Genomic DNA, 57437 nt, shown 5'->3' with positions numbered 1-57437 from the left:
GTCGACGGTACGGCAGTTGTTCGGGGAGGACACGGCCGAATAGGTTCTCGGGCGCCTCCTGCGCCCGAGAACCAGAACCCGACTAGGCCCGAGAACCGATACCCAGGACGGCGAACACGGCCTGGGCACGACTGCCGTCCGGCCTGCCCCAGGCACCGGCGACATGGCCGATCGCACCCTGGGGAGGGAGAGCCGGCGCGTCCGGGGCGGCGGGGCGCAGGACCCGGTGGAGGCGAAGGGCCGTGCCGTCCGGGAGGGGGACCTCGGTGCCGTCGCGATCGTCGGTCGCCGTGCGGACGAAGGCGGCGGAAGGGAGCCCGTCACCGGTGTAGGAGCGGCCGACCTCCTGGTCGGGCGTGTCGGTGAGGCTCTGTGCCTGGGCCTGGACCCGCCCCTCGATCAGGGCCAGCAACTGGGCGACCAGCACCGGGTCGTGGCAGCCGTCGTAGACCCAGCGCTGCCCGAGCACACCGTGCTCCATGGTGCCGACGAGGGCGTGCTCCGCGCCGTCGAGGGGTGCGCCGCGATAGGTGAGCGGCACCAGGTAGGCGGCCGGACCGGCTCCGGAGGCATCGGTGACCACCATGAACTCGATTCCCACCTCGCCCTCCGGATCGTCCAGCCGGAAGCCACCGGCCTTGGTCAACTCCGGTTCGCCCGCACCGCCCTCGTACCAGGGGCGGGTGGGCAGCCAGGACGTGAGCAGTTCCAGCTTGGTCGGCTTGAGCGTGGTGTGGTGAATGACAGCCATCCGGGCACCGTAACGTCCGTACGACCGCCCCGCCCCCTCATTTCAGCCCGGCCGCCTCGGCCGCCTCGCTCAACACCTCGGTCAGCATCGCGGGCGTGAGCTTGCCGGTGAAGGTGTTGCGCTGACTGACGTGAAAGCACCCGAAGAGTTCGAGCCGACCGAGGCCGCCATGACCGCCATGACCGCCATGACCATCGAGCCCGCCGTGACCGCCGAGCCCGTCCAGCCCGACCCGCACCCCATGCCCGAACGCAGGCCTCGGCCGCGGCACCCCCCACCCCGCCTCGGCCAGCGCGGGCAGCGTCGCCTGCCAGCCGAAGGCGCCCAGCGCGACGACCGCCCGCAGCGTCGGCCGCAGCAGCCGCAACTCCCGCACCAGCCAGGGCCGACAGGTCTCCCGCTCCCCCGGGGTGGGTTTGTTGGCGGGCGGGGCGCAGTGCACGGGTGCCGTGACGCGGACGCCGTACAGCTCCAGCCCGTCACCGACCGCGACCGACGTGGGCTGCGAGGCGAGACCCACGTCGTACAGCGCCTGATACAACACGTCCCCTGAGCGGTCCCCGGTGAACATCCGGCCGGTGCGGTTGCCCCCATGCGCGGCCGGGGCGAGCCCGACGATCAGCAGTCGGGCGTCCGGCGGACCGAAGCCCGGGACCGGCCGTCCCCAGTACGTCTGGTCGGCGAAGGCGGCGCGCCGGGTACGGGCCACCTCTTCACGCCAGTCGACCAGCCGAGGGCAGGCTCGGCAGCCCGCGATCCGGAGGTCGAGATCAGCGAGGGCGTCCACAGCTCCACCGTACGGCCGCATCGGCTCCGTGGAGGACTTCCGCAAAGGGACTTCCGTACAGGAACTTCCCCACGGGGACTAAGGTCGAGGCATGGCTTCCGAGGATGACGAGGCGACGACCGGCAGCGCGGTCGAGGGACAGCGGCAGGACGCGGGGACGGCCGAGCAGGCCGTCGACCCGATCGACCCGAAGACCGCAGCCGCCGAGGCCGCAGCCGTGGCAGCCGCCGAGGCCGCCGCTCCGCAGCACGGCGAGAGCGTGCGGATCGACAGCTGGATCTGGGCCGTACGCCTGGTCAAGACCCGCTCCATGGGCGCCACCGCCTGCAAGGGCGGCCACGTCCGCGTGAACGGCCAGAACGTGAAGCCCTCCCACTCCCTGCGCATCGGCGACGAGGTGCGCCTGCGCCAGGAGAACCGGGAACGGATCGTCGTGGTCAAGCGGCTCATCCGCAAGCGGGTCGGCGCCCCGGTGGCGGTCCAGTGCTACGTCGACAACTCGCCCCCTCCCCCGCCGCGCGAGGCCGTCGCCCCGGCCGGTATCCGCGACCGCGGCACGGGCCGGCCGACCAAGCGGGACCGCCGCGAGATGGAACGACTGCGCGGGCTCACGGGCGGCGGAGCGGAAGGGCCGCACGGACGGTGACATACGTCGGTGGCGTCCGGCAGGCCGAGAAGGGCCGAGCCGGACGCCAACCGTGCCGTCGGGTCATGCGCGTCGTCGTACCAGCCGCAGCAGATCCGCGTTGGAGCTGCGCCGTGCCCAGGCGATAAGGGCGAACGGCACCATCAGGATGAGCGGTGTCGCGGCGTACTGCCCGTCGAAGACGGCGATCTGGACGACGAACGCGCCCACCATCAGGGCGATGAACGCCATGGCCGCCAGGGACTGCAGCACCGGGATCAACAGGGCGATCGCTCCGGCCAGTTCGAGGGCGCCGATGGTGTACATGCCCACGCTGCCCCAGCCGATCTCGGCGAACGGCTCGACGGCCGAGGAGTGCGCGATCAGCTTGGGCAGGGCGCTCGCGATGCCCATGAAGAGCGCGAGCAGAACCTGCAGGCCACGCAGGGCGATACGGGCCCGGCGGCCGCGGGCGGTCGCGGACTCGGCGACGACGGAGTCGGCGGAGGCGGGTGTGCCGGGGACGGCGGCTTCGGACATCGGGGTCTCCTGTGTGAAGTGGTCCGCGGTGCTGTCACAGAGGTAGACCGGAGCTCGCTGCGGAACTCATCGCCGTACGAACGGAATCACGAACGAATGTCAGCCGGTGCCGCCGAACGGCAACCACCCGTGCCCGACGTACCAGTGACCGCCCGCCCGCAGATGATCCCCGACGGCCCGCTCCACCGCCGTCCTGCGCGGCAGGCCCTCGACCGGCAACTCCGGGTCGCCGAAGACGAATTGGACCGGCTCGGTGTCGGCCTGCTCCGTCTCGGCGCGGGCGATGCGGAAGCGTTCCTGGAACCGGACGATGTTGGAGTCCTCGGGCAGGTACTTCCTGAGCTGCGTGTCCAGCAGCCAGGAGTGGCAGGTCACCACCCGGTAGCACTCCTCGGGAAAGTGCAGCGGGAAGAACTCCCGGGCCAGCGCCAGGGACCGCTCGACGGCGGCCGGCGTCAGCGGCCCGTGGAAGTCGGGGATGTGCAGGTTCAGGCAGGGCGAGCCCGGACCCACATCGAGCCCGGCCGCCGTCCGCTCCCCGAGCCGCGACCGCTCGAACTGCAACCGCCCCAACTGGTACAGCTCGCCCCGGAAGTGATGGATGAGCCACCACGGAGCCTGCACTCCCGCCCGCCCGTACCGCCGCCGGTGCACGGCCATGTTCCGCCCCAGATCGGCGAGGGTGCGCCGGGAGACGTCGGACGGGATGCCGCACTCGCGGTGGTACGCGCGCGTGGCGGGCAGCGCGGCGACGAAGACGTACACCGGGAAGCAACGCTGCAGAGGGCCCGAGGCCCAGTCGAGGTCGGGCAGGTCGACGGGGCCGCCGACCTCGCCCATGCCCCGGACGAGCTCGTCGACGGACCGTTCCAGGAACTGGCGCAGCTCCGGGTCGTCCGTCACCCGTCGGCGCATCCGTACGAGGTCGTTGATGTCCTCGTGGGGTATGCCGAGGTCGAGCAGCACTTCGGCCAGTTCATCGGTGCGCGGCAGCACGAAGCCCCCTGCGAGGAGAACGAGGAGTACGTTTCAAGGAGGAGTGGTGATCCCGATGCGTACGGGCAGTGAGCCTACGACAGCGCGCAGTGCACTGCGGGCCCGCTTCTGGCTGTGCGTGTGGGGCGGGGTCTGGGCGATCTTCGGCACCGTCGCGTTCGCGCTCGTGGGCCGCCCCGGCTGGGCGGTGGCCTGCGGGGTGCTGTGGCTGGTGATCACGATCGACATGGCCATGGTCCTCAGACACATCCGCCAGGGCCCGCACTACCAGCCCGGCCGCGACATACCGCCGTACCGCCCGCCCGAGGACCGCCCGTACCGGCCACCGCCACCACACAACCGCTACCCCTAGCCGCACCGGAGAACCGTCACCCCCGGTCGGTCGCCGTCCGGTCGGTCGCCGTCGCCGCTCACGCGTCGAACCGTGCCGCCTTGAGGTACTGCGGGTTCGGATCGAGCGCGGCGGCCAGCCGGAAGTGTCGCTTGGCCTGGTCGTCCCTTCCCTGGCGCTCATAGGTGCGGGCGAGCGCGAAGTGCGCGAACGCGTTGTCCGGCTCGCGCTCCAGGACGATCGTGAACTCCAGCTCGGCGGGCCGCAGTTGGGCGGCGGCGAAGAAGGCACGCGCGCGCAGCAGCCGGGCGGCGGTGTTCTCCGGGTGCGCGGCGATGACTTGGTCGAGCAGTTTCACCGCACCCCGCGGGTCCCGCGCGCCGAGCAGTTGCTCTGCGGCGCGGAAGTCGATGACATGCGTCTCCGGAGTACGTCCGGTCGATCCGCTGGTCTCGGGCACGGCAAAGTCCTTCCCTCACTGGAGGAGTTCAACGCGCGAACGACGTGCCCCTATTCCTGGGACGACCGGGGCTACCGGCTCTCCTGTGCCCCGTGGGCCCGGCGCACGAGCTCGTCCCACACGTCCTTCACCCGCCGCTGAAGCACGTCCAGCGGTACGTCGTTGTCGATGACGATGTCCGCGATCTCCACCCGCTTCTCGCGTGTCGCCTGCGCGGCCATACGCGCGCGTGCGTCGTCCTCCGTCATGCCGCGCAGCCGGACGAGCCGGTCGAGCTGGGTCTCGGGACTCGCGTCGACGACGACCACGACGTCGTAGAACGGCGCGAGGCCGTTCTCCGTGAGCAGCGGGACGTCGTGGATGACGACGGCGTCCTCGGCGGCGGCCTCTTCGAGCTCGCGGGAGCGGGCGCCGACGAGGGGATGCACGATCGAGTTCAGTACGGCGAGCCGGTCCGGGTCGGCGAAGACGATCGAGCCCAGCTTGGGCCGGTCCAGGCTCCTGTCCTCGGCGAGCACGTCCTCGCCGAAGGCCTCGACGACGGCGGCGAGACCGGGAGTGCCGGGCGCGACGACCTCGCGCGCGATACGGTCCGCGTCGATCAGCACGGCCCCGCACTCGACGAGCAGCCGCGACACCTCGCTCTTGCCGGCACCGATGCCGCCGGTCAGGCCCACCTTCAACATGAGCCGCAGCTTAGGGCCTGCCGCTGACATCAACACCCGGCAGGCCCGGTCGGCCGTCAGTTGTCGCCTTCCCGCTCGGCCAGGAACCGCTCGAACTCGCGCCCGATCTCGTCCGCCGACGGGATGTCCACCGGCTCGGCGAGCATGTTGCCGCGGCTCTCGGCGCCGGCGACGGCGTCGTACTGGTGCTCCAGGCCCTCGACGAGGTTGGTGAGCTCGTCGTCGCCCTCGCGGATCTGGCGGTCGATCTCGTTCTGCGTGCGGTGGGCCTCCGTGCGCAGGGAGTGCGCGATGCCGGGCAGGACGAGCCCGGTGGCCGCGGTGAGCGCCTCCAGGACGGTCAGCGCCGCGTCCGGGTAGGAGGAGCGGGCGATGTAGTGCGGGACATGCGCGGCGATGCCCAGGACGTCGTGCCCGGCCTCCATCAGCCGGTACTCGACCAGAGACTCGGCGCTGCCGGGCACCTGCGCCTCATCGAAGGGGCTGCTGTGGCCCGGGACCAGGTCGGTGCGGTTGCCGTGCGGGGTGAGGCCGACCGGGCGGGTGTGCGGGACGCCCATGGGGATGCCGTGGAAGTTCACCGACAGCCGTACGCCGAGCCGCTCCACGATCTGCCGGACGGCCGCGGCGAAGCGCTCCCACTCCACGTCCGGCTCGGGCCCGGACAGCACCAGGAAGGGCGCCCCGGTGGCGTCCTGCACGAGCCGCACCTCGATGGCGGGGTCCTCGTATTCGCTCCAGCGGTCGCGCTTGAACGTCAGCAGCGGGCGGCGGGCGCGGTAGTCCACCAGCCGGTCGTGGTCGAAGCGGGCGACGACCTGGTGGGGCAGCGAGTCGAGCAGTCCGTCGACGAGTTGGTCGCCGGTCTCGCCCGCGTCGATGTATCCGTCGAAGTGGTAGAGCATGACCAGACCGGCCGACTCCTGGGCCAGCGCCATGTCGACGACGGCCAGCCCCTTCGGCTCCCATGCGTACAAACCCTGCGGATCAAGCACTGTGACCGCTCCTCCTCGTGTCCGTAAGTCACAACGCCCTTACAGCCGTGGGCATTCCCGAAGGAGGGCTCCATGATCACGCGAGATGGACAACGCCCCTTTCTTCAGGGGCGCGGGGAACTGCGCGACAAGCCCCCACCGGCGGCACGCCAAAACGCAACCCGCTCCAGGGCAACACTGAGGGGCCGCACCTCAAAAGGTACGGCCCCTCAGTTACCGGCTAAGCCTCAGCGGCAGCGTTCAGCTCTGGCCGCCAGCCAGCTTCTCGCGCAGAGCGGCAAGCGCCTCGTCCGAGGCCAGCGCGCCGGAGTTGTCCGGGCCCTCGGAGGAGTACGAACCGCCACCGGACGCGGCCGGAGCCGCACCCGCCGCGTCGCCGCCCTCGGCCGCAGCCGCAGCGTCGGCCTCGCGGGACTTGATGACCTGCTGCTGGTGCTGCTCGAAGCGCTGCTGCGCCTCGGCGTACTGGTTCTCCCACACCTCACGCTGGGACTCGAAGCCCTCGAGCCAGTCGTTGGTCTCGGGGTCGAAGCCCTCGGGGTAGATGTAGTTGCCCTGGTCGTCGTACGACGCGGCCATGCCGTACAGCGTCGGGTCGAACTCGACCGTGGCCGGGTCGGCACCGAAGGCCTCGTTGGCCTGCTTCAGGGACAGCGAGATCCGGCGACGCTCGAGGTCGATGTCGATGACCTTGACGAAGATCTCGTCGTTGACCTGGACGACCTGCTCCGGGATCTCCACGTGGCGCTCGGCCAGCTCGGAGATGTGGACCAGACCCTCGATGCCCTCGTCCACGCGGACGAACGCACCGAACGGAACCAGCTTCGTGACCTTGCCGGGCACGACCTGGCCGATCTGGTGGGTGCGGGCGAACTGCTGCCACGGGTCTTCCTGGGTCGCCTTCAGCGACAGGGAGACACGCTCGCGGTCCATGTCGACGTCGAGAACCTCGACGGTGACTTCCTGGCCGACCTCGACAACCTCGGAGGGGTGGTCGATGTGCTTCCAGGAGAGCTCGGAGACGTGGACCAGACCGTCGACGCCACCCAGGTCCACGAAGGCACCGAAGTTGACGATCGAGGAGACGACGCCGGAACGGACCTGACCCTTCTGGAGGGTGGTGAGGAACGTCTGGCGGACCTCGGACTGGGTCTGCTCCAGCCAGGCACGGCGGGACAGGACCACGTTGTTGCGGTTCTTGTCCAGCTCGATGATCTTGGCCTCGAGCTCCTTGCCCACGTAGGGCTGGAGGTCGCGAACGCGGCGCATCTCGACCAGGGAGGCCGGGAGGAAGCCACGGAGGCCGATGTCGAGGATGAGACCACCCTTGACGACCTCGATGACGGTACCGGTGACGATGCCGTCCTCTTCCTTGATCTTCTCGATGGTGCCCCAGGCGCGCTCGTACTGGGCACGCTTCTTCGAGAGGATCAGGCGGCCTTCCTTGTCCTCCTTCTGGAGAACAAGGGCTTCGATCTCGTCACCGACGGCGACGACCTCGTTCGGGTCGACGTCGTGCTTGATCGAGAGCTCGCGGCTCGGGATGACACCTTCGGTCTTGTAACCGATGTCGAGGAGAACCTCGTCCCGGTCAACCTTGACGATGACGCCGTCGACGATGTCGCCATCGTTGAAGTACTTGATCGTCTCGTCGATAGCGGCGAGGAAGGCTTCCTCGTTACCGATGTCGTTGACCGCAACCTGCGGGGTGGTGGCGGTGGTCTCGGTGCTGCTCGTCATGTGGGAAAGGGCTCCGGTACGGACATTGAAGTCGTAGGTACTGCTACGCCGGGAGCCCGTATCGCTCTGAAGAAGCCGGACAGCCAAGGAAGCGCCACACCAGCCAAAAGACCGGTGGCACCTCGAAAACCGAGGGGACATACGACAGATGCGAGCGCAGCCTGCTACGTCTGAGGTGCGCAGGCCCGCAGCGCAACTTGTAGCATACGGGGGCAGCCGGACAGGGTCAATGCGCGAAGCCGCACACCCGGGGCGGATCGCCGCATTCCCGGCACAAGTCCTGTCCCTGGAGGCCACGGAGGCCTTGGGGCGCCCCTCGTGTGACACCGCCGGAGGAGGCCGCGCCATTCAGGTGACGGAAGAGTACGACGAGGGAGCCGATCATCCAAGAGCCCGTATCGCCCGAGATCGCGTCCGCCGATGACTCCTTCGAGCCGGAGGCCACCCGCCGTACGGCCGGTGTCGCGGAGAGTTCCCGCGCCAACCGGGGCTGGTGGGACCGCAACGCGGACGAGTACCAGATCGAGCACGGCACGTTCCTCGGCGACGACCGTTTCGTATGGGGCCCCGAGGGTCTGGACGAGGTGGAGGCCGAGCTGCTCGGCCCGCCGGAGGACCTCAAGGGCAAGCAGGTCCTGGAGATCGGCGCCGGTGCGGCCCAGTGCTCGCGCTGGCTGGCCGCGCAGGGCGCCCACCCGGTCGCCCTGGACATCTCCCACCGCCAGCTCCAGCACGCCCTGCGCATCGGCGGCGCGTTTCCGCTGGTCTGCGCCGACGCGGGCGCCCTCCCCTTCGCCGACGCCTCCTTCGACCTGGCGTGTTCGGCGTACGGCGCGCTGCCGTTCGTCGCCGACCCGGTGCTGGTGCTGCGCGAGGTGCGGCGGGTGCTGCGGCCGGGCGGACGCTTCGTCTTCTCCGTGACCCACCCCATCCGCTGGGCCTTCCCCGACGAGCCTGGCCCGGAGGGGCTGAGCGTCTCCGCCTCCTACTTCGACCGCACGCCGTACGTCGAGCAGGACGACGAGGGCCGGGCGGTCTACGTCGAGCATCACCGGACGCTCGGCGACCGCGTCCGGGACGTCGTGGCGGCGGGCCTGCGGCTGGTGGACCTGGTGGAGCCGGAGTGGCCGGCCTGGAACACCTCGGAGTGGGGCGGTTGGTCGCCGCTGCGCGGGAACCTGATCCCGGGGTCGGCGATCTTCGTGTGCGTACGAGACTGAGTGCGTGATCCGTTACGACGCCCTGGACGCGCTGCCCGTACGCGGCGCCCTGCCCGGCCTGAACGACGCCCTGGAGGGCCACGGCACGGCCGTGCTGGTGGCCCCGCCCGGCACCGGCAAGACGACTCTGGTGCCGCTGGCGCTGGCGGGGCTGCTCGGCGAGGGAACGGCGCGGCGGGTCGTCGTCGCCGAGCCCCGGCGGATCGCGGCCCGGGCCGCGGCGCGGCGGATGGCGTGGCTGCTGGGCGAGAAGGTCGGCGAGAGCGTCGGGTACACCGTGCGCGGGGAACGCGTCGTCGGACGCCGCGCGCGCGTGGAGGTCGTCACGACCGGCGTGCTGCTCCAGCGGTTGCAGCGTGACCAGGAGCTCGCGGGCGTGGACGTCGTGATCCTCGACGAGTGCCACGAGCGGCATCTGGACGCGGACACGGTGGCGGCCTTCCTGTGGGACGTACGGCAGACCCTGCGGCCGGAGCTGCGGCTGCTGGCCGCGTCGGCGACGACGGACGCGCAGGGGTGGGCACGGCTGCTGGGCGACGCTCCGGTGGTCGCGGCGGAGGGCGCCTCGCACCCCGTGGAGGTGGTGTGGGCGCCGCCCACACGCCCCGTACGGCCGCCGCACGGCATGCGGGTCGACCCGGCGCTGCTGACGCACGTGGCGTCGACGGTACGGCGGGCACTGGCCGAGCGGGCGGGGGACGTGCTGTGTTTCCTGCCGGGGGTCGGCGAGATCGCACGGGTGGCCGGGCAGTTGGGGGACCTGGGCGACGTCGACGTGCTCCAGGTGCACGGGCGGGCGCCGGCGGCCGTGCAGGACTCGGTGCTGGCGGGTGCGGAGCGGCGCCGGGTGGTGCTGGCGACGTCCGTGGCCGAGTCGTCGCTGACGGTTCCCGGAGTGCGGGTCGTCGTCGACTCCGGGCTGGCCCGGGAGCCTCGCGTCGACCACGCGCGCGGGCTGAGCGCACTGACGACGGTGCGGGCCTCGCAGGCGGCCGGGCGGCAGCGGGCGGGGCGGGCCGGGCGTGAGGCGCCGGGCGCCGTGTACCGCTGCTGGGCGGAGGCAGAGGACGCACGCCTGCCGCGTTTCCCGTCGCCGGAGATCAAGGTGGCCGACCTGACGGCGTTCGCGCTGCAGGCGGCCTGCTGGGGCGATCCGGAGGCAACCGGGCTGGCACTGCTGGATCCGCCGCCGAGTGGGGCGATGGCGGCGGCGAGGAGCGTGCTGACGGCCATCGGGGCGGTGGACGCCGACGGGCGGGCCACGACGCGGGGCACCGCGCTGGCCCGGCTGGGGTTGCATCCCCGGTTGGGGCGGGCGCTGCTGGACACCTCCGGTGCGGGTGCCGAGGCGGTCGCGCTGCTGAGTGAGGAGGCCCCGAGGGAGTACGGGGACGACCTGGCCGCCGCTCTGCGGGCGGCTCGGCGCGGCGGTGACGCCTATGCGGGGCGGTGGCGTGCGGAGGTGCGACGGCTGCGGGCGAGCGGCGAGAAGGCGCCGGCCGGCGGCGCGGACGACCGCACGGTGGGCCTCGTCGCCGCCCTCGCCTTCCCCGAGCGCGTCGCCAAGGCCGACGGCGGTTCCTACCTCATGGCCTCCGGCACCCGCGCGGAACTCGGTGACGGCAGCCCCCTGCGCGGTGCCCCGTGGATCGCCGTGGCCGTCGCGGACCGCCCCGTCGGCAAGGGACACGCGCGCGTGCAGCTCGCCGCCGTGGTGGACGAGGACACGGCCCGGTCGGCGGCGGCCTCGCTGCACTCCGAGCGCCAGGAGGTGCACTGGGCCGACGGGGACGTCGTCGCCCGGCGGGTCGAACGGCTCGGGGCCATCGAGCTCGCGGTGCGGCCGTTGACGGACGCCGACCCGGAACTCGTACGCAACGCGCTCCTGGAAGGGCTACGGCAGGAAGGGTTCGGCCTGTTGCGCTGGTCCCCCGACGCCGGCGTACTGCGGCAGCGGCTCGCCTTTCTGCGGCTGCACCTCGGCGAGCCCTGGCCCGACGTTTCCGACGACGCGCTCCACGCGCGCGTGGACGAGTGGCTGGAGCCCGAGCTGAGCCGAGCCCGGCGGCGGGCCGACCTGGCACGGATCGATGCCGGGGAGGCGCTCGCCCGGCTGCTGCCGTGGGCTTCGGGGGACGCCGGGCGGCTGGACGAGCTGGCCCCGGAGCGGATCGCCGTACCGAGTGGGTCCAGAATCCGGATCGACTACGGCAACCCCGAGCAGCCCGTTCTCGCCGTGAAGTTGCAGGAGATGTTCGGGCTGGACCGGTCCCCTTCGCTGGCCGGTGTGCCCCTTCTCGTCCATCTGCTCTCCCCCGCCGGACGCCCCGCCGCCGTCACCGCCGACCTCGCCTCTTTCTGGAGGGACGGCTACCGCGCAGTGCGTGCGGAGCTGCGCGGCCGCTATCCGAAACATCCGTGGCCGGAGGATCCGGCGGCGGCGGAGCCGACTCGGCACACGACGGCGCGGCTGCGTCGGGACTGAATCCCGGGAAGCGGAGTGTGTAGAGGCCGGTCGTGGTCAGGACGGCGACGCGCAGGTCCGGGAGCGGGATCACGCTCTGGATCCTGGCTCCCATGGGGACGCGTACGACCTCGCTGCCACCGTCGATGTCCACAATCCGGAGGGTGTCGCGGTAGTCGACGGTGACGGCCACTCGCCGGTCGCCCATGTGGTGCAGGTACAGGGACGAGTGGGTGTCCTTCTCCCCGGACGACCAGACTTCAGCGCCGGAGAGGACGTCGTAGATCTTGATGCCGCGACCGAGGCTCACGAATCCGACGACGGGTTTCCCGTCCCACTCGTCGAGCGCGATGGCACCCGGCTGGCGGTGATGGTCGAGGGAGACGTTGATGCGCTCGTCTTCGCCCTCCGGCAGGCGGCAGACCGTACGCCCCTCGGGCAGTTCGATCACCCTGAAACCATGGTCGTGAGCGTAGAAGGCGACGTAGAGGCGGTCGGCGACCACGCGGCAGGCCACGGCCCATGGCTCGGCCGACAGCGACACCTCGCACAGACGTTGTCCGGCCTCGGACCACACAGCGACCCGGTCGCCGAAGACGCCGAGTACGGCAGCGCAGCCCTGCCAGATCACCGGCTGAAGCCATCGAAGATCGCCTGGTGGCACGCCCCGGAGCACCAGGTGTCGTCGGGGCCGGCCGAGCACCCGGAGCGGGCGCAGACCGGGATAGCCCTCGTGGGTGCCGGCGACCAGCAAGGGCTGGCCGGGCGCACCCCAGGCCGTGCGACAGCGTCTCTTGCCCTCACGGGCCACGAGGCGTCCGGTCGCCGTGTCCAGGCAGCGCAGACCTGCGCCGTCGGAGAGGGCCAGCACCTCCTGCCCGGCCACCCGCCCCTGGCTCAGCCGAGTGCCGAAAAGGACGGAGAACCGGTGGGGTTCAGCGTCCGCGGCCCGGGTGCCGCCGAGCGGGACGGTCCACAACGACACGCCCGATTCCAGGAACTCGCCCGTGGCCAGCAGGACCTCGTCGGGCGCGGTGACCACGGCCGCCATCCGGGGCATGCCGGGCAGGTCGGCATGCAGGAGAGTCCTGCGGCGCCCAGTGGCGTCGACCGCCTCGACACCGTTCATGTGAACGGTCATGCGGATCAGGCCGTTCCCCGTCGGCAGCAGGAAGTCACCGCCGTCCATCGCACCTTGGCCTCCTGACACGCAGATCCATTCCTCGATCCCGGCGCCGTGGTCCGTGACCGTGTCCGTGCGTGTCCGATCGGACGCCAGTCGCAGGTCCGAGGTGGCGACGACCACGTCGCTCTCGTGGAGGAGGACGTCCCGCAGGGTGCGCCCGCGCAGCCGCCGACTCGTACCGTCCAGTGTTCGCCAGGCGTCGCGGGGTGCCACCGTCCAGCGATGCACCCTCACAACGTCGTCGGCCCCGAACCCGCCGTGCACTGCGGCGACGGTGATCGTGTCGTCGTGGGCTCCCATGACGAGACGGGAGTCCAGAGTCAGCCCGGGTCCCCGACGACGGGGCGTCAAATGGCACAGTTGGTGCCCGGTCCGCATATCGAAGAGGCGGACGTGGCCGTCGTGGTCGACCGCTCCGGCGACCAGAGTGTCGTCGTACGCCACGAGGGCGACGCCCTTGGCATTCACTCCGACCTTGGTGCCCCAGGGTCGGCGCCGGGCGACGTCCCAGACCTGGAGGCGGTTCAGCGGGCCGCCCGAGACCTTGAGGAGAGCCCAGCCGCCGGGGCAGGTCGACACTTCCTCGATGTACGGCGACGACCACCACTTCTGGTCTGCCAGTTCCGGGAGTTCGCCGAGCGGCTCGCATGTCTCGGTATCCCAGCAGGTGATGCGTCGTTCCTCGCCCAGCAGGAGGACCCACCGTCCGTCGCACTCGACCAGGGCCTGCGGCGCGGCTCCCGACGGAAACCGCCCCAGTGAGCGGTACGGGTATGGCGGGCTCGGCACGTGCGCCCACTCCGCCGTCCACGGCTGGTCCGGGACCCGTACCGACGTCGCGTCCGCCAGCTGGCGGTCCCCCATCTCCAGGGCCGTCAGCCGCAGCAGCGCGGCCCTGGCGCCGACGTCGGTATCCGCCGCGAGGTGCGGGGCGATGCGGTCGTAGCTGTCGCGGACGGCACGGGCCCGCGGCTGCCGCAGGCCGGGCAGCGTGCGGCGCAGCGCGGTTGGCTCGGCGGCGGCGAGGAACAGCGGGTCCGTCACCAGGTCGTCGAGTATGCCGCCGGCCGCGGCGTGGGTCGACAGGTGCTCACGCAGGTAGGGGTCGGCGGCCGCCCAGTCGGGGCCGGATCCGTCGGGTCTCGGCGCGACGAGGCCGGTCAGGGCTCGGGCGACGCTTCGCAGCAGGTCTGCGGTGAGGTCGTCGCGCAGTTCGTCGGCGAACGTCTCGTGGTAGAGGCGGTAGACGGAGCGGCCGTGCACGTCCACGTCCTCCACGATGTGGGAGCCGCCCATGCGCAGGATCCAGTCCAGGTCGCGCGGGCCCACCGGGTCGCCGGTGAGCGCGGTGGCGATGGCGCACCAAGCGGCACCGGCGGGCAGCCCGGTGCCCTCGGCGAGGGCAAGCGCCGTGAGCAGGCGGCGCCCGCGCAGCTCCTGGTCCTCGAACTGCTGCCGCAGCGCCCAGCGGAAGGCCGGTCCCGCGGGCCGGGATGCCTCGGTGATGAGTTCGGGCAGCTGGTCCTGCCAGCCGGGGGCGGTGGTGTCGAGGGTGCGGGGTCGTTGGGCGACCGGCCGGGCGGCGAGCCGGGCCACCAGGTAGTTACCGGAGGCGCGGGCTTCGATCGCTCGGGCCACCGGGTCCGCCGTCTGCTGCCGGTAGGGGCTGGTGCTGCCGGGTCCGTCCGGGGCAAGCAGGAGTTGGGCAGCGAATGCGCGGATGTCGCCGGGCTGCATCCACTGGGGGTCATCCAGGTCAAGCCGGTGGAAGCCGGAGCCGAGGGCGGGGACGGCGCGGGGGCGTGTGCCGATCAGGAGGTGGACGCAAGGGAGTTCGGAGAGGGGCCGCAGGAGCTGTGCGGCGATGCGTTCCGGCTCGGCGTCGGTGATGCTGGCCGTGCCCGCCTCGTCGAGCGCGTCGACGACGATGTGCAGCGGGGTCCGGCGTGCGGAGAGGGCTTCCACGAGCCGGTCCGGGTGCTGTGTCGCCGGGTGCCCCGGGGCGAAACCGGCGGCGTCCGCCATGCCTGAGGTGATCTCCTCCAGGGACTTGTGCCGGGCGTGGATGGCGGTGAGCGGGGCTCCGTCGGCGCGGGCGTCGAGGACGAGGCGGCCGAGCAGCGCGGACTTGCCGACACCGCCACTGCCGGTCACCACCACGGACCGGCGGCCGTCGGCGTCGGTGACGGTCAGCCAGGCGGCGAGTTCGGAGCATGCCTTGACTCGGCCGACGAAGTAGGAGCCCTTGCCTCCGAGCGCGTCCGCGCCGCGGCCCCGAGGGTCGAAGTGGCTCAGGAGTTCGCTGCGGCGGCGGCGCCCTTCACGGCTGTTCCAGGTGCGCTGTTCGTCGAGGTCGATACCGGCGGGAGTGTCGGGGGCGTAGCGCGGGTTGGGGAAGAAGGGGAACCCCTCGCCACTGGGCAGCGTGCCCCAGGCGGCATGCTGGAAGGGGCCGTCGGCGGCGAGGACGTCATTGACGCGGTCAACGACCTCTTCGAGGTACAGCTTGCGCTGGCGATGGCCGCCGAGGGTGAGGTCGTCCACGGCCGCCCGCAGCGCCCGGGCGAACGCGCCGTCCTCGGCGGCCTCCCCGGAGCGTGCCGCGGCGATGACGGAGAAGGCGGTCAGACGGCCCTCGTCGGCGGCGCGGGTGACGGTGAGCGCGGCCCCGAGTTCCTCGGCCACGGTGCGGGCCGCGTCCACGCCGCCCTGTCCGGCGTAGCAGGTGTCGACTATGAGCAGGAGCCGTTCGACGCCGCTCTCGGTGACGATGCGGACGAGATCCTCCGTGGCGAGGGCGGTGCCACCGAGCCGAGAGGGGTCGCTGTCACGGCACAACACGTAGTGCCGGCTGTGGTCGCGGTCGCCGTGGCCGGTGTAGTAGAGAACCAGCGCGTCGTCCGTGCGCGCCTCGGCTGCGGCCCAGTCGGACAGTCCCCGGCGGAAGGACTCGGTTCCGGAGTCATGGAGGCGGTGATCCTCGGTGTACCCGAGTTGCTGGAAGACCTCGGAGACGGTGTCGAGGTCGCCGGACACGCCGGGCAAGTGGTCCTGGAGGTCGTAGCAGGAGGTGCCGCCGACCACCACGAGTCGGCGGACCACCGTCGGCTCTCCGGCCGCATACGTCGATCGGGGATCGCCGCCGGCCCCGCGTGGCGGCGCGGTCTGGTCACGGACACTCATCGGCGGCTGTCCGGCAGTGCGAGTCCGGCGGTGATCGCGGCTCCCGTCTCGACCGCGGTGAGGTGGTGTTCGAGGGCATGGCACTGCCAGCCGTTGTCGACGAGGACGTCGTTGATCCGCCGGTCGCCGTCATCGAAGAGGGGCCCAAGGCTCTTGGCGAGCGCGACGACGTCACGTCGGTCGCAGAGGTTGGTCCAGTGGTCGACGTCAGTCGGCCACTGACCGCGTCCCCGCACGGGTGGTGGGATCAGCCGGTCGAATACGAGGTGCGGGATGCCGAGCGGTGAGCCGATCGTGACCAGCGTCGGCACCGGACTGCCGGAGTGCGCGGCAAGTGCCTCGTAGGCGATGACGGAGCCGAGTGAATGGCCCACCAGGACTCTGGTGTCGGGGCGGATGGCCGCGGCGACGGTCTCCTGGATCCGGGCCCGCAGGTCCGGTTCGGTGAGGTAGCGGCGCACCTGCCGCAGGACCCCCAGCAGAAAGCGGTCCCCGGCCCTGGCGAGGAACCGGCTGCGGGTCAGCGCGTGCAGCGCGCGCTGCAGGGTGTACGGAGTGGGTGCCTTGGTCAGGCGGGCGGCTGTTGGCGGCGGGACACGCTCCGGTTCGAGCCGTGCCGCCTCGGTCCACCAGGCGAGCAGCAGTTCGCGTTCGTAGGCGTCGAGTGGTTCGCGTGAGCCCGGTAACGACTCGCCCTTGGTGGTCCGACCCGCGGGCGGCCGGAACAGGTGACCGTAGAAGGCGGTCTCGACGTCGTCGTCGACGAGGGCCGGTCCGTCGGCGAGGCGGACGCCGTCCCGCAGGGCCGGCGCGACGGCGGTGTGCAGGGCGTGGGGCCCGAGGTACTGCTTGCCGATGCCGTGCACGATAACGATGGCGGCCATGCCCCTCCCCGAGCAGTTGTGCTCAGGATCGTACAACTCGGCTACGGAGCTCAGGCGTTGACCGGTTCGGGCTGCGTCGCCTCGGAGGGGGCCGGGCGGCGCCCGCGTGCCTCCAGGTAGAGGGACAGGGCGAGGAGCAGCACGCCCAGGGTCAGGAAACCCCAGGGCAGATACGACGTCATCAACAGGACGAGGGTGCGGTTGGACTTGACCAGGTCCACCGTGTAATCGATGTAGTCCTCGCGCATCTTCACGTGGCCCGCGAACGCCGTCACCTTGTCGCGGTCGCCGAGGAGGGTGCCGCCGCGCAGCTCCTCCTTGTGGATCTCCTCGCCGTAGACGGGGGCGCCGGTGAGGGGTTCGACCCAGAACTTGCGGACGGTCGTGTACCAGCGGGTGGTGCCGGTCTTGGCGACCGACTCCGGTGTGATGCCCTCGACCGGCATCGTCTTGGGGAACCTGACCTTGGTCCACGGGACGGTCTGCTCGAAGTAGTAGACCTCGACGCCGCGGAAGTCCTGGGTGCCCTTGTAGTGGATGGGGGCGCTGGTGCGGGTCTGGGCGTCGAAGTACTCGTAGTCCCGTTTCTCCGTCAGGAAGGGCCACTTGAACTCGATGCCCTGCCGCTTCACCGGGTCGCCGTCGACCGACTCGCCGGTGGCGTGGACGGGTTCCTGGGTGTGCGCGTCGAAGATGTAGCGCTCGGGGATCCTGGAGACCATCTTGCCGTCGGGGCCGACGACGTAGGAGAGGCCGTCCCAGACCACCACGTCCTTGCCCGCCGTCTTCTCGATCTTCTCCGAGGCTTCGACGTTGCCCTTGAGCGTCTGCACGATGGTGACCTTGGGGACCTTACGGGCCTTCATCGTGCCGTAGTCGAGGAGGGTCGCGTCCTTCGCCTCCAGGACCATGTCCTGGTACTGGCCGGCCGGGATCTTGGCCAGGCGCGGGAAGGCGTACCAGCGCAGCAGTGGAGACAGCGCCGCGAAGAACACGGCGAGGGCGAGCAGGATCAGGCCGGCCTTGCGGCGCATCTCGGCCTCCCTCCCGGACGGGCGGTCACGGGTGTGCGGGCACCGTCGTGAGCAGCGGTTTCGGGGACGTCTTGCCGGTCGGTGCGCCCATGGCCGTGATCGCGAGGACCAGGGCGAGCGCGACGACGAGACCGGTCGCGGCGGCGATCAGGGCGCGCAAGGGGGCCTCCCGGAATCCCGGAGCTGACACGGACGAACACATCTGATACGTCGTCAGGTTCGGCACCGTAGCAACGGGCGGGCGAGATGAGAACACGTTGCGCATATGAACAAAGGGCGCCCTGTCCGCCGTAACGGAAGGGCGCCCTGGGGCTGATTGCGCGGCGGCTATGCGCTCGGGCTCGCCGACGCCGAATCCGACGGGGTCGGACTGGGCGACGTCTCGGCCGCCGCCACCTTCAGCTCGACGGTCAGCGTCGCGCCGCCCGCGGTGTTGATGCGGAGCAGGAACGTGCCGGTGGTGTCGTCGGCGTACAGCTTGGGCAGCTTGAGCAGGCCCTTGTCGTCGGTGGTCAGGCCGGTCAGGGTGCGTACGGTCTTGCCGTCGGCGTCCTTGAAGTAGGGGCCCTTGTCGTTCTCGGCCGGGTCGTCCGCCGACTTGATGAGGGTGACGGTGGCCGCGACCTTGTCCGCGACGGCGTCCTTGTAGGTCGCCTTCACCTCGACCTGGTCGGCGAACTCGCCGCCCGGGGTGCAGGTCAGCGCGGTGTCGCTGGTGCGGGTCAGGGTGTCGGCGGCGCGCTCGGTGACCGTGGCCGTGTAGTCGAGGCCGGCGATCGTGCGGCCGACGACGGTGGCGCGGACGACGAACTCGCCCGTGTTCTCACCCGCCTTCAGCGCGGGCGCCACCGCCTCGCCGGTGCTGCCGGTGAGGGTCGTGGCGTACTTCTCGCCGGTGCTGAAGGTGGCGTCGGTCGCGCCGATGATGGTGAAGCGGATCCGGACCTTCGCGATGCCCTTGCCGGCGTCGGTCTCGGCCCGCGCGCTGACCTTCTCGGTGAACGTGTCGCCCGCCATCGCGGTGAGCTTGGCGGTGCCCGCGTCCTCCAGGTGGTCCACCATGTCGGTGGGAGTGGGGGCGGGAGGCGTCGTGCCGGGCGGGGGCGTGCTCGGCGGAGTCGGCTCGGGGCTCGTGGAGCCGCCGTTGTCACCGGGCTTGGGGCTGCTCGGTGACGAAGGGGCCGACGGGGTCGTCGGCGTGCTGGGCGTCGTCGGCGTCGGGCTCGCGCCCGCCGTGTCGTCGCTGCGGTCGGACGGGAGGGTGCCGGTGCCGTCCGGGATCTCGTGGGTGCCCTTGCGGTAGTACTCCAGCCACGACAGGACGAGGTTGAGGTAGTCCTGCGAGTTGTTGTAGCTGAGGATCGCGCGGTCGAGGTCGCCCTGGGTGGACAGGTCCCAGCCGTAGCGGCAGAGGTAGTGGCCGGCGGCGAGCGCGGCGTCGTAGATGTTGTTGGGGTTGCTCTCGCCGTCGCCGTTGCCGTCGCGGCCGGCCCATGCCCAGGTGGAGGGGATGAACTGCATGGGGCCTACGGCGCGGTCGTAGGAGCTGTCCCCGTCGTAGGCGCCGTTGTCGGTGTCGCTGATGTTCGCGAAGCCGTTGCCGTTGAGCTGCGGGCCGAGGATCGGGGAGAGCGTGTTGCCGTTCGCGTCCACACGGCCGCCGCGGGCCTGGCCGGACTCGACCTTGCCGATCGCGGCGAGGAGCTGCCACTGCAGGTTGCAGCCCGGCTTGGCCTCCTGGAGCGCGGTCTCGGCCTTCTTGTAGGCGTCGAGGACGGTCGCGGGGATGCCCGCCTCACTGGCGCCCGGGGTGACGGGGGTGCTGGTGGTCGGCGAGGGGCTGGGGCTGTTGAGCGGCGGCAGGTCGGTGTAGTACGGCGAGTTGCCGGTCGCGCTGTCCTCGGCCGGGGTGTCCGCGGAGGGCTGGGTTCCGGTGGTGACTCTTCTGCCGGCGTCGTCGGTCGTCACTCCCGGAGCCTGGGACGCGGCCAGTGCCGCGACCACGACCGCGGCGACCGTGGTGTTCACCGCGCCCTTGCGGAGCCTGCCGAATTGCGCCGCCATGAAATGGACCCCTCCCGTGGACGCCCGAGCGCCCGCCTCTGTCTGTCGGGCTCGCCGTGTCGCGCTCGCCCCTGTAGTGACGATCGACTTGCCGCGACAGTTGCCCTCGCGGCACACATTCCCTCGCTGTTCATCTGTTCGGCCGCGTTCCCCCGGCACGGTGACCCAGGCGACCCTACGACAACTTCCTTTGCAGGGGCACCCGTTGGTGCCCGATATTTACCGGTTGGCCACGTCCGGGCTCTCCGTCGGATGTCCCTCATACTGGCTTGTCCATACTGGCTTGTCCGATCACCGGGGCCGACCGGGCCCCTCAACACCCCGCACAAGGAGCCCCGTTGCCGTTCACGCTCAGCCATGCGGCGGCCGTACTGCCCGCCGTGCGCACCGACGGAACCGGCCGAAGCATTCTGGTACCGGCCGTCATGGTGGCGGGTTCCTTCTCTCCCGACATGACCTATTACGCGGCGAGTGTCCTGCCCGAGGCGATGGAGTTCGGCGATGTCACGCACTCGTTCGCGGGCGTGTTCACCGTCGACGTGGTGCTCGCCTGGGCGCTGGTGGGCCTGTGGCTTCTGCTGCGCGAGCCGCTGGTGGCGCTGCTGCCGGCGCGACGCCAGGTCCGGGTGGCCACGCTGCTGCGCTGCGGGGCGCCACGCGCGCGCGTACGTCCTTCACTGGCGGTGCGCTGGTACGTCTCGGCCGTGCTCGGCTCGCTGACGCATGTCGTGTGGGACGCGTTCACGCATCTCGACCGCTGGGGGATGCGGCTGTTTCCCGTCCTGGGCGAGCAGATCGCGGGGTCGCCGCTGTACTGGTATCTGCAGTACGGCGGTTCGGCGGTCGCCGCGGCCGTCATCGCCGCGTTCGTGGTCGTGGCGCTACGGCGGACTCCCGCGGCCTCGCCGGTCGGGGTTCCGGTCCTGTCGGTACGGGACCGGTGGTCGGCCGGTGCGGTGATCGGCGGGATCGCCGCGGTGGCGGCGGTGCAGCGGGCGGTGCGCTGGTGGGAGTACTGGGGGTCGACCGCCGCGTACTGGGAGCTGATTCCGACGCTGTGCTTCGGGGCGGGCGCGGGGCTCGTGCTGGGGTTGCTGCTGTACGGCGTGGGGGTCAGGGTGTGGCGTCCGGTCCGGGGCCCTGGTGGTGGGGGTGACGGTGCGGATGTGGATGGCGCCGGTCGGGAGTCGAGCCGTCCTGCGGCTCGGTGAGGGCGCCGGCGGTCGCCACGAACACGGTGACGGTGCGGACGGGGCGGGATCGTGGGAGCCAGGTGCGGGCCAGGGCCAGGTAGCTGCGGGTCAGCTCGGCCCAGCCCGGTGCGCTGCGGGCGGCCCGGCGGCGGACGGTGGTGGCCGTGAGCCGCAGGGTGGTCACCAGGTCCGTGGGGATGCGGGCGGAGCCTGCCCCGGGGGCGAAGGGTGGGGTTGATGGCTGCGCTGCGAGAGGGGCGTCGCCTTCGGTGTTCGCGTTCGCCGGTGCCGGGGTCGTCCGGCGGTTGAGCGTGCGTATACCCATGCCCGCATCCTTACGGGCGGCGGGGGTGGGGGCGCTTTTGCGGGGGCCACGTGAGTGACGGGTCCCTCCGGGGGTTCGGCAGGGGCCCTGCGGGTGCCGAGGTTGCGGTGGGTTTCGGGGCTGCGGGTTCGTTGTGGCTGACTACCTGAGCGTCTGCCTGGTTGCGGTGATTCTTGGGGCTGCGGGTTCGTTGTGGCTGGTCGCGCAGTTCCCCACGCCCCTTCAGGGCGTCGCAGTTCCGCTCCCTGTAGGCCCACCGAAATGCCGGGCCGGTTGGGAATCCGGCCCGGCATCGGGATGTGGCTCTACCGCCGGAGGCTAGTGCGCCGCCGACTCCCAGTCCGGGCCCGCGCCCACCGAGACGCCCAGGGGGACGGTGAGGTGGACCGCGTCGGACATTTCTCGGCGGACCAGGGCCTCCGCGGCCTCGCGTTCGCCGGGGGCGATTTCCAGGACGATTTCGTCGTGGACCTGGAGGAGCATGCGGGAGGTGAGGTTCTGCTCGCGCAGGGCGCGGTCGACGTTGAGCATGGCGATCTTGACGATGTCCGCCGCCGTGCCCTGGATGGGGGCGTTGAGGGCCATGCGCTCGGCGGCCTCGCGGCGCTGGCGGTTGTCGCTGTTGAGGTCGGGGAGGTAGCGGCGGCGGCCGAAGAGTGTCGCCGTGTAGCCCGTCGCCCGTGCCTCGTCGACGGCGCGGCGCAGGTAGTCCCGTACGCCGCCGAAGCGCTCGAAGTAGGCGTCCATGAGGGCGCGGGCCTCGCCCGCGTCGATGTTCAGCTGCTGGGAGAGGCCGAAGGCGGAGAGCCCGTAGGCCAGGCCGTACGACATCGCCTTGATCTTGCGGCGCATCTCCGCGTCCACGGCGGCGGGTTCCACCGCGAACACCTGCGAGGCTGCCGTGGTGTGCAGGTCCTCGCCGGAGGTGAACGCCTCGATCAGGCCCTCGTCCTCGGAGAGGTGGGCCATCACGCGCAGTTCGATCTGGCTGTAGTCCGCGGTCATCAGGGACTCGAAGCCCTCGCCGACCACGAAGCCCCGGCGGATGGCCCGGCCCTCGTCGGTGCGGACGGGGATGTTCTGGAGGTTCGGGTCCGTCGACGAGAGGCGGCCGGTCGCCGCGACCGTCTGGTTGAACGTCGTGTGGATACGGCCGTCCGTCGCGATCGTCTTGATCAGGCCCTCGACGGTGACGCGCAGCTTCGCCTGCTCGCGGTGGCGGAGCATGATGACCGGCAACTCGTTGTCGGTCTGGCCGGCGAGCCAGGCCAGGGCGTCGGCGTCCGTCGTGTAGCCCGTCTTCGTCTTCTTCGTCTTGGGCAGGGCGAGTTCGCCGAAGAGGACCTCCTGGAGCTGCTTGGGCGAGCCCAGGTTGAACTCGTGCCCGGCCGCCGCGTGCGCCTCCTTCACGGCCTGCTGCACGGCGCCCGCGAACATCTGCTCCATGGCCTCCAGGTGGGCCCGGTCCGCCGCGATGCCGTGCCGCTCCATGCGGGCCAGCAGGGCGGACGTCGGCAGCTCCATGTCCCGCAGCAGGTCCGCCGCGCCGACCTCCGCCAGGCGGTTCTCGAAGGCTTCGCCCAGGTCCAGGACCGCGCGGGCCTGGATCATCAGCGCCTCGGCCTCGGCGCCGTCGTCCGCGCCGAAGGCCAGCTGACCGTCGGCCGCGGCGGCCGGGGCCAGCTCGCGGTGGAGGTACTCCAGGGACAGCGCGTCCAGGTCGAAGGAGCGGCGGCCCGGCTTGACCAGGTAGGCGGCGAGCGCGGTGTCCATGCGGACGCCCTCGATGCTCCAGCCGTGCTCGGCGAAGACCCGCATCGCGCCCTTGGCGTTGTGGAAGACCTTCGGCTTGTCGGCGTCGGCCAGCCAGGCCGCGAACGCCTTCTCGTCGGCCTCGTCCAGCTGCGACGGGTCGAACCAGCCCGCCGCACCGTCGGCCGCGGCCAGGGCGACCTCGGCGACCGAGCCGGTGCCGAGCGCCCAGGTGTCGACGGTGACCACGCCGAGGGCCTCGGCGCCGCGCTCGGCCAGCCAGGGGGCCAGCTCGCCGGTGCCGAGCACCGTGCCGTCCAGTTCCACGCCCTCGGTGGTGACCGGGGTGGTCTCGGCCTCCTCGGCTCCGGGGTCGACGCCGAAGAGCCGCTCGCGCAGGGACGGGTTACGGATCTCCAGGGTGTCCAGGATCATCGCGACGGCCTTGCGGTCATAGGGCGCGCGTGCGAGGTCGGTGACGGTCTTGGGCAGCTCGACGGCTCGCTCCAGCTCGGTCAGCCGGCGGTTGAGCTTGACGGCCTCCAGGTGGTCGCGGAGGTTCTGGCCGGCCTTGCCCTTGACCTCCTCGACGCGCTCGACCAGCTCCGCGAACGAGCCGAACTGGTTGATCCACTTCGCGGCCGTCTTCTCACCGACGCCCGGGATGCCCGGCAGGTTGTCGGACGGGTCGCCGCGCAGGGCCGCGAAGTCGGGGTACTGGGCGGGCGTCAATCCGTACTTCTCGAGAACCTTCTCCGGGGTGAAGCGGGTCAGCTCGGAGACGCCCTTGGTCGGGTACAGCACCGTGGTGTGCTCGCTGACCAGCTGGAAGGAGTCGCGGTCGCCGGTGACGATCAGCACCTCGAAACCCTCGGCCTCGGCCTGGGTGGCCAGCGTGGCGATCACGTCGTCGGCCTCGAAACCGTCGACCGCGAACCGCGAGACGTGCATCGCGTCCAGCAGCTCGCCGATCAGCTCGACCTGGCCCTTGAACTCGTCCGGGGTCTTGGAGCGGTTCGCCTTGTACTCCGTGAACTCCGCGGAGCGCCAGGTCTTGCGGGACACGTCGAACGCCACGGCGAAGTGGGTGGGCGCCTCGTCGCGAATGGTGTTGGCCAGCATCGACGCGAAGCCGTAGATCGCGTTCGTCGGCTGGCCCGTCGCGGTCGTGAAGTTCTCCGCGGGCAGCGCGAAGAACGCACGGTAGGCCAGCGAGTGCCCGTCCATGAGCATCAGGCGCGGCCGGCTGCCGCCGGGGTTCTTGTCGGTCTGCTTCGATGCTGTCTCTGCCACGCCCCCGATCCTGCCACGCCCCACTGACAGTCGGTTCCCCCCGGGAGGTGCGGCCCCGGGAAGAGGGGCGCGGAGGGGGTTCGCGATACCGGTTCGCGGAGGGGGTTCATGGAGGACATGGATGGGGAGTGCGGGGGCCGGGCCCCCTGCCCCCGTTATCGGTCTCGCGTGCGAGGATCGGAGATGTACCTCACACGTGTACATGAATGGGGAGTGCGCGATGGCCACCAAGCCGCCCAAGGGTGATCCGGTTCAGGACGCGCCGCAGGTCGCCGAGCCGCAGCACGCGGCTGCCGGGCTGCCGGCCATCGGTCACACCCTGCGCATCGCACAGCAGCAGATGGGCGTGAAGCGGACCATGCTGACCCTGCTGAGCGTCAACCAGAAGGACGGCTTCGACTGCCCGGGGTGTGCCTGGCCGGAGCCGGACCACCGGCACAAGGCGGAGTTCTGTGAGAACGGCGCGAAGGCGGTGGCCGAGGAGGCGACCCTGCGCCGCGTCACCCCGGAGTTCTTCGCCGCGCACCCCGTCGCCGACCTCGCGAACAGGAGCGGTTACTGGCTGGGACAGCAGGGGCGGCTGACGCATCCCATGTTCCTCCCCGAGGGGGGCACGCACTACGAGCCCGTCACCTGGGAGCGCGCCTTCGACATCATCGGCGAGGAGATCACCGCCCTCGGCTCCCCCGACGAGGCCGTCTTCTACACCTCCGGCCGCACCAGCAACGAGGCCGCGTTCCTCTACCAGCTCTTCGCGCGCGAGCTCGGCACCAACAACCTGCCCGACTGCTCGAACATGTGCCACGAGTCGTCGGGGTCGGCGCTGAACGAGACCATCGGCATCGGCAAGGGCAGCGTCCTGCTGGAGGACCTCTACAAGGCCGACCTGATCATCGTCGCCGGTCAGAACCCGGGCACGAACCACCCGCGCATGCTCTCCGCCCTGGAGAAGGCCAAGGCCAACGGCGCGAAGATCATCAGCGTCAACCCGCTGCCCGAGGCGGGCCTGGAGCGGTTCAAGAACCCGCAGACCCCGCACGGCATGTTCAAGGGAGCCGCGCTCACCGACCTGTTCCTGCAGATCCGCATCGGCGGCGACCAGGCACTCTTCCGCCTCCTCAACAAGCTGATCCTCGAGACGGAGGGAGCGGTCGACGAGGAGTTCGTCCGCGACCACACCCACGGCTACGAGGAGTTCGTCGAGGCCGCCCGCGCCGCCGACTGGGACGAGACGCTCACCGCGACCGGCCTCACGCGCGCGGACATCGACAAGGCCATGGCGATGATCCTCGCCTCGCGGCGCACCATCGTCTGCTGGGCCATGGGCCTCACCCAGCACAAGCACTCCGTGCCGACCATCCGCGAGGTCGTCAACTTCCTTCTGCTGCGCGGAGACATCGGCCGCCCGGGCGCGGGCGTGTGCCCGGTGCGCGGTCACTCGAACGTGCAGGGCGACCGCACGATGGGCATCTTCGAGAGGCCGGCCCCGGCGTTCCTGGACGCCTTGGAGAAGGAGTTCGGCTTCGCGCCCCCGCGTGAGCACGGCTACGACGTCGTCCGGGCCATCCGCGCGCTGCGCGACGGCGAGGCCAAGGTCTTCTTCGCGATGGGCGGCAACTTCGTCTCCGCCACGCCCGACACGGACGTCACCGAGGCGGCCATGCGGCGCGCACGGCTCACCGTGCATGTGTCGACGAAGCTCAACCGCAGCCATGCCGTCACCGGTGCGCGTGCCCTGATCCTGCCGACGCTCGGCCGCACCGAGCGCGACCTCCAGGGCAGCGGCGAGCAGTTCGTGACGGTCGAGGACTCCATGAGCATGGTGCACGCCTCCCGGGGGCGCCTGGAGCCCGCGAGCACGCATCTGCTGTCGGAACCGGCGATCGTCTGCCGTCTGGCACGCCGCGTGCTGGGCGAGGGCAGCCTGACGCCCTGGGAGGAGTTCGAGAAGGACTACGGGACGATCCGGGACCGTATCGCCCGCGTGATCCCCGGCTTCGAGGACTTCAACGCGCGCGTGGCCCACCCCGGCGGCTTCACACTCCCCCACGCCCCGCGCGACGAGCGCCGCTTCCCGACGGCGACGGGCAAGGCCAACTTCACGGCGGCCCCGGTCGAGTACCCGACGGTGCCCGAGGGGCGGCTGCTGCTGCAGACCCTGCGCTCGCACGACCAGTACAACACCACGATCTACGGCCTCGACGACCGCTACCGAGGGATCAAGAACGGCCGCCGGGTCGTCATGATCAACCCCGAGGACGCAGCAAGGCTCGACATCGCCGACGGCTCGTACGTCGACCTCGTGAGTGAGTGGAAGGACGGGATCGAGCGGCGGGCGCCCGGCTTCCGGGTCGTGCACTATCCGACGGCCCGGGGCTGCGCGGCCGCGTACTACCCGGAGACCAACGTCCTGGTCCCGCTGGACGCCACCGCGGACACCAGCAACACCCCGGCCAGCAAGTCCGTCGTCGTACGTCTGGAACAATCGGGCACCGACTGAGCGTTTGCTCAGTCGACCCTCACCGACTGAGCACCACGAACGGAGCCGGACCCATGGGCGAGCAGCAGCATGTGAAGTTCCCGCAGGAGGTCATCGACGAGTACGCCGCGCTCGGCGTCGACCTGCCGGCCCTGTTCTCCGCCGGGCACCTCGGCACGCGCATGGGTGTCCAGATAGTGGAAGCGTCCGCCGAGCGGGTCGTCGGGACCATGCCGGTCGAGGGGAACACCCAGCCGTACGGACTGCTGCACGGCGGCGCCTCCGCGGTGCTCGCCGAGACGCTCGGGTCGGTGGGGTCGATGCTGCACGCCGGCAGCTCCAAGATCGCGGTCGGTGTCGACCTCAACTGCACCCACCACCGCGGCGCCCGCTCCGGCCTCGTCACCGGCGTGGCCACGCCGCTGCACCAGGGGCGCTCGACGGCGACGTACGAGATCGTGATCAGCGACGAGCAGGGTCGGCGCGTGTGCAGCGCGCGGCTGACCTGCATGCTGCGGGACGTGAACCCGAGCGACGAGGAGCGTCTCCGCGCGGCGAAGTGACGCCTGCGCCTCGCGGTGCGCGGCGAACGGACGCCGACGCCTTGACGACACTTCCGTGACAACCAACACCCTTACGTTTTCTTGCCGTTGAACCCGAGCGCCCGGCCGCATACCGTCGAGACATGACGACGGGAGGAGCGCGCCGGACGGTGGCCTTGCTCGGACTGGCGCTACTGACCGCCGGTCTGGCGGCCGGCTGCGGCGGCCGGTCGGGCGCTCGGGACGGAGCGGGCGAGACCCGGGCGAGCGCCAACTCGCCCTCCCCGTCGGCGACTCCGCCCGCGCGGCTGTGCACGCGCATCATCGGATACTGGTCCCGCCGGGCACTGACCGGCGACACCTACGGCGACTACCAGTCGATGGGCCTGTCCGACGGCCAGTACGAGATCCTCCGCAAGGTCGTGGACGCCGCCCGCGCGGAACGCCGGCACGCGGACGCGTCCGCGGCCGACCGGCTGATCGACCGCCGGGCGCGCGAGTTGTGCGAGGAGCGGTACCGAAACGGCGAGCCGACCGGAGGGCCATGGGGCTGACCGAGGCATTCCACATTTCCGCATTCGTGCCCCATACACGAAAAGGGCCGGAGAACACCGAGCACCTTTCCCGGCTGTAACTCTGCGTAATACAGCTGCAATACAGGCCCACGGATCTTCCCCACCGAGCCCCCTCCCCACAATCCCACAGAAGCCCTCAGGTAGCCTTCGGCAACAATCGAGGTAATCACCAAAACCCGTGAACACTCGTGAAGACGCTACGCGCGAACGCTGCGAGTTCTCACTATGTGGACAGGGCGAATCGGCCGGAAATCCACTCTTCCCCCCACCGAGTACCGCTCTGCATTACCCGATGTCATAACAAGAGCGTCACAGCCTTGGTCAGGGCCTCCTCCATGTTCCCCACACACGCTTAGAGTCACGGCCAGTCACCGCGCCATCGGATTCGAAGTCACTTCGACCCAGCGCTCGACTCGGCGCGTTCCGTGGGGGACCCGCCGTGCCAGGGAAAGGACCTGATTCGTGCGTCAACGTTCGATCATCGCCATAACCGCCGCACTCGCGGCGGGATCGCTGACACTCACGGCTTGTGGGTCGCGTGACGACGACGGCGGCAGCAGCAACGGCGACAAGACCACGGTTGTGATCGGTGTCGACGCCCCGCTGACCGGCGACCTGTCGGCCCTCGGCCTCGGCATCAAGAACTCCGCCGACCTGGCCGCCAAGACGGCCAACAAGCAGGAGTTCGTCAAGGGCGTCGAGTTCAAGATCGAGGCTCTCGACGACCAGGCGCAGCCGTCCGTCGGCCAGCAGAACGCCCAGAAGTTCATCAGCAACAAGGACGTCCTCGGCGTCGTCGGCCCGCTGAACTCCAGCGTGTCGCAGCAGATGCAGAAGCCGTTCAGCGACGCCGGCCTGACCCAGGTCTCCCCCGCCAACACGGGTACGGAGCTGACCCAGGGCGACGGCTGGAAGACCGGCGACTCGGTCCGCCAGTTCAAGACGTTCTTCCGCACCGCCACCACGGACGAGATCCAGGGCGCCTTCGCCGCCGACTACCTGTACAACCAGGCGAAGCTCAAGAAGGTCTACCTGATCGACGACCAGAAGACCTACGGCGCCGGCCTCGCCGCGTCCTTCAAGGCGAACTTCACCAAGTTCGGCGGCCAGATCGTCGGCAGCGACCACATCAACCCCGACGACCGTGACTTCAACGCCGTGGTCGCCAAGATCAAGAAGACCGGCGCCGAGGCCCTGTACTACGGCGGCGAGTACCCGGCGGCCGCCCCGCTGAGCCAGCAGCTCAAGGACAGCGGCCAGAGCATCCCGCTCATGGGCGGCGACGGCATCTACTCCGGCGAGTTCCCGAAGCTGAACAAGAAGGCCGAGGGCGACCTCGCCACGTCCGTGGGCGAGCCCGTCGAGAAGCTCGACTCCGCCCAGACGTTCATCAAGAACTACGAGGCGGCCGGCTACGAGGACGCCTACGAGGCCTACGGCGGCCTCACCTACGACGCCACCTGGGCCATCATCGAGGCCGTCAAGCTGGCGGTCGAGGGCAACGACGGCAAGGTCCCGTCCGACGGCCGCAAGGCGGTCCTGGACGCCATGGCGAAGGTCAAGTTCGACGGCGTCACCGGCGCCATCTCCTTCGACGAGTTCGGTGACACCACCAACCACACGATGACCGCGTACAAGGTCAAGAGCAACGCGTGGACGCCGGAGTTCAGCGGCGAACCCAAGCTGGGCTGAGCAGAGGACGAGTAAAGAAACCTCCCCCATCACACATTGATCCAGGCCGCGCGGGAGACGCCCACCAGCGCTCCCGCGCGGCGCCATATCCGAACCACTCCACGGAGGCCCTGCGGTGAACGAACTGCCGCAACAGCTGGCCAATGGACTCATCCTCGGCGCGATGTACGGACTCATCGCGATCGGCTACACGATGGTCTACGGCATCGTCCAGCTCATCAACTTCGCCCACGGCGAGATATTCATGGTCGGGGGCTTCGGCGCCCTGACCGTCTGGTTGGTACTCCCCGAAGGCTTCGCCCTCGGCGCCGCGATCCCCCTCATGATCCTCGCCGGCGTCATCGTCTCGGTCGCCGTCGCCACCGCGGCGGAACGCTTCGCCTACCGGCCACTGCGCACCGCGCCACGGCTGGCACCCCTCATCACCGCCATCGGCCTCTCCATCGTCCTCCAGCAGGCCGTGTGGATGTGGTACCCCGACGCGAAGAAGGACCAGCCCTTCCCGCAGTTCGAAGGCGGCCCCATCGACGTCCTGGGCGCCAACATCCAGCGCGGCGACCTCTTCGTCCTGATCGCCGCCCCGCTGTGCATGTTCGCCCTCGGCATCTTCGTCACCAAGACGCGCTCCGGCCGCGGTATGCAGGCCACCGCCCAGGACCCCGACACGGCCAAGCTGATGGGCATCAACACCGACCGCATCATCGTCATGGCGTTCGCCATCGGTGCCGCGTTCGCCGCCATCGCCGCGGTCGCCTACGGCCTCAAAAACGGCCAGGTCGGCTTCCGCATGGGCTTCCTGATGGGCCTCAAGGCCTTCACCGCCGCCGTGCTCGGCGGCATCGGCAACATCTACGGCGCCATGCTCGGCGGCATCGTCCTCGGCGTCGCCGAGTCCCTCGCCACCGGCTACGTCGGCGACATCCCCGGCATGGAACTCTTCGGCGGCGGCGCCTGGAAGGACGTATGGGCGTTCGCGCTGCTCATCCTCGTCCTCCTGTTCAGGCCACAGGGCCTGCTCGGCGAACGCGTCGCGGATCGGGCGTGATACCCATGACCACCGACACCCCCATGGACAAGACCACCGACACCACCAAGGTGTCCACCGCGGAAGCCACCCCGATCATCCCGCTGCCGCACGCCGCGGCCCGCGGGCTGACCGTCGCCGGCTCCGCCGTCGCCCTCATAGGCACCTTCCTCGCCTGGACCTGGACCGAGGAGTTCCCGGGCAACCTCACCGTCACCGGCTACCCCGGCGGCCTGCAGGTCCTCACCCTCGTCGGCTCCGTGCTGACCCTGCTGTTCGCCCTCTCCGGCTACGGCATCCGAGGCCTGCGCTGGCTCACCCCCGGCGGCAAGAACAGCCCCGTCCTGCTCGCCGCCCTCGGCGTGTTCGGCACCACGGGCTACTCCATCGGCGCGATCAGCCAGGAGCTCGGCGGCCTCGTCAACCTGGAGCCCGGCGCCTGGGTCTCCGGCATCGGCGCGCTCATCGCCGTGATCGGCGCCCTGGGCCTCCCGGTCGACCAGCCCTACGGCGCGGGCGACCCGACCCCCAACCTCTGGGGCCGGATCCGCCACTCACTCACCGCCCCCGAGCCCACCCGGGCCAAGGAACTGCCCTCCTGGGTGGAGATCCTGATCATCGCCGCGGGCTTCGGCGTCGGCCTGTACGTCTTCGCGTACGGCATCGGCACCGAATACTCCGAGCTGTTCATCGGCTTCCTGATCGTCACGGCCTTCGGCTTCACCGCCGTGACCCGCGCAGGCCTCCTCAAGCGGCTCTCGGCACTCACCGCCAAGCACCGCAACGTCGCCATGGCAGCGGCCTTCGTCGCCGCAATGTGCTTCCCGTTCACCCAGACCAACGACCAGTTCGCCCTCATCGGCGCGAACATCCTGATCTTCGCCACGGTCGCCCTGGGCCTCAACGTCGTCGTCGGCCTCGCCGGCCTCCTCGACCTCGGATACGTCGCCTTCCTCGGCGTCGGCGCCTACGCCGCCGCCCTGGTCTCCGGCTCCCCCCAGTCGAGCATCGGCGTCGAATTCCCGTTCTGGGCGGCCGTCCTCACCGGCGCCGCCGCCTCGCTGATCTTCGGCGTGGTGATCGGTGCCCCGACCCTGCGACTGCGCGGCGACTACCTCGCCATCGTGACGCTCGGCTTCGGTGAGATCTTCCGCATCACCATGAACAACCTGAACGGCAACAGCGGACCGGACGTCACCAACGGCTCCAACGGCATCCCCAACATCCCCGACCTGGAGATCTTCGGGTTCAACCTCGGACTGCCGCACGACGTCCTGGGCACGGAGCTCACCCGCTCCGGCAACTACTACCTGCTGATGCTGCTGTGCACGGCCATCGTCGTCCTGGTCTTCCGCCGCTCGGCGGAATCCCGCATCGGCCGCGCCTGGGTCGCCATCCGCGAGGACGAGACCGCCGCCACCGCGATGGGCATCAACGGCTTCCGCCTGAAGCTCCTCGCCTTCGCGCTCGGCGCCGCCCTCGCCGGCCTCGCCGGCACCGTCCAGGCGCACGTGTCCTACAGCGTCACGCCCGAGCAGTACCAGTTCGCCGGCTCCGTACCGCCGAACTCGGCCTTCCTGCTCGCCGCCGTCATCCTCGGCGGCATGGGCACCATCAGCGGCCCGCTGATCGGCGCCGCGCTGCTCTACCTGATCCCGGCCAAGCTCCAGTTCATGGCGGAGTACCAGTTGCTCCTCTTCGGCATCGCGCTGATGCTGCTGATGCGCTTCCGCCCCGAGGGCCTGGTCGCCGACCGCAGGAAGCAGCTCGAATTCCACGAGACCGGACAGCTCGACGTACCGGAGGACAAGCCATTGCCCGAAGGCGCGACCGGCGTCGCGAAGGCAGGGGCGTGACCGCCATGACCACCACCACGACAGCAGCCACCGCCACGACGGTGCTCGACGCGAGCGGAGTCACGATGCGCTTCGGCGGTCTGACCGCCGTACGCGACGTGAGCCTCACCGTGAACAGCGGCGAGATCGTCGGCCTCATCGGCCCCAACGGCGCCGGCAAGACGACCTTCTTCAACTGCCTCACCGGCCTGTACATCCCGACCGAGGGCAAGGTCGCCTACAAAGGCACCGTCCTGCCGCCCAAGCCGCACCTGGTCACCCAGGCCGGCATCGCCCGTACCTTCCAGAACATCCGGCTCTTCGCCAACATGACCGTTCTGGAAAACGTGCTGGTCGGACGGCACACCCGGACCAAGGAAGGCCTCTGGTCGGCCCTCCTGCGCCTGCCCGGCTTCAAGAAGGCCGAAGAGGAGTCACGGGCCCGGGCCATGGAACTCCTGGAGTTCACCGGCCTCGCCGCCAAGGCCGACCACCTCGCCCGCAACCTGCCCTACGGCGAGCAGCGCAAGCTGGAGATCGCCCGGGCACTCGCGAGCGAGCCCGGCCTGCTCCTCCTCGACGAACCGACCGCCGGTATGAACCCGCAGGAGACCCGGGCGGCCGAAGAGCTCATCTTCGCCATCCGGGACAAGGGCATCGCCGTCCTCGTCATCGAGCACGACATCCGGTTCATCATGAACCTCTGCGACCGGGTCGCCGTGCTGGTCCAGGGCGAGAAGATCGTCGAGGGCCCCGCCGAGGTCGTCCAGGCCGACGAACGCGTCATCGCCGCCTACCTGGGCACGCCCTTCGAGGGCGCACCGGGCGAGGCAGAGGTCGCCGAAGTCGAGGCTGCGGAGGCCGATGCGCAGAGCAGCACGGAAGGGGACGACAAGTGACCGCACTGCTCGAGGTCGAGGACCTCAGGGTCGCTTACGGCAAGATCGAGGCCGTCAAAGGCATCTCGTTCAAGGTGAACGCGGGCGAGGTCGTCACCCTCATCGGCACCAACGGCGCCGGGAAGACCACCACCCTGCGGACCCTGTCGGGCCTCCTCCAGCCGCTCTCCGGCGACATCCGGTTCGAGGGCAAGTCGCTGAAGAAGATCCCCGCCCACAAGGTCGTCGCGCTGGGGCTCGCCCACTCCCCCGAGGGGCGGCACATCTTCCCCCGCATGACGATCGAGGACAACCTCCGCCTCGGCGCGTTCCTGCGCACCGACAAGGAGGGCATCGAGAAGGACATCCAGCGCGCCTACGACCTCTTCCCCATCCTCGGAGAGCGCCGCAAGCAGGCCGCGGGCACCCTCTCCGGCGGTGAGCAGCAGATGCTCGCCATGGGCAGGGCGCTGATGTCCCGACCGAAACTGCTCATGCTCGACGAGCCCAGCATGGGCCTCTCCCCGATCATGATGCAGAAGATCATGGCGACCATCCAGGAGCTCAAGTCCCAGGGCACCACCATCCTGCTCATCGAGCAGAACGCCCAGGCCGCGCTCTCCCTGGCCGACCACGGCCACGTCATGGAGGTCGGCAAGATCGTCCTCTCCGGCTCCGGGCAGGACCTCCTGCACGACGAGTCGGTACGGAAGGCGTACCTGGGCGAGGACTGACCGCCCACATGAGTGAGGCCCGTGCCCCCCGGTAAGGGGCACGGGCCTCAGTCGTCCGCTTGCTCAAGTACGTCAGCCCTTGGCGGCCTTCTTCTCCTCGGCGTCCTGGATGACGGCCTCGGCGACCTGCTGCATGGACATCCGGCGGTCCATCGACGTCTTCTGGATCCAGCGGAACGCAGCCGGCTCCGTCAGCCCGTACTGAGTCTGAAGAATCGACTTGGCCCGGTCGACCAGCTTGCGCGTCTCCAGCCGGAGGGTGAGGTCGGCGACCTCCTTCTCCAACTCCTTCAACTCCGTGAACCGCGAGACGGCCATCTCGATCGCCGGCACGACGTCGCTCTTGCTGAACGGCTTGACCAGGTACGCCATGGCCCCGGCGTCCCGAGCCCGCTCGACGAGATCGCGCTGCGAGAACGCCGTCAGCATCAGCACGGGCGCGATGCTCTCCTCGGCGATCTTCTCGGCCGCCGAAATACCGTCCAGCTTCGGCATCTTGACGTCGAGGATGACAAGGTCGGGCCGGTGCTCGCGGGCGAGCTCGACGGCCTGCTCACCATCACCGGCCTCACCGACGACGGTGTACCCCTCTTCTTCGAGCATCTCTTTGAGATCGAGCCGGATCAGCGCCTCGTCCTCGGCAATGACGACACGGGTCGTCAGCGGAGGCACGTGCGACTTGTCGTCGTCGGGCGCGTCTACGGGCTGGGGCGACTCGGGGGCGGTCACGGGGGCTCCTCGTTCAGGGGCAGGGGTGCTGCTCCCAAGAGCCTACCTAGCTACGGTATGGTGGACGGGCAGCGGGTCGAGGTAAACCTTCGATTCACGGGCCCCGGTAGCCCAATTGGCAGCAGGCAATGGATTCAAAACCCATACAGTGTCGGTTCGAGTCCGACCCGGGGCACTTTTCCTTCGATTCCAAGGTCACCACACACAAGCGGATGTCCACGTTCTCGTGAACATCCGCTTTTTGCTGCGCGCCGTCGCGATCACTCTCACAGAGTGGCCACATGTACGACGTCAGCACTCGCAAGCGGGCACTCACGCTCGTCTCCCAGGGCCGCAGCCTGAATTCAGTGAGCCGAGAGACGTGTATTTCACGTGCCGCAATCCGCTCCTGGCAGCACCGCCTTGAACCCCTGCCCCGCATGGCGGTTCCGGACCCTGGGCCACCCGCTGACAATTGCGCGTACGCCTACCTGTTAGGCCTCTACCTGGGCGACGGCTGCATCAGTGCGCATACCCGCGGCACCGGCTTCTACCTCCGAATCGCGTGCGCCGATGCATGGCCGGGCCTGCTCCGACAGTGCCACGAGGCCATCACGAAGGTCCGTCCCGGTATCGGCGTCTACGCCCTTCAGAAGCAGGGATACGCGATGGTGACCAGCTACTCCCGGCATTGGCCCGCCCTCTTCCCCCAGCACGGCCCCGGCAGGAAGCACGAGCGCGCCATCACCCTCGAACCCTGGCAGCAGGAGATCGTCGATGCGCACCCTTGGGAGTTCATCCGAGGCCTCATCCACTCCGACGGCTGCCGTATCACGAACTGGACGACCCGCCTCGTCGCGGGTGAGCAGAAGCGCTACGAGTATCCGCGCTACTTCTTCACCAACCTGTCGGGCGACATCATCCGACTCTTCACCGCGACACTGGGCGCCGTAGGGGTCCAGTGGAAACAAGCGAACGACCGCAACATCTCCATCGCCCGCAAAGCCTCCGTAGCCCTCATGGACGCCCACGTAGGCCCCAAGCACTGACCCCACACAGCAAAAGGGCCCCTCCTCAAAGCTGAAGAGGGGCCTTCCGCCGACTACTTCGGACTGTCGTCCTCCCCGATGTGATGCACCCGCACCAGGTTCGTCGAGCCCGACACCCCGGGAGGCGAGCCCGCCGTGATGACCACCGTGTCGCCCTTCTGGCAGCGGCCGTACTTCAGCAACAGCTCATCCACCTGGTCGACCATCGCATCCGTCGACTCCACGTGCGGGCCGAGGAACGTCTCCACCCCCCACGTCAGATTCAGCTGCGAACGCGTCGCCGGCTCCGGCGTGAACGCCAGCAGTGGGATCGGGGAGCGGTAGCGGGACAGGCGGCGGGCGGTGTCGCCGGACTGGGTGAAGGCGACCAGGAACTTGGCGCCGAGGAAGTCGCCGATCTCGGCTGCCGCGCGGGCCACCGCGCCTGCCTGGGTGCGGGGCTTGTTGCGTTCCGTCAGGGGCGGGAGGCCCTTGGCGAGGATGTCCTCCTCGGCCGCCTCGACGATCTTCGCCATCGTCCGGACCGTCGCGATGGGGTACTTGCCGACACTGGTCTCGCCGGACAGCATCACGGCGTCGGTGCCGTCGATGACGGCGTTCGCCACGTCGCTGGCTTCGGCGCGGGTGGGCCGCGAGTTGTCGATCATGGAGTCGAGCATCTGGGTGGCGACGATCACCGGCTTGGCGTTGCGCTTGGCCAGCTTGATGGCGCGCTTCTGGACGATCGGGACCTGCTCCAGTGGCATCTCCACGCCCAGGTCGCCGCGGGCGACCATGATGCCGTCGAAGGCGGCGACGATGTCGTCGATCGCATCGACGGCCTGCGGCTTCTCCACCTTGGCGATCACCGGGAGGCGGCGGCCCTCCTCGTCCATGATGCGGTGGACGTCCTCGATGTCGCGGCCGGAGCGTACGAAGGACAGTGCGATGACGTCGAAACCCGCGCTCAGGGCCCAGCGCAGGTCGGCCTCGTCCTTCTCCGAGAGAGCGGGGACGGACACCGCGACGCCCGGGAGGTTGAGTCCTTTGTTGTCGGAGACCATGCCGCCTTCGACGACCGTCGTGTGGACGCGCGGGCCGTCGACGGAGGTGACCTCCAGGCACACCTTGCCGTCGTCGACGAGGATGCGCTCACCGGGGGTGACGTCGTCGGCGAGGCCGGAGTACGTGGTCCCGCACTGCTGGCGGTCGCCCTCCGCGCCCTCCTCCACGGTGATGGTGAAGGTGTCACCGCGTTCAAGGAGTACGGGTCCTTCGGTGAAGCGGCCGAGGCGGATCTTCGGGCCTTGAAGGTCGGCGAGCACGCCGACGCTGCGGCCGGTCTCGTCGGAGGCCTTCCGCACGCGCTGGTAGCGCTCCTCGTGATCGGCGTAGCTGCCGTGGCTGAGGTTGAATCGGGCGACGTCCATTCCGGCGTCGACCAGTGCCTTTATCTGGTCGTACGAGTCGGTGGCGGGGCCCAGGGTGCAGACGATTTTTGCTCGGCGCATGTTTCGACTCTATGACTTACCGGCGGGTAGAGAATTGGTCCGGCATGACTACTCAACAACCTTTGCGTGAAGGGCTATTGACAAGTGTTGAATTGGGCGGCGGGGCGCTCCGATGAGCGTTCGAATCGCCCCGCCGGGGTTATTCATAGGGTCGGGGTTGTTCACAGGTCGGGGTCGCTCACAGTTGCGGCGGCGTCATGGTGAATCGCGCGTTCACTTGGGCGTAGACCTGCTGCCGCTCGGGTTCGAGATCGAGGGGGGCCGCCGCGGTGTCCTCCGCGGCGCCGTAGGCCATGGAGCGCATACGGCCGCCGCGGGTCTGCGGATAGGGGGCGTTCTCCGCGCCGATGTCGGCGAGTTCCACCAGCGCGTCCAGTGAGCTCCCCAGCGCTTCCGCGTACTCCCGCGCGCGCTGCACCGCTTCCCGTACCGCCTGCTGCCTCGCCTCCCGGTGGGCCGGCGAGTCGGGTCGCAGGGCCCACCAGGGGCCGTCCACCCGGGTCAGCTCCAAGTCGGCCAGCCGCGTGGTGAGTTCGCCGAGCGCTGTGAAGTCGGTCAGTACGGCGGTGATGTGGACGCGGCCGTGGTAGGCGTGGACGCGTTCGCCGCGGCCCTTGTCCTTGAGCTCGGGGCTGATGGAGAAGGCGCCGGTCTCCAGTCGCTCGACCGCGTCGCCGTAGGTCTTGATGAGGTCGAGGACGGAGGTGTTGCGGCGGGTGAGGTCGTCGAGGGCGGCACGCCGGTCCTTGCCGCGGGAGGCGACCGTGACGCCGATCCGGGCGATCTCCGGGTCGACCTCCAGGTGGGCCTCGCCGCGGACGGCGATGCGGGGGGCGTCGGGGGTGCCGTAGGGGACGGCGGGCTGCGGGTCGTCCGATGAAGGGCTGGTCATACGCCCCACTCTGTCACCGCTTGGCGTGTTAGGGGCCCGGGAGTTCACAGCTTCGGTCATCAGATCGAAACCTGCGGGGTCTGTTGCCGCTCGCCATGCCCAGGTCAGAATCTACGCGCGTCAGAATCTGCGGACGGTCTGTGGACGGGCAGAATCTACGCGCGTTGTTGACCTTCCCCCCAGGAGAAGCACTCATGCCGTTGGACCGCCGGAAGTTCCTGAAGAAGTCCGCCGTGACCGGAGCGGGGGTGGCATTGGCCTCTGCGGCGGCCGCCCCGGCGGCCCAGGCCGCGGAGACGGCGAAGGGCTCCCGGCCGGCGAAGCGCTACGCGCTGACCGTGATGGGCACCACCGACCTGCACGGCAACATCTTCAACTGGGACTACTTCAAGGACGCCGAGTACGCGGACGCCAAGGGCAACGCGAAGGGTCTGGCGCGCGTCTCGACGCTGGTGGACCAGGTCCGCGCGGAGAAGGGCCGCCGCAACACGCTGCTCATCGACGCGGGCGACACGATCCAGGGCACCCCGCTGACGTACTACTACGCGAAGGTCGACCCGATCACCGCCAAGGGTGGTCCGATCCACCCGATGGCGGCGGCGATGAACGCGATCGGGTACGACGCGGTGGCCCTCGGCAACCACGAGTTCAACTACGGCATCGAGACGCTGCGCAAGTTCGAGGAGCAGTGCGACTTCCCGCTGCTGGGTGCGAACGCGCTGGACGCGAAGACGCTGAAGCCCGCCTTCCCGCCGTACTTCATCAAGAAGTTCTGCGTGCCGGGCGCCCCGCCGGTGAAGGTCGCGGTGCTCGGTCTGACCAACCCGGGTATCGCGATCTGGGACAAGGCGTACGTCGAGGGCAAGATGGTGTTCCCGGGTCTGGAGGAGCAGGCCGCGAAGTGGGTGCCGAAGCTGCGCTCGATGGGTGCGGACGTCGTCATCGTGTCGGCGCACTCCGGTTCGTCGGGCACGTCGTCGTACGGTGACCAGCTGCCGTACATCGAGAACTCGGCGGCGCTGGTGGCCCAGCAGGTGCCGGGCATCGACGCGATCCTCGTCGGGCACGCGCACACGGAGATCGCGGAGCTGCTGGTCACGAACGAGAAGACGGGCAAGACGGTCGTGCTGTCGGAGCCGCTGTGCTACGCGCAGCGACTGACGCTGTTCGACTTCGAGCTGGTCTTCGCGAAGGGCCGCTGGACGGTCGAGTCGGTGAAGGCGACGGTGCGTGACTCGAAGACGGTCGCCGACGACCAGAAGATCACCAAGCTGCTCAAGGACGACCACGACATCGTCGTGGAGTACGTCAACCAGGTCGTCGGTACCGCGACCGAGAAGCTGACGACCGTCGAGGCCCGCTACAAGGACGCCCCGATCATCGACCTGATCACCAAGGTCCAGGAGGACGTGGCCAGGGCGGCGCTGGCGGGCACGGAGTACGCCTCGCTGCCCGTCATCTCCCAGGCCTCCCCCTTCTCCCGGACCTCGGAGATCCCGGCCGGCAACGTGACGATCCGGGATCTGTCGAGCCTGTACGTGTACGACAACACGCTGGTCGCGAAGCTGATGACGGGCGCGCAGCTCAAGGCGTACCTGGAGTACTCGGCGGAGTACTTCGTGCAGACCGCCGCCGACGCGGCCGTCGACGTGGAGAAGCTGACCAACGCGAACAACCGCCCGGACTACAACTACGACTACGTGTCGGGGCTGTCGTACGAGATCGACATCACCCAGGCGGCCGGTTCGCGGATCAAGAACCTGTCCTACAACGGTGCCGCGCTGGACGACGCCCAGAAGTTCGTGTTCGCGGTGAACAACTACCGGGCCAACGGCGGCGGCGCGTTCCCGCATGTCGCGTCGGCTCAGGAGCTGTGGGCGGAGTCGACGGAGATCCGCACCCGGATCGCGGAGTGGGTGACCGCGAAGGGTGTGCTGGACCCGAAGGACTTCGCGTCGGTTGGCTGGAAGCTCACGCGGAACGGAACGCCGGTGTTCTAGACCCGGAGTTGGTCTTCTGGGGAGCCTCAGATCCCGTCCATGAGCGGTGTCAGCGCCTTCGGCTGACGGGCGCGGGGGATCTGGGGCTCCTGCTGTTGCAGGCCGAAGGTGGTGAAGGCCGTACGGGTGGGGAGGGGGTAGGTCTCCTTGCCGGTGACGGCGTTGAGGATGCCCGCGCTGCGCCAGGCCGCGAGGCCGAGGTCGGGGGTGCCGATGCCGTGGGTGTGGCGTTCGGCGTTCTGGACGTAGACGTTGCAGCCGGAGCCGGTGACGTGCGGGTCCATGACCAGGCGATGCTGGTCGTCGATGCGGGGGCGTTCCTGGCTGTCGCGGCGCAGGTAGGGGTCGAGGCCGGCCAGGAGGCAGTCGAAGGGGCGTTCGCGGTAGCCGGTGGCCAGGACGACCGCGTCGGTGGTCAGGCGTGAGCGGGTGTTCTGGTGGACGTGCTCCAGGTGGAGTTCGACCTTGGTGGTGGCGACACGGCCGCCGGTGCGGACCCGGACGCCGGGGGTGAGGACGACCTCGGGCCAGCCGCCGTGCAGGGTGCGGCGGTAGAGCTCGTCATGGATCGCGGCGAGTGTGTCGGCGTCGATGCCCTTGTGGAGCTGCCACTGTGAGGCGACGAGCTTGTCGCGGACCGGTTCGGCGAGGGCGTGGAAGTAGCGGGTGTAGTCGGGGGTGAAGTGCTCCAGGCCGAGCTTGGAGTACTCCATGGGCGCGAAGGCGGCCGTACGGCCGAGCCAGTGCAGCCCCTCGCGCCCCGCGGGACGGCGCCTCAGCAGGTCCAGGAAGACCTCGGCGCCGGACTGTCCCGACCCGATGACGGTGACGTGCTCGGCGGCGAGCAGGGTGTCGCGGTGGTTCATGTAGTCGGCGGCGTGGATGACGGGGACGGCCGGCGCCTCGACGAGGGGCCTGAGCGGGTCGGGGACGTACGGCTCGGTGCCGATGCCCAGGACGATGTTCCTGGCGTACGTGCGGCCGAGTGCCTCGGCCTCCCCGTCCGGGCCGAGCTGGGTGAAGTCGACCTCGAAGACATCGCGTTCGGGATTGAAGCGGACGGCGTCGACCTGGTGGCCGAAGCTCAGTCCGGGGAGGTTCTCGCAGACCCAGCGGCAGTAGGCGTCGTACTCGGCCCGCTGGATGTGGAAGCGCTCGGCGAAGTAGAAGGGGAAGAGCCGGTCGCGGGCCTTGAGGTAGTTCAGGAAGGACCAGGGGCTGGCGGGGTCTACGAGCGTCACCAGATCGGCGAGAAACGGCACTTGGATGCGCGCACCGTCGATGAGCAGACCGGGGTGCCAGGAGAAGGCGGTGCGCCGCTCGTAGAAGACGGCGTCGAGCTCGGCGAGGGGGTGGGCGAGCGCGGCGAGGGAGAGGTTGAAGGGGCCGATGCCGATGCCGACGAGGTCGCGGGGGGTGTCGGGGTCGGGCTCGGGGTCGGGGCCTGGCTGAGGGGTCGGGTGAGGGCCGGAGTGCAATCTCGGGTCAGGGTTCGTGCGGGGGCCGGTATGAGGGCTGGTGTGGCTGTCCTCGTGGCTGGTGTGGCCGCCCGGGTGAGGGCCGCCGTGGGGGCCGGAGTCACTGAGGGCGGCGTGGGAGCCCGCGTGACCGGGGGCGGCCAGGAGGTCGGCGTGCCCGGGGGCGGTGTGGGGGTTCGGCTGGGGGGTCATCCGGGGGTGTTTCCTTCCACCAGTTTCAGGAGGGCGGCCAGGTCGTCGGGGCGCGTGTGGGGGTTGAGGTGCGTGGCCTTGAGCCACAGGCGCCCCTCTATCCGGGCCCGGCCGAGGACGGCGCGGCCGTCGGTGAGGAGCCTTCGGCGTACGGCGGCGACGGCGTCGTCGTCGGCGTGTGCGGGCCGGAACAGGACCGTGCTGATGGTGGGCAGGGCGTAGAGCTCGAACCCGGGGTGGTCGTGGACGAGGGCGGCGAACGCGCGGGCGCGGTCGCAGACCTGGTCGACGAGTCGGCCGAGGCCGGTGCGGCCGAGGGCCTTCAGGGTGACGGCGATCTTGAGGACGTCGGGCCGGCGGCTGGTGCGCAGGGAGCGTCCGAGCAGGTCGGGCAGGCCCGCTTCGGTGTCGTCCTCGGCGTTGAGGTAGTCGGCGCGGTGGTGGAGCACGGTGAGGTCGCGCGGGTTCCGGACGGCGAGGAGACCTGCGGCGACCGGCTGCCAGCCGAGCTTGTGCAGGTCGAGGGTGACGGAGTCGGCGGCGTCGAGACCGGTGAGCCGGTCGCGGTACATGTCGCTGAAGAGGAGGGCTCCGCCGTAGGCGGCGTCGACGTGCAGCCGGGCGCCGTGGGCCGCGCACAGGGCGGCGATCTCCGGGAGGGGGTCGATGAGCCCGGCGTCGGTGGTGCCGGCGGTGGCGGCGACCACGAAGGAGCCGCGCGGACCCGGCAGTTGGGTCATCGCCGCGTCGAGGGCGGCGGGGTCGAGGGTCCCGGCCGGGGCGGGTACGACGATGGGTTCGGGCAGCCCCAGCAGCCAGGCGGCGCGGGGCAGCGAGTGATGGGCGTTCGCCCCGTGCACGAGCCGGACTCCGGTGCCGTGCGCCTCCCGGGCGAGGAGAAGCGCGAGTTGGTTGGATTCGGTGCCGCCGGTGGTGATCAGGGCGGAGGGGGCGTGCCGGGGTGGGGCGGCTCGGGAGGCGGCGGCTCCGAAGACCTCCGCCGCCAGCGCCCCCGTCACCAATCCCTCCAACTCCGATGCCCCGGGCGCCTGGTCCCACGAGTCCAGCGAGGGGTTGAGGGCGGAGGCGGCGAGGTCGGCGGCGGTGGCGAGGGCGAGGGGCGGGCAGTGGAGGTGGGCGGCGCAGAAGGGGTCCGAGGGGTCGGCGGCGGCCTCCGCGAGCGCCCGGACGACGTCGTGGAGGGCATTCGGGTCGCCCGTCTGCGGCAGTACGTCCCCGATCGCGGCCCGCACGCGCGCGGCGACGGCGTCCGGGCCGCCCGAGGGCAGTGGCCCCCCGCGCGCGCGGGCGCCCTCGCTCAGCGCGTCGAGCACGGTGTCGAGCAACGGCCGTAGGGCGTCGGGGCCTTCAGGGCCTGACGCGAGCGACGACGGCGTGCTCATCGTGACCTCCCGGGCGCTGGGCAAGAGGGGATCCCAGCTTGTACCCGGATGCGTGGTCACGCCCGAAAAGCCCAACGATCGGAACCCGAAAGGGGGTACTTGCGCGCGGAGGAAGCGTGTCGGGTGGCGTACCGACGGTTGCGGAGTAGAGGGGCCTCCGCCATCGGAAGCAGCGCCCCCCTACGTAGTACGCACCTGCCGTCTACGTCGCACGGACCAGCCCCCTACGTCGTACGGGCCCCGCCCCCTACGTCGTACAGGCCCGCCCTCTACGTCGTACGGGCCCGCCCCCTACCCCTCCCGCACCCGCAACGCCCGTGCCAGGTCGTCGAGTTGGTCGGCCAGCCTGCGTCGTAGCGCCGGGATCGGCTCGCCGTCGCGCAGGCACTCCTCGCCCAGTCGCAGGGCGTCGGCGTCGACGGCGTACGCGGGGAAGGCGTAGCGGCCGGCGGAGTCGGCGATGGCGGGGCCGCGGCGGGCGGCGAGGGCTACCGCGTCCTTGTAGTAGCGGGGGACGTAACTCCGTAGGAGGTCGGCCTGTTCGGGCTGCCAGAAGCCCTGGGCGGTGGCGGTGAAGAGGTAGTTGGACAGATCGGTGCCGGCGTCGGTGGCGAACATGGCGTCCCAGGCCCTCGCCTTGGCCTCCTCGTCGGGCAGGGCGGCCCGGCAGCGGGCGGCGCCCTCCTGGCCGGTGGCGCTCGGGTCGCGCTCCAGCTCGGCGGCGATGGCGGCCTCGTCGACGGCGCCGAGGACGGCCAGGCGGCCCAGGACGCGCCAGCGCAACTCGGGGTCGAGTTCGGGTCCGCCCGGCACGGTGCCGTCGGCGAGCCAGGCGGCGATCGTGTCGGGGTGGGCGGCGACGTCGATGAAGTGCCGTACGGCGATCAGCCGCAGACCGGGGTTGTCGCCGTCCTCGGTGCGCCGGATGAGGTCGCGGCACAGCGCGGAGAGCGTGGCCAGGCCGGCGGGGCGCTCCTCGGGTGTGAGGTAGCGGTCGGCGACCTGGGCGGCGGCGAAGGCGAGGACGCCCTGGACGACGGCGAGTTCGGTCTCGTGCGGCAGGTGGGCGCGGGCGGCCTCCAGGTAGGCGGTGGCGGCCAGTTCGCCGTCGCGGACGGCGTCGCGCAGGGCGTTCCAGACGACCGCGCGGGTGAGCGGTTCGGGCAGGCCGGCGAGGCGCCCCCGGAGGGTCTCGAAGGACTCGGGGTCGAAGCGGACCTTGGCGTAGGTCAGGTCGCCGTCGTTGAGCAGCAGCAGGGCCGGGCGCTTGCCGATGGGCTGCGGGTCCGGGTGCGGGATGTCGAGGTCGAGGCGTTCGCGCAGGACCAGGTGGCCCTCGTTGTCGCCGAGGTCGAGGTCGTACAGGCCGACGGCGATGCGGTGCGGGCGGCTGCCGGCGCGGTCGACGGTGAGGCTGTACGTGCCGTTCTCGCCGGGGGCGACGGCCGGGGTGAGGGTGTCGACGCCGGTGGTGCGCAGCCAGGCGTCGGCCCAGGCGTGGACGTCGCGTTCGGTGGCGGCGGCGAGGGAGTCGATGAAGTCGGCGAGGGTGGCGTTGGCGAACTTGTGCCGGGCGAAGTGGATGTTGATGCCGGCGAGGAAGTCCTTCTCGCCGAGCCAGGCGACCAGTTGGCGCAGCGCGGAGGCGCCCTTGGCGTAGGAGATGCCGTCGAAGTTGAGCTGGGCCTCGGCCGTGTCGTTGACGGACTCGGGGGCGACGGGGTGGGTGGAGGGGCGCTGGTCGGCGTCGTAGCCCCAGGCCTTGCGGGCGACGCCGAAGTCGGTCCAGATGTCGGTGAAGCGGGTGGCCTCGGCGCAGGTCTGGTAGCCCATGTACTCGGCGAAGGACTCGTTCAGCCAGATGTCGTCCCACCAGCGCAGGGTGACGAGGTCGCCGAACCACATGTGGGCCATCTCGTGCGCGATGACCATGGCGCGGGTCTGGCGCTCGGTGTCGGTGACGGCGGAGCGGTAGACGAACTCGTCGCGGAAGGTGACGAGTCCGGGGTTCTCCATGGCGCCGGCGTTGAACTCGGGGACGAACGCCTGGTCGTAGGAGTCGAAGGGGTAGGGCTCCTCGAACTTCTCGTGGTAGCGGTCGAAGCAGGCCCGGGTGACGTCGAGGAGTTCGTCGGCGTCGGCGTCCAGGAACGGGGCGAGGGAGCGGCGGCAGTGCAGGGCGAAGGGCAGGCCGCGGTGTTCGGTGCGGATCGAGTGGTAGGGGCCGGCGGCGATCGCGGCGAGGTAGGTGGAGATCGGCGGGGTGTCGGCGATCGTCCAGCGGCCCGCGCCCTCCTGGGTGGCGATGCCGTTACCGAGGACGGTCCACTCGGCGGGTGCGGTGACGGTGAAGGAGAAGACGGCCTTGAGATCGGGCTGGTCGAAGGCGGCGAAGACGCGCTGGGCGTCGTCCATGCACAACTGCGTGTAGAGGTACGTCTCGCCGTCGACGGGGTCGGTGAAGCGGTGCATGCCCTCGCCGGTGCGGGAGTAGCGCATGGCCGCGTCGACGCGCAGTTCGTGCTCGCCGGCGGTGAGGTTCTTCAGGGGCAGCCGGTTCTCGTCCAGGGTCTCCGGGTCCAGGGGGTGTCCGTCGAGGGTGACGGAGCGCAGTTCGGCCGGCTTGATCTCGACGAAGGTGTCCGTGTCCGCTTGGTCCGCGCGCGTGGTGAACCGGATGACCGTGCGGGAGTCGAAGGTCTCGTCCCCGGTGTTCAGGTCGAGTTCGATCGCGTAGCGGTGGACGTCGAGGAGCTGGGCACGGGTCTGCGCTTCGTCGCGCGTCAGTACGGACATGAACGACATGCTGCCTGATGCCGCTGACAAGGCACAGGGGTGGATCGGTAAGGGCGTTATGTCCGGTCCGTGGTGGGGATCAGTTCCAGTCCGTGGTCGGTGTCGTCGCCGGGCTGTCGCGCTGCGGCGGGACGCGGGTGTCGCGGTGCGGCAGGGCGGGGCGCGGTCCGGGTTCCCGGGCCCCGGGGTCGTCCTTGACGAGGGCGCGTAACTCGCGGACCTCCTGTTCCAGCGCGCGATGGCGCTGGTAGGAGTCGTACAGATAGCGGACCTTGGTGCGCAGCGTCCACGGGTCGACGGGCTTCAGGACCAGGTCGGCGACGCGGAGCCGGAAGGCGGCGGACATCAGCTCCTGGTCCGCGCCGAAGCCCGTGAGCAGGACGACCGGTATGTGCTGGGTCTGTTCCACCCGTCGCATGTAGCGCACCACGTCCAGGCCGCTGACGCCGGGCATCCGGACGTCCAGGAGCAGCAGGCCGACCTGGCCGCGGAGCACCTGCTTGAGGGCTTCGTCACCGCTGGTGGCGCGGGCGAGCCGGTAGCCCAGCGGGGCCAGGGCGCTCTCCAGCGCGTACAGCGTTTCCTCGTGGTCGTCGACGATGAGGATCTTGGCATCCGACGGCATGGCCCGACGTCCCTCCCACGTGGACAGCCAGGGTATGTCCGGAGCGCTGACGGGGAGTGCCTGTCAGCTGACATGCGGTGCACAGCGCAGCATGCCCGGCACGGGCCGCCGTGTCACTCCCCCGGGAGGGCCTGTCCGGCTCCCGCCGTCACTTTCGCGTCGCCCGCGCGCGCGGGGCGGGCGCGACCGCGCGACCGGGCCCGGGGTCACTTCGCCGTGGGCGCGGCGCCGTTGATCGTGTCCTCGGCGATGCTCTCGTGGTGCCTGATCACTTCGGCGATGATGAAGTTCAGGAACTTCTCGGCGAACGCGGGGTCGAGCTTGGCGTTCTCGGCGAGGGTGCGCAGCCGGGCGATCTGCCGCGCCTCGCGGGCGGGGTCGGCCGGCGGAAGCTGGTGCTTGGCCTTGAGGTGGCCCACCTGCTGGGTGCACTTGAAGCGCTCGGCGAGCATGTGGACGACGGCGGCGTCGATGTTGTCGATGCTCTCGCGCAGCCGGGCGAGCTCCTCACGGACGGTGGGGTCGACGTCGCCGGTAGACGGGTTGCTGGTGGTCATGGGGGTTCAGCCTACGGGGCCCTTTCACGTGGTCGTTCGTTCGATCACGGGTGGGTCGTCGGGGTCGGGCACCTGGTTGCTCCAGCCGCCGGGGACGGTGCGGCCCTGCTGGGCGCGGAAGCGGACGGGGGCCATGCCGACGCGGCGGGTGAACAGGCGGGAGAAGTAGGCGGGGTCGTCGTAGCCGACGCGGCGGGCGACTGCGGCGACGGGCAGCTCGGTGGCGGCGAGGAGTTCCTTGGCGCGGCCCAGGCGGATGCCGAGCAGATAGTCCTTGGGGCTGCAGCCGGCGCCGCGCCGCACGGCGGTGCGCAGTTCGGCGAGGGTCGTGCCGTGCCGGGCGGCGTGGTCGGCGACGGTCAGCGGCAGGCAGGCGTCGCGGGCGAGGGCCTTGAGGACCGCCTCGCCGTCGGGCGCGAGATCGGCGCGGGCGCGGCGCAGGGCGACGAGGAGTTCGTGGACCGCGGCGCCGGTCTCCACCTCCAGGAGCGGGTTGTCGCGGCGGGCGGCGCGGGCGATGCGGCCGATGACGGCGCGGGGGCCGGCGGCGTCGGACAGGGGCACGACGGGGCGGTCGGGCTCGATGTAGCCGAGTTCGGTGTACGTCGCGGTGGCGGGCCCGGCGAAGTCGACGAAGCCCTCGTCCCAGCCGGTGCCGGGGTCGGGCGCGTAGTGGTGCGGGACGCCGGGGGTCAGCCACAGCAGCGCGGGCGCGGTGACGGTCGTACGGCGGCCGTCGGGGCTCTCGTACCAGCCGCCGCCCGCGTTGATCACGACGGCCACGTGGTGGTCGAGGGTGCGCGGGCCGACGGTGGGCAGGGGGCCGTACTGGAGGCCGACGCCGAGGCAGACGAGGCCGAGCCGGTGGTGGGCGGGTCCGGGCGTGAAGAACCGCATCCAGGTGTGGTACATGCGCGCACCTCCCCTCTCCTCGGTCCCCTCGGTCCCCTCGGTCCAAGCAGCGCCGATCTTTGTCCATGGACCCTGACCTGCGCCAGAGGTGAGGGTGGGGCCATGAGTGAGTTCACGGTGGGGGACACGGATTTCCTGCTGGACGGGCGGCCGGTGCGGCTGCTGTCCGGCGCGCTGCACTACTTCCGGGTGCACGAGGCGCAGTGGGGGCACCGGCTGGCGATGCTGCGGGCGATGGGCCTCAACTGCGTGGAGACGTATGTGCCGTGGAACCTCCACGAGCCGGCGCCGGGCCGCGGCCGGGACGTGGGGGCGCTCGGCCGGTTCCTGGACGCGGCCCGGGAGGCGGGGCTGTGGGCGATCGTGCGGCCGGGGCCGTACATCTGCGCCGAATGGGAGAACGGCGGGCTGCCGTACTGGCTGACGGCCGAGGTGGGCGCACGCGCGCGTACCCGTGACGAGCGCTATATGGCACACGTGGCGAGCTGGTTCGGACGCCTCCTGCCCGAGATCGTGCACCGGCAGATCGACCGCGGCGGGCCGGTGATCATGGTGCAGGTCGAGAACGAGTACGGCAGCTACGGCTCGGACGCGGAGTACCTGCGCCGCCTGGCCGACCTGCTGCGGGAGCACGGCGTCACGGTCCCGCTGTTCACCTCGGACGGCCCCGAGGACCACATGCTCACCGGCGGCTCGGTCCCCGGTGTCCTGGCCACCGTCAACTTCGGCTCGCACGCGCGCGTGGCCTTCGAGACGCTGCGCCGGCACCGTCCCGAAGGCCCGCTGATGTGCATGGAGTTCTGGTGCGGCTGGTTCGACCACTGGGGCGGCGAGCACGTCGTACGGGATCCCGGGGACGCGGCGGCGGCCCTGCGGGAGATCCTGGAGTGCGGGGCCTCGGTGAACCTGTACATGGCGCACGGCGGCACGAACTTCGCGGGCTGGGCGGGCGCCAACCGGGGCGGCGGCGCGCTGCACGACGGCCCGCTGGAGCCCGACGTGACGTCGTACGACTACGACGCCCCCGTCGACGAGCACGGCCGCCCCACGGAGAAGTTCTGGGCCTTCCGCGAGGTCCTCTCCGCCTACGCCGACGGCCCCCTGCCCGAAGTCCCGCCCGCACCGGCGCCGTTGGGCGCGTCGGCCGAGGTGACCCTGACCGACTGGGCGCCCCTGGGCGACGTACTGGAGACACTGGGCGGCCCGGAGACGTCCGGTCCCGTCCCGCCCGCCTTCGAGGAACTGGGCGTCGAGCGGGGACTGGTGCGGTACGAGGTGACGGTGCCGGGACCGAGGCAGCCGTATCCGCTGACCGTGCGCGGGCTGCGGGACCTCGCCGTGGTGTACGTCGACGGGGAGCGGGCCGGGGTGCTCACCGAGGACGACGCGAGCCTCAAGGAGCCCGTGGCCGGGTACGCGCGCGTGGAGCTGTGGGTGGAGTCCCTGGGGCGGGTCAACTACGGGCCGCGGCTGGGCGAGCCCAAGGGGATCACCGGGGGCGTGCTGCACGAGCGGCAGTATCTGCACGACGTACGTGCGCGGGGGCTGCGACTGGAGGCGCTGGACGACGTCGAGAGGGTGCGGGCGGTGCCGTCCCGGGAGCTGCCCGAGGACGGTGCCCCCGGGCTTTACCGGGGCACCGTCACGGTGCGGGGCGCCGGTGACGCCCGTCTGGAGCTGCCGGGCCTGACCCGCGGGTTCGTCTGGATCAACGGCTTCCCTCTCGGCCGTTACTGGTCCGCGGGCCCGCAGCACTCGCTGTACGTCCCGGGGCCCGTGCTGCGGGAGGGCGGCAACGAGGTGTGGGTGCTGGAGCTGGACGAGACGGCCCGGCCGGGGTCCGCCGAAGCGGGTGCCCCGGTGCTCCGGGCCGTCTGACGTACTGCTGGTGCGGCGACCGCCTAGAGCGCGTTCGCCGCCCGGGCTATGTCCTTCGCGAAGGTGCTGACCTCCGTGTAGACGCCGGGCACGCCGGCGCGGGCGCAGCCGTCGCCCCAGCTGACTATGCCCACCTGGATCCACTTGTTGGCGTCGTCCTTGCGGAACATGGGGCCGCCGGAGTCGCCCTGGCAGGTGTCGATGCCGCCGCTCTGCCAGCCGGCGCACAGTTCCTCCTTCGACACCAGCCGGTTCCCGTAGTGGCGCTTGCAGATGCGGTCGGCGACGAAGGGAACCGTGGCCTTGCGGAGCTTGGTCGTGCCCGTGCCGGCTCCCTCCTCGGTGTCGCCCCAACCGGCGATCGTGAACATGCCGCGGTTGTAGCGGTCCGTGGTGGCGATCTTCAGCGTCGGCTTGTCGATGGGCCGGGCGAGCTTGATCAGCGCCCAGTCCTTGCCGGTGCCGTTGTAGCCCGGGGCCACCTTCACCTTCGTCGACTTCACCTTGATCGCGGCGGAGGAGTCGAGGTCGTTGACACCCGCGGTGACGGTGATGCTGGTGTTGTTGCCGGAGCCGTCCATGCAGTGGGCGGCGGTCAGGACGACGTCCTTCTTGTAGAGCGCCCCGCCGCAGCCCATGGAGAGATGGACCATGAACGGGAACTCGTTCTGCGCGGCGGGCGTTCCACCGACGACGCGGGTGGACGCGGCGTTCGCGCTGAGGGGCTGGAGGGAGGCGACCGCGAGGGTGACGGCACCGACCGCTGCCGCTCTCTTGGCCAGGGTCATGCCGCTTCTCTTCGGCGAGCTGGAGGTCAACATACGTCCTTTCATGGCGTGTTGAGCGGCCCGCAGTATGAAGATCAGGTGGCATGCCTGGCAAGGACGGATCTCACGCCCCGGCGGTGGAACCTCGCCAGGGAAAATCCCCTCTCCTCCCCGTAGAGTGGAATCGGGTTCAAGGCGTCTTGGGGGTACGGGCGTGGCGAACGGCGGACCGGTTCAGCACGGCTTCCCACATCTGGAGACGGTGCGGGCCTCCATCACCGCGCTCTACCGGCGGCTGTCGTACGACACCGTCCAGACCTTCGCGGCCAGCGTGGCGCCGGTCGACGTAGCGTTCTCCGACACGGACGACCTCTATATGGGCGCGCAGCGGGTGGCCCGCGAGCTGGTGCGGCACTACCACCTTCCGGACGCCCGGCTGATCGTGAGCTTCCGGGAGATGAGCCACGCGGCGAACGTGGAACTCGCGGCCGGGCCCGAGTACTTCGTCGAGCTGAACGACCGGTTCCGCACCCATCGCCGGGACATCGGGGCCGCGCTGGCCCACGAGGTGATGCATGTGTATCTGCACCGCCTCGGTCTGTCCTTCCCGGGCACGCGGGACAACGAGATCCTCACGGACACGGCGACGACGTATCTGGGCGCGGGCTGGCTGCTCCTCGACGCGTACCGGGAGGACGCGGCGTCCTCGCAGAAGCTGGGGTATCTGACGCCGGAGGAGTTCGGGTACGTGCTCGCCAAGCGGGCGCTGCTCTTCGCCGAGGATCCGTCGGTGTGGTTCACCAGTCCGCAGGCGTACGCGGCGTACGGGAAGGGCATGGCGGAGGCGCGGCGGGACGAGGAGCAGCCGCCGCTGACGGCGGCCGGGTGGGCGGGGCGGCGGCGGTATGCCCGGGACCGGCGGCATGCCCAGGACCACCACGGTGCCGGGGCGCGGCCGGGGGTGCCGTACGCGTTCACGCCGGATGGGCGGGGGCCGTTGCGGGTGTCGTTTCCCTGTCCTACGTGTCAGCAGCGGATTCGGGTGCCGGTGCGGGGGCGGGTTCGGGCGCGGTGTGGGTTGTGCCGGACGGTGTTGGAGTGCGACACGTAAGGGACTTTCCTCGCCCCCGCCGCCCCTACCCGTCCCATCCCCAGGGGCTCTGCCCCTTCGACCCCGCCAGGGGGCTCCGCCCCCTGGACCCCCGCTCCTCACGCGCCGTACACCACCCCCTGCACCCCCGCCTCCCCCACCAACTTCAACGCCACCTCCCCCACCTCCTCCGGCACCCACCGCGCCCCCTTGTCCACGCTCGGCCCCGCCCTCCACCCCTCCATCACCGTGATCCGCCCGCCCTCCACCTCGAACACCCTCCCCGTCACGCCCTCGCTCGCCGCCGAGCCCAGCCAGACGACCAACGGTGAGACGTTCTCGGGGGCCATGGCGTCGAAGCCGGCGTCGGGAGCCGCCATGGAAGCCGCGAAGGTACGTTCCGTCATCCGCGTGCGCGCCGCCGGGGCGATCGCGTTGACCTGCACGCCGTAGCGGGACAGCTCGGCTGCCGCGACCAGCGTCAGGGCGAGGATTCCGCCCTTCGCGGCGCTGTAGTTGCCCTGGCCGAGTGAGCCCAGCAGACCCGCCCCGCTGCTCGTGTTGACGACCCTGGCACCCGGGGTCCGACCCGCCTTCGCCTCCGCCCGCCAGTGCGCGGCGGCGTGCTTCAGCGGGAGGAAGTGACCCTTGAGGTGGACGCGTACGACGGCGTCCCAGTCGTCCTCGTCGAGGTTGACCAGCATCCGGTCACGCAGGAAGCCGGCGTTGTTGACGAGCGTGTCGAGGCGACCGTACGTCTGCAACGCGGCGGCCACCAGGGATGCCGCCCCGGCGCTCGTCGCCACGTCACCACTGTGCGCAACCGCCTCACCGCCCGCCGCGCGAATCTCCTCGACCACTTGTCGGGCGGGGCCGTCCGCAGCCGCCCCCCGGTCCGAGCCGTCCAACCCGACCCCGAGGTCGTTGACGACGACCTTCGCCCCCTCCGCCGCGAACGCGAGCGCGTGCGCACGCCCCAGCCCCCGCCCCCCGCCGGTGACCACGACGACCCGCCCCGCACAGATCCGGCTCATCTCATGCCTCCTTGTTGACCGTTGCGGCGTCCAGGAACGCGGGCCGCTCGCCCCCACCGTGCACGAGCAGGCTCGCCCCGCTGATGTAGGTGGCGGCGTCGGAGGCGAGGAAGACGGCTGCCGTGCCGACGTCGGACGGTTCGGCGAGGCGGCCGAGCGGGACGGTGCGGGAGACGGCCGCGATGCCGTCCTCGCCCCCGTAGTGCAGGTCCGACCGCTCGGTGCGCACCATGCCCACGACCAGCGTGTTGACCCGCACCTCCGGCGCCCACTCCACCGCCATCGACCGGGCCAGGTTCTCCAGCCCGGCCTTCGCCGCCCCGTACGCCGCCGACCCGGGCGACGGACGGCCACCGCTGACACTGCCGACCATCACCACCGAGCCCCGCACCCGCCTCAGCTGCTCGTAGGCGGCCAGGGACGCCGTCATCGGCGCGACGAGGTTCAGCTCGATCACGCACGCGTGCCGCTCGGCATCCGCGTCCGTCAACCGTCGGTACGGTGTGCCACCCGCGTTGTTGACCAACACATCCAGCCGGGGCAGGGCCGCGAAGAAGGCCCGTACGGCTTCCGGGTCACGGAGGTCGAGCGGCCTGAACTCGGCGTCCGCGCACGGAACTTCGGGTGGCCTGCGCGCACAGACCACGACCTCCGCGCCGGCCTCGGCGAAGGCCCGCGTTATCCCGGCACCGACACCGCGCGTGCCGCCCGTGACGACCACGACCTTCCCGTCCAGCCTCATCCGCGGCTACCCTTCACCCTGAGAACTTCACCTAACAAACGTTTGGTGGAAAGGTAGCTGATGCGGCCATGGGTGTCTCCACCTCGTCCCCGGAAAAGGGGTTCGAAAAAGATGGGATCGCCGTCGTCACGGTCGACTTCCCACCGGTCAACGCCCTGCCGGTGGAGGGCTGGTTCGCGCTGGCCGACGCGGTGCGGGCGGCGGGCCGGGACCCGGGGGTCCGGTGTGTCGTCATCACCGCCGAGGGGCGCGGCTTCAACGCGGGCGTGGACATCAAGGAGATACAGCGGGACGGGCACAGCGCGCTGATCGGCGCCAACCACGCCTGCGCGGACGCGTTCGCCGCTGTGTACGACTGCGAGGTGCCCGTCGTCGCGGCCGTGCAGGGCTTCTGTCTGGGCGGCGGTATCGGTCTGGTGGGCAACGCGGACGCGATCGTGGCGAGCGAGGACGCCACCTTCGGGCTGCCCGAGCTGGACCGCGGAGCGCTGGGCGCGGCCACGCATCTGGCCCGGCTGGTCCCCCAGCATCTGATGCGCGCGCTGTACTTCACCTCGCGCACGGCGACGGCCGCCGAGCTGCACACGCACGGTTCGGTGTGGCGGGTCGTGCCGCGCACGGAACTGCGCGCCGCCGCACTGGAGCTGGCCCGCGAGATCGCCGCCAAGGACGGACAGCTGCTGCGCCTCGCCAAGGCCGCGATCAACGGCATCGACCCGGTCGACGTGCGCCGCAGCTACCGCTTCGAGCAGGGCTTCACCTTCGAGGCGGGCCTCAGCGGGGTGGCCGACCGGGTTCGTGACACGTTCGGAGTGACTCGTTCGGAAGGGACGGTGGCTGAATGAGCGACAAGACGACGACCGCGGACGAGGTCGTGGCCCGGCTGCACAGTGGCATGACCCTGGGCATCGGCGGCTGGGGCTCGCGCCGCAAGCCGATGGCCCTGGTCAGGGCATTGCTCCGGTCCGACATCACCGACCTCACAGTCGTCTCGTACGGCGGCCCCGACGTCGGCATGCTCGCCGCCGCCGGACGGGTCCGCAAGCTGGTCACGGCCTTCGTCACCCTCGACTCGATCCCGCTGGAACCGCACTACCGCGCGGCCCGGGAACGCGGCGCCTTCGAGCTCATGGAGATCGACGAGGCGATGTTCATGTGGGGACTGCACGCCGCCGCCAACCGGCTGCCCTTCCTGCCCGTGCGGGCCGGGATCGGTTCGGACGTCATGCGGGTCAACCCCGGTCTGCGGACGGTGACTTCGCCGTACGACGACGGGGAGACGTTCGTGGCCATGCCCGCGCTGCGTCTCGACGCGGCCCTGGTGCACGTCAACCGCGCCGACCGGCTGGGCAACGGACAGTATCTGGGACCCGATCCCTATTTCGACGACCTGTTCTGCGAGGCCGCGGACACGGCGTACCTGTCGTGCGAACGGATCGTCGACACGGCCGAGTTGCTGAAGGAGGCGGCCCCGCAGTCACTGCTGATCAAGCGGCACACGGTGACGGGGGTCGTCGAGGCCCCGAACGGAGCGCACTTCACCTCCTGCGCACCCGACTACGGCCGTGACGAGGCCTTCCAGAAGACGTACGCGACCACGCCGTGGCCGGAGTTCGCGGCGCGGTTCCTCGGCGGGGACGAGCAGGCGTACCAGGCGGCGGTCAGGGAGGGGTCATGACGGAGTCCACCCGTGGGCCTCTTGTCCCACCCACCCGCACACCTCTTCTCCCACCCACCCGCGCCGAGTACTGCGTGATCGCCTGCGCCGAGGCCTGGCGCGACGCCGGGGAGATCCTGGCGAGCCCGATGGGTCTGATCCCGTCCGTGGGGGCCCGGCTGGCCCGGCTCACCTTCGCACCCGACCTGCTGCTGACCGACGGCGAGGCGACACTCGTCCGCCCGGACGGGACGGCCGAGGGCTGGCTGCCGTACCGGCAGCATCTGGCCCTGGTCACCAGTGGCCGACGGCACGTGATGATGGGCGCGAGCCAGATCGACCGCTTCGGGAACCAGAACATCTCGTGCATCGGCGACTGGGAGCGGCCGAAACGGCAGCTGCTCGGGGTGCGGGGCGCGCCCGTCAACACCCTCAACAATCCGACCAGTTACTGGGTCCCGAGGCACTCCCGGCGGGTCTTCGTCGAGAAGGTCGACCTGGTGTGCGGCGTCGGCTACGACCACGCGGCCGCGCATCCGGACACGGCCCGCTTCCACCGCGTCCCGCGCGTCGTCTCCGACCTCGGTGTCTTCGACTTCGCCACGCCCGACCACTCGATGCGGCTCGCCTCGCTTCACCCGGGCGTCACACCGGAGCAGGTCAGGGAGGCGACCTCCTTCGACCTGGCCGTCCCGGACGACGTGCCGCCGACCCGCGAACCCACCGCAGAGGAGCTGCGGCTCATCCGCGAGGTGATCGATCCGGAGAACACCCGCGCCAGGGAGGTCGGGGCGTGAGGGAGACACCGCTGACCCGGCTGGTCGGGGTCCGCCACCCGATCGTGCAGACGGGGATGGGCTGGGTGGCGGGCCCACGGCTGGTCTCGGCGACGGCGAACGCGGGGGCGCTCGGCATCCTGGCCTCCGCGACGATGACCGTCGACCGGCTGCGGGAGGCGATACGCGAGGTCAAGTCCCGTACGGACGCGCCGTTCGGGGTGAACCTGCGGGCGGACGCCTCGGACGCCGGCGACCGGGTCCACGTCATGATCGACGAGGGTGTGCGGGTCGCCTCCTTCGCCCTCGCGCCCTCCCGTGAGCTGATCGCCGAGCTCAAGGACGCGGGCGTGGTCGTCATCCCCTCGATCGGTGCCCGACGGCACGCCGAGAAGGTCGCGGCGTGGGGCGCGGACGCGGTGATCGTGCAGGGCGGGGAGGGCGGCGGGCACACCGGTGAGGTGGCGACGACGGTGCTGCTGCCGCAGGTGGTCGACGCCGTGGACATACCGGTCGTGGCGGCGGGCGGTTTCTTCGACGGGCGTGGGCTGGTCGCGGCGCTGGCCTACGGGGCGGCGGGGGTCGCGATGGGCACCCGGTTCCTGCTGACGTCGGACTCGACGGTGCCGGACGCGGTGAAGGCGCGGTATCTGGCGGCGACGGTCCGGGACGTCACCGTCACGCGGGCCGTCGACGGGCTGCCGCACCGGATGCTGCGTACGGAACTGGTCGACGCCCTGGAGCACTCCGGCCGCGCGCGGGCTCTCCTCCAAGCGGTGCGCAGGGCGGCGGGCTACCGGAAGCTGTCCGGCACGAGATGGCGCCAGATGCTCCAGGACGGCCGCGCCCTCAAGCACGGCAAGGACCTGACCTGGAGCCAGGTCCTGCTCGCCGCGAACACGCCGATGCTGCTGAAGGCGTCCATGGTGGACGGCCGTACGGATCTGGGGGTGATGGCGTCCGGGCAGGTCGCCGGGGTGATCGACGACCTGCCGTCGTGCGCGGAGCTGGTGGAGCGGATCATGAAGGAGGCGGACGAGGTACGACAGCGCCTCACCGGCTGACGGCCTTCACAGCCTCTCGATGATCGTCACGTTCGCCTGTCCCCCGCCCTCGCACATCG

General features: G+C 70.6%; 48 protein-coding genes, 1 tRNA gene and 1 pseudogene (1 of these 50 cut by a window edge). 23 read left to right on the top strand and 27 right to left on the bottom strand.

Annotated elements, in window-relative coordinates; translation table 11 throughout:
• Positions 1-43: the 3' end of a GntR family transcriptional regulator gene (locus BLU79_RS19710; protein WP_093907132.1), read on the top strand. The gene continues 623 nt to the left of window position 1, outside the view; 43 of the gene's 666 nt are visible here — the last part of the coding sequence; its start codon lies beyond the left edge, outside the window; the stop codon is at positions 41-43.
• 39 nt (positions 44-82) lie between these two features.
• On the opposite strand, the gene BLU79_RS19705 is transcribed toward BLU79_RS19710, so the two are convergent.
• Both BLU79_RS19705 and BLU79_RS19700 read right to left on the bottom strand, forming a co-directional pair.
• Positions 83-751, bottom strand: a complete 669-nt coding sequence (locus BLU79_RS19705) for a maltokinase N-terminal cap-like domain-containing protein (RefSeq protein ID WP_093907131.1) — start codon at positions 749-751, stop codon at positions 83-85.
• A gap of 37 nt (positions 752-788) precedes the next feature.
• Positions 789-1559, bottom strand: a complete 771-nt coding sequence (locus BLU79_RS19700) for a uracil-DNA glycosylase (RefSeq protein ID WP_093907389.1) — start codon at positions 1557-1559, stop codon at positions 789-791.
• Positions 1560-1629: 70 nt separating this feature from the next.
• Here BLU79_RS19700 and BLU79_RS19695 point away from each other — a divergent pair, with 70 nt between their 5' ends.
• The gene (locus BLU79_RS19695) at positions 1630-2184 is read left to right on the top strand and encodes an RNA-binding S4 domain-containing protein (protein WP_093907130.1); all 555 of its coding nucleotides are present in this window, start codon (positions 1630-1632) and stop codon (positions 2182-2184) included.
• A 63-nt stretch (positions 2185-2247) separates the two neighbouring features.
• Here the strand turns inward: BLU79_RS19695 and BLU79_RS19690 are convergent, their stop codons facing one another.
• Positions 2248-2703: a DoxX family protein gene (locus BLU79_RS19690; RefSeq protein ID WP_093907129.1), complete on the bottom strand. Its 456-nt coding sequence runs from the start codon at positions 2701-2703 to the stop codon at positions 2248-2250.
• A 99-nt stretch (positions 2704-2802) separates the two neighbouring features.
• Complete coding sequence (locus tag BLU79_RS19685; protein WP_093907128.1) at positions 2803-3699, bottom strand: acyltransferase domain-containing protein; 897 nt, start codon at positions 3697-3699, stop codon at positions 2803-2805.
• Positions 3700-3754: 55 nt separating this feature from the next.
• Between BLU79_RS19685 and BLU79_RS19680 the strand changes: the two genes are divergently transcribed.
• Complete coding sequence (locus tag BLU79_RS19680) at positions 3755-4051, top strand: DUF6343 family protein (RefSeq protein ID WP_177001089.1); 297 nt, start codon at positions 3755-3757, stop codon at positions 4049-4051.
• 58 nt (positions 4052-4109) lie between these two features.
• Here the strand turns inward: BLU79_RS19680 and BLU79_RS19675 are convergent, their stop codons facing one another.
• From BLU79_RS19675 to rpsA, 4 genes are all read right to left on the bottom strand, one after another.
• A complete protein-coding gene (locus tag BLU79_RS19675; RefSeq protein WP_093907126.1) occupies positions 4110-4490 on the bottom strand; it encodes a tetratricopeptide repeat protein in 381 nt (126 codons plus the stop codon).
• A 71-nt stretch (positions 4491-4561) separates the two neighbouring features.
• The gene (coaE, locus tag BLU79_RS19670; protein WP_093907125.1) at positions 4562-5176 is read right to left on the bottom strand and encodes a dephospho-CoA kinase; all 615 of its coding nucleotides are present in this window, start codon (positions 5174-5176) and stop codon (positions 4562-4564) included.
• Positions 5177-5232: 56 nt separating this feature from the next.
• Complete coding sequence (locus BLU79_RS19665; protein ID WP_093907124.1) at positions 5233-6171, bottom strand: PAC2 family protein; 939 nt, start codon at positions 6169-6171, stop codon at positions 5233-5235.
• Between the two features lie 240 nt (positions 6172-6411).
• The gene (gene rpsA / locus BLU79_RS19660; protein ID WP_093907123.1) at positions 6412-7911 is read right to left on the bottom strand and encodes a 30S ribosomal protein S1; all 1500 of its coding nucleotides are present in this window, start codon (positions 7909-7911) and stop codon (positions 6412-6414) included.
• Between the two features lie 380 nt (positions 7912-8291).
• Between rpsA and BLU79_RS19655 the strand changes: the two genes are divergently transcribed.
• Together BLU79_RS19655 and hrpB are read left to right on the top strand one after the other, a co-directional pair.
• A complete protein-coding gene (locus BLU79_RS19655; protein WP_177001105.1) occupies positions 8292-9131 on the top strand; it encodes a class I SAM-dependent methyltransferase in 840 nt (279 codons plus the stop codon).
• A gap of 4 nt (positions 9132-9135) precedes the next feature.
• A complete protein-coding gene (hrpB, locus tag BLU79_RS49125; RefSeq protein ID WP_093907121.1) occupies positions 9136-11616 on the top strand; it encodes an ATP-dependent helicase HrpB in 2481 nt (826 codons plus the stop codon).
• Between the two features lie 2935 nt (positions 11617-14551).
• Here hrpB and BLU79_RS49120 read toward each other — a convergent pair.
• From BLU79_RS49120 to BLU79_RS19630, 5 genes and pseudogenes are all read right to left on the bottom strand, one after another.
• Positions 14552-15964, bottom strand: a pseudogene (locus BLU79_RS49120) (caspase family protein); the annotation flags it as partial.
• Positions 15961-16848: an alpha/beta hydrolase family protein gene (locus BLU79_RS19640; protein ID WP_177001088.1), complete on the bottom strand. Its 888-nt coding sequence runs from the start codon at positions 16846-16848 to the stop codon at positions 15961-15963. The gene BLU79_RS19640 and the pseudogene BLU79_RS49120, both read right to left, overlap by 4 nt.
• Before the next feature lie 50 nt (positions 16849-16898).
• Positions 16899-17882: a cell envelope lipid trafficking protein PgfA gene (locus BLU79_RS19635; protein ID WP_093907119.1), complete on the bottom strand. Its 984-nt coding sequence runs from the start codon at positions 17880-17882 to the stop codon at positions 16899-16901.
• Between the two features lie 25 nt (positions 17883-17907).
• Positions 17908-18042: an SPW_0924 family protein gene (locus BLU79_RS47455; protein WP_107489302.1), complete on the bottom strand. Its 135-nt coding sequence runs from the start codon at positions 18040-18042 to the stop codon at positions 17908-17910.
• A 167-nt stretch (positions 18043-18209) separates the two neighbouring features.
• Positions 18210-19946, bottom strand: coding sequence for a lytic transglycosylase domain-containing protein (locus tag BLU79_RS19630; protein WP_093907118.1), 1737 nt, complete (start codon positions 19944-19946; stop codon positions 18210-18212).
• 338 nt (positions 19947-20284) lie between these two features.
• Between BLU79_RS19630 and BLU79_RS19625 the strand changes: the two genes are divergently transcribed.
• Positions 20285-21157 (top strand): DUF4184 family protein, encoded by an 873-nt coding sequence (locus tag BLU79_RS19625; RefSeq protein WP_093907117.1) that lies wholly within the window; start codon positions 20285-20287, stop codon positions 21155-21157.
• On the opposite strand, the gene BLU79_RS19620 is transcribed toward BLU79_RS19625, so the two are convergent.
• Together BLU79_RS19620 and polA are read right to left on the bottom strand one after the other, a co-directional pair.
• Positions 21060-21464: a hypothetical protein gene (locus BLU79_RS19620; RefSeq protein ID WP_177001087.1), complete on the bottom strand. Its 405-nt coding sequence runs from the start codon at positions 21462-21464 to the stop codon at positions 21060-21062. The two genes, BLU79_RS19625 and BLU79_RS19620, sit on opposite strands and share 98 nt — an antisense overlap.
• Before the next feature lie 318 nt (positions 21465-21782).
• Complete coding sequence (gene polA / locus BLU79_RS19615) at positions 21783-24509, bottom strand: DNA polymerase I (RefSeq protein WP_093907116.1); 2727 nt, start codon at positions 24507-24509, stop codon at positions 21783-21785.
• Between the two features lie 220 nt (positions 24510-24729).
• On the opposite strand from polA, the gene BLU79_RS19610 reads away from it, so the two are divergent.
• The 8 genes from BLU79_RS19610 (at position 24730) to BLU79_RS19575 (ending at position 34268) form a co-directional block, all read left to right on the top strand.
• A complete protein-coding gene (locus BLU79_RS19610) occupies positions 24730-27009 on the top strand; it encodes an FdhF/YdeP family oxidoreductase (RefSeq protein WP_093907115.1) in 2280 nt (759 codons plus the stop codon).
• Between the two features lie 53 nt (positions 27010-27062).
• A complete protein-coding gene (locus BLU79_RS19605; protein ID WP_093907114.1) occupies positions 27063-27551 on the top strand; it encodes a hotdog fold thioesterase in 489 nt (162 codons plus the stop codon).
• A gap of 122 nt (positions 27552-27673) precedes the next feature.
• Positions 27674-28084 (top strand): hypothetical protein, encoded by a 411-nt coding sequence (locus BLU79_RS19600; RefSeq protein WP_093907113.1) that lies wholly within the window; start codon positions 27674-27676, stop codon positions 28082-28084.
• A gap of 483 nt (positions 28085-28567) precedes the next feature.
• The gene (locus BLU79_RS19595; protein ID WP_371131895.1) at positions 28568-29797 is read left to right on the top strand and encodes a branched-chain amino acid ABC transporter substrate-binding protein; all 1230 of its coding nucleotides are present in this window, start codon (positions 28568-28570) and stop codon (positions 29795-29797) included.
• 115 nt (positions 29798-29912) lie between these two features.
• Complete coding sequence (locus BLU79_RS19590; RefSeq protein WP_093907112.1) at positions 29913-30842, top strand: branched-chain amino acid ABC transporter permease; 930 nt, start codon at positions 29913-29915, stop codon at positions 30840-30842.
• Between the two features lie 5 nt (positions 30843-30847).
• Positions 30848-32677: a branched-chain amino acid ABC transporter permease gene (locus BLU79_RS19585; protein ID WP_371131894.1), complete on the top strand. Its 1830-nt coding sequence runs from the start codon at positions 30848-30850 to the stop codon at positions 32675-32677.
• Between the two features lie 5 nt (positions 32678-32682).
• Positions 32683-33555: an ABC transporter ATP-binding protein gene (locus tag BLU79_RS49775; RefSeq protein WP_093907385.1), complete on the top strand. Its 873-nt coding sequence runs from the start codon at positions 32683-32685 to the stop codon at positions 33553-33555.
• Entirely contained in the window at positions 33552-34268 is a 717-nt protein-coding gene (locus tag BLU79_RS19575) for an ABC transporter ATP-binding protein (RefSeq protein ID WP_093907111.1), read from the top strand. The genes BLU79_RS49775 and BLU79_RS19575 overlap by 4 nt, the downstream gene beginning before the upstream one ends.
• A 72-nt stretch (positions 34269-34340) precedes the next feature.
• Here BLU79_RS19575 and BLU79_RS19570 read toward each other — a convergent pair whose 3' ends face one another.
• Positions 34341-34997, bottom strand: coding sequence for an ANTAR domain-containing response regulator (locus BLU79_RS19570; RefSeq protein ID WP_093907110.1), 657 nt, complete (start codon positions 34995-34997; stop codon positions 34341-34343).
• A 100-nt stretch (positions 34998-35097) separates the two neighbouring features.
• On the opposite strand from BLU79_RS19570, the gene BLU79_RS19565 reads away from it, so the two are divergent.
• Together BLU79_RS19565 and BLU79_RS19560 are read left to right on the top strand one after the other, a co-directional pair.
• Positions 35098-35172, top strand: a tRNA-Leu gene (locus tag BLU79_RS19565).
• A gap of 106 nt (positions 35173-35278) precedes the next feature.
• Complete coding sequence (locus tag BLU79_RS19560) at positions 35279-36025, top strand: helix-turn-helix domain containing protein (protein ID WP_093907109.1); 747 nt, start codon at positions 35279-35281, stop codon at positions 36023-36025.
• A gap of 53 nt (positions 36026-36078) precedes the next feature.
• Here BLU79_RS19560 and pyk read toward each other — a convergent pair whose 3' ends face one another.
• The gene (gene pyk, locus BLU79_RS19555) at positions 36079-37515 is read right to left on the bottom strand and encodes a pyruvate kinase (RefSeq protein ID WP_093907108.1); all 1437 of its coding nucleotides are present in this window, start codon (positions 37513-37515) and stop codon (positions 36079-36081) included.
• Positions 37516-37693: 178 nt separating this feature from the next.
• Complete coding sequence (locus BLU79_RS19550; RefSeq protein WP_093907107.1) at positions 37694-38407, bottom strand: SIMPL domain-containing protein; 714 nt, start codon at positions 38405-38407, stop codon at positions 37694-37696.
• A gap of 194 nt (positions 38408-38601) precedes the next feature.
• On the opposite strand from BLU79_RS19550, the gene BLU79_RS19545 reads away from it, so the two are divergent.
• A complete protein-coding gene (locus BLU79_RS19545; RefSeq protein ID WP_093907106.1) occupies positions 38602-40407 on the top strand; it encodes a bifunctional metallophosphatase/5'-nucleotidase in 1806 nt (601 codons plus the stop codon).
• A 26-nt stretch (positions 40408-40433) separates the two neighbouring features.
• Here the strand turns inward: BLU79_RS19545 and BLU79_RS19540 are convergent, their stop codons facing one another.
• From BLU79_RS19540 to BLU79_RS19515, 6 genes are all read right to left on the bottom strand, one after another.
• A complete protein-coding gene (locus BLU79_RS19540) occupies positions 40434-42077 on the bottom strand; it encodes a lysine N(6)-hydroxylase/L-ornithine N(5)-oxygenase family protein (protein WP_256333383.1) in 1644 nt (547 codons plus the stop codon).
• Entirely contained in the window at positions 42074-43480 is a 1407-nt protein-coding gene (locus tag BLU79_RS19535; RefSeq protein WP_093907105.1) for a pyridoxal phosphate-dependent decarboxylase family protein, read from the bottom strand. Before BLU79_RS19535 ends, BLU79_RS19540 begins: the two co-directional genes overlap by 4 nt.
• 291 nt (positions 43481-43771) lie before the next feature.
• Positions 43772-46276 carry an aminopeptidase N gene (gene pepN, locus BLU79_RS19530; RefSeq protein WP_177001086.1) on the bottom strand — a complete coding sequence of 835 codons (2505 nt, stop codon included), beginning with the start codon at positions 46274-46276 and terminating at the stop codon, positions 43772-43774.
• A 79-nt stretch (positions 46277-46355) separates the two neighbouring features.
• The gene (locus BLU79_RS19525) at positions 46356-46901 is read right to left on the bottom strand and encodes a response regulator (protein WP_093907103.1); all 546 of its coding nucleotides are present in this window, start codon (positions 46899-46901) and stop codon (positions 46356-46358) included.
• A gap of 206 nt (positions 46902-47107) precedes the next feature.
• Complete coding sequence (locus BLU79_RS19520; protein ID WP_093907102.1) at positions 47108-47458, bottom strand: chorismate mutase; 351 nt, start codon at positions 47456-47458, stop codon at positions 47108-47110.
• 24 nt (positions 47459-47482) lie between these two features.
• Entirely contained in the window at positions 47483-48370 is an 888-nt protein-coding gene (locus BLU79_RS19515) for a helix-turn-helix domain-containing protein (protein WP_093907101.1), read from the bottom strand.
• A gap of 102 nt (positions 48371-48472) precedes the next feature.
• Between BLU79_RS19515 and BLU79_RS19510 the strand changes: the two genes are divergently transcribed.
• A complete protein-coding gene (locus BLU79_RS19510; protein WP_093907100.1) occupies positions 48473-50248 on the top strand; it encodes a glycoside hydrolase family 35 protein in 1776 nt (591 codons plus the stop codon).
• A 23-nt stretch (positions 50249-50271) separates the two neighbouring features.
• On the opposite strand, the gene BLU79_RS19505 is transcribed toward BLU79_RS19510, so the two are convergent.
• Positions 50272-51036, bottom strand: coding sequence for a S1 family peptidase (locus BLU79_RS19505; protein WP_093907383.1), 765 nt, complete (start codon positions 51034-51036; stop codon positions 50272-50274).
• 193 nt (positions 51037-51229) lie between these two features.
• Between BLU79_RS19505 and BLU79_RS19500 the strand changes: the two genes are divergently transcribed.
• The gene (locus tag BLU79_RS19500) at positions 51230-52126 is read left to right on the top strand and encodes a hypothetical protein (protein WP_093907099.1); all 897 of its coding nucleotides are present in this window, start codon (positions 51230-51232) and stop codon (positions 52124-52126) included.
• 98 nt (positions 52127-52224) lie between these two features.
• Here BLU79_RS19500 and BLU79_RS19495 read toward each other — a convergent pair whose 3' ends face one another.
• Together BLU79_RS19495 and BLU79_RS19490 are read right to left on the bottom strand one after the other, a co-directional pair.
• The gene (locus BLU79_RS19495; RefSeq protein ID WP_093907098.1) at positions 52225-53139 is read right to left on the bottom strand and encodes an SDR family oxidoreductase; all 915 of its coding nucleotides are present in this window, start codon (positions 53137-53139) and stop codon (positions 52225-52227) included.
• A gap of 1 nt (position 53140) precedes the next feature.
• On the bottom strand, positions 53141-53881 hold the full coding sequence (locus BLU79_RS19490; RefSeq protein ID WP_093907097.1) for an SDR family oxidoreductase: 741 nt from the start codon (positions 53879-53881) through the stop codon (positions 53141-53143).
• Positions 53882-53949: 68 nt separating this feature from the next.
• Between BLU79_RS19490 and BLU79_RS19485 the strand changes: the two genes are divergently transcribed.
• From BLU79_RS19485 to BLU79_RS19470, 4 genes are read left to right on the top strand one after another with little or no spacing between them, the layout of a single operon-like run.
• The gene (locus BLU79_RS19485; RefSeq protein ID WP_093907096.1) at positions 53950-54726 is read left to right on the top strand and encodes an enoyl-CoA hydratase family protein; all 777 of its coding nucleotides are present in this window, start codon (positions 53950-53952) and stop codon (positions 54724-54726) included.
• On the top strand, positions 54723-55559 hold the full coding sequence (locus BLU79_RS19480) for a CoA transferase subunit A (protein ID WP_093907095.1): 837 nt from the start codon (positions 54723-54725) through the stop codon (positions 55557-55559). The genes BLU79_RS19485 and BLU79_RS19480 overlap by 4 nt, the downstream gene beginning before the upstream one ends.
• On the top strand, positions 55556-56335 hold the full coding sequence (locus tag BLU79_RS19475; protein WP_093907094.1) for a CoA-transferase subunit beta: 780 nt from the start codon (positions 55556-55558) through the stop codon (positions 56333-56335). Before BLU79_RS19480 ends, BLU79_RS19475 begins: the two co-directional genes overlap by 4 nt.
• On the top strand, positions 56332-57378 hold the full coding sequence (locus BLU79_RS19470; protein ID WP_093907093.1) for an NAD(P)H-dependent flavin oxidoreductase: 1047 nt from the start codon (positions 56332-56334) through the stop codon (positions 57376-57378). The genes BLU79_RS19475 and BLU79_RS19470 overlap by 4 nt, the downstream gene beginning before the upstream one ends.
• Positions 57379-57437: the final 59 nt, after the last annotated feature.

The organism is Streptomyces sp. cf386 (genome assembly GCF_900103585.1).
In the GTDB taxonomy this organism is placed as follows: Bacteria; Actinomycetota; Actinomycetes; order Streptomycetales; family Streptomycetaceae; genus Streptomyces.
Note: the sequence above shows the minus strand (reverse complement) of the source record. Positions and strands in the feature narration are given on the sequence as shown.

Bases quoted from the DNA above. Each gene is read 5' to 3' on its own strand.
- BLU79_RS19705 (WP_093907131.1), bottom strand. From the start codon at position 751: ATGGCTGTCATTCACCACACCACGCTCAAGCCGACCAAGCTGGAACTG.
- BLU79_RS19600 (WP_093907113.1), top strand. From the start codon at position 27,674: ATGACGACGGGAGGAGCGCGCCGGACGGTGGCCTTGCTCGGACTGGCG.
- BLU79_RS19485 (WP_093907096.1), top strand. From the start codon at position 53,950: ATGGGTGTCTCCACCTCGTCCCCGGAAAAGGGGTTCGAAAAAGATGGG.
- BLU79_RS19540 (WP_256333383.1), bottom strand. From the start codon at position 42,077: ATGACCCCCCAGCCGAACCCCCACACCGCCCCCGGGCACGCCGACCTC.
- BLU79_RS19480 (WP_093907095.1), top strand. From the start codon at position 54,723: ATGAGCGACAAGACGACGACCGCGGACGAGGTCGTGGCCCGGCTGCAC.
- BLU79_RS19545 (WP_093907106.1), top strand. From the start codon at position 38,602: ATGCCGTTGGACCGCCGGAAGTTCCTGAAGAAGTCCGCCGTGACCGGA.
- BLU79_RS19520 (WP_093907102.1), bottom strand. From the start codon at position 47,458: ATGACCACCAGCAACCCGTCTACCGGCGACGTCGACCCCACCGTCCGT.
- BLU79_RS19690 (WP_093907129.1), bottom strand. From the start codon at position 2,703: ATGTCCGAAGCCGCCGTCCCCGGCACACCCGCCTCCGCCGACTCCGTC.
- BLU79_RS19525 (WP_093907103.1), bottom strand. From the start codon at position 46,901: ATGCCGTCGGATGCCAAGATCCTCATCGTCGACGACCACGAGGAAACG.
- BLU79_RS19585 (WP_371131894.1), top strand. From the start codon at position 30,848: ATGACCACCGACACCCCCATGGACAAGACCACCGACACCACCAAGGTG.
- pepN (WP_177001086.1), bottom strand. From the start codon at position 46,276: ATGTCCGTACTGACGCGCGACGAAGCGCAGACCCGTGCCCAGCTCCTC.
- BLU79_RS19605 (WP_093907114.1), top strand. From the start codon at position 27,063: ATGGGCGAGCAGCAGCATGTGAAGTTCCCGCAGGAGGTCATCGACGAG.
- BLU79_RS19490 (WP_093907097.1), bottom strand. From the start codon at position 53,881: ATGAGGCTGGACGGGAAGGTCGTGGTCGTCACGGGCGGCACGCGCGGT.
- BLU79_RS19505 (WP_093907383.1), bottom strand. From the start codon at position 51,036: ATGACCCTGGCCAAGAGAGCGGCAGCGGTCGGTGCCGTCACCCTCGCG.
- BLU79_RS19515 (WP_093907101.1), bottom strand. From the start codon at position 48,370: ATGTACCACACCTGGATGCGGTTCTTCACGCCCGGACCCGCCCACCAC.
- BLU79_RS19630 (WP_093907118.1), bottom strand. From the start codon at position 19,946: ATGGCGGCGCAATTCGGCAGGCTCCGCAAGGGCGCGGTGAACACCACG.
- BLU79_RS19510 (WP_093907100.1), top strand. From the start codon at position 48,473: ATGAGTGAGTTCACGGTGGGGGACACGGATTTCCTGCTGGACGGGCGG.
- rpsA (WP_093907123.1), bottom strand. From the start codon at position 7,911: ATGACGAGCAGCACCGAGACCACCGCCACCACCCCGCAGGTTGCGGTC.
- pyk (WP_093907108.1), bottom strand. From the start codon at position 37,515: ATGCGCCGAGCAAAAATCGTCTGCACCCTGGGCCCCGCCACCGACTCG.
- BLU79_RS19495 (WP_093907098.1), bottom strand. From the start codon at position 53,139: ATGAGCCGGATCTGTGCGGGGCGGGTCGTCGTGGTCACCGGCGGGGGG.
- BLU79_RS19700 (WP_093907389.1), bottom strand. From the start codon at position 1,559: ATGCGGCCGTACGGTGGAGCTGTGGACGCCCTCGCTGATCTCGACCTC.
- BLU79_RS19550 (WP_093907107.1), bottom strand. From the start codon at position 38,407: ATGACCAGCCCTTCATCGGACGACCCGCAGCCCGCCGTCCCCTACGGC.
- coaE (WP_093907125.1), bottom strand. From the start codon at position 5,176: ATGTTGAAGGTGGGCCTGACCGGCGGCATCGGTGCCGGCAAGAGCGAG.
- BLU79_RS19535 (WP_093907105.1), bottom strand. From the start codon at position 43,480: ATGAGCACGCCGTCGTCGCTCGCGTCAGGCCCTGAAGGCCCCGACGCC.
- BLU79_RS19635 (WP_093907119.1), bottom strand. From the start codon at position 17,882: ATGCGCCGCAAGGCCGGCCTGATCCTGCTCGCCCTCGCCGTGTTCTTC.
- BLU79_RS19620 (WP_177001087.1), bottom strand. From the start codon at position 21,464: ATGGGTATACGCACGCTCAACCGCCGGACGACCCCGGCACCGGCGAAC.
- BLU79_RS49775 (WP_093907385.1), top strand. From the start codon at position 32,683: ATGACCACCACCACGACAGCAGCCACCGCCACGACGGTGCTCGACGCG.
- BLU79_RS19560 (WP_093907109.1), top strand. From the start codon at position 35,279: ATGTACGACGTCAGCACTCGCAAGCGGGCACTCACGCTCGTCTCCCAG.
- BLU79_RS19610 (WP_093907115.1), top strand. From the start codon at position 24,730: ATGGCCACCAAGCCGCCCAAGGGTGATCCGGTTCAGGACGCGCCGCAG.
- BLU79_RS19680 (WP_177001089.1), top strand. From the start codon at position 3,755: ATGCGTACGGGCAGTGAGCCTACGACAGCGCGCAGTGCACTGCGGGCC.
- BLU79_RS19695 (WP_093907130.1), top strand. From the start codon at position 1,630: ATGGCTTCCGAGGATGACGAGGCGACGACCGGCAGCGCGGTCGAGGGA.
- BLU79_RS19640 (WP_177001088.1), bottom strand. From the start codon at position 16,848: ATGGCCGCCATCGTTATCGTGCACGGCATCGGCAAGCAGTACCTCGGG.
- BLU79_RS19475 (WP_093907094.1), top strand. From the start codon at position 55,556: ATGACGGAGTCCACCCGTGGGCCTCTTGTCCCACCCACCCGCACACCT.